Source organism: Bacillus sp. GC_Bacil_1 (genome assembly GCF_026540675.1).
GTDB lineage: Bacteria > Bacillota > Bacilli > Bacillales > Bacillaceae_G > Bacillus_A > Bacillus_A cereus.
In genome coordinates this window covers 1-57,671 of record NZ_JALNUG010000025.1, presented here as the reverse complement: position 1 = coordinate 57,671, position 57,671 = coordinate 1, and the positions used below count along the sequence as shown (strand labels likewise).

Sequence of the window (57,671 nt, the reverse complement as noted above, 5' to 3'; positions counted from 1 at the left end):
TTTATATGCATCTGCGAGGTTTTTAAGTGCTGTTTGAATAGCAATACTGTCAACTTCTTTCAACCACTCTAGCTCTATTTTGAGCTGCGGCAGTTGAGCAGAACAAGCGTTGTAAGTCAGACCTTTACCAGTTTCTTTGTATGTGTCATTCCACATACCTAAGAAGTGATTAAAGACAAAACGAGAACAACCGATTGTTTTCGCAATCAGTATTTCCTGTTCTTTATTTGGGTAGATTCTGAACTTATAAGCCTTATTGACTAACAATGCTTTCACCTCACTTCATTCCTTGATTTTCGATGTGTTTTCTAACTACATTAATGGGAGAACAACCATTAGTTAACATTGATAAGCCTGATTATACTATAAGGCATGATGTGTTTAAATACCTTTGGCTAACGCCAACCGCAATTCATCTCCCACCTATCACTGGGCTACGCTCTGCACGTGATTGAGGAAGGAGTCTTCTTGCGGAAAACCGATAAAATGGTATTCCTGTTTTAATTTAGGAACGATTTTAAATAATGTTATTAAGCTTATAAACATGTTGGGTATAATATGTAATACCCATTCATGTGTGAGAAATAAATATGGCATTAATATAAGTAGAAAAGGATATATTAGAAATTTTTAGGCTAGAATACCTGCAAGTGAAATTTCCTTATAAATTTAGAGAATAAACTAATGGATTTTTTTGTTTAGTAAATATAAAGCTGAGGCTAAAAAAGTGATTTGTAAATTATTTTTATAGTATTAGTTTTCATTATGAGAGCACGTTTAAGCTTATCAATATAGTTTAGTTAAATTTGATTTTAAACAGACCGCTCATATAAAGCGGTCTGTTTTGTGATAAATTTTGTAACTACTATACTATAACTAATCTTATATTGCGTTTAGTTCAAGAATTGAGAGTAAAAGAATAGTAATAGAAAAATTAATGTTTTACCAAATAATTTATAAAATAAACTCAAAGGAATTACAAGTTCTCCTATTGTAAAGCTTTTTAGTTTATTCTTAGTTGATCCTTTTATTAAATTTTTAAATGTTTGGAAGTTTATTCTATTAACAAAAGACCAACTTGGCACAACTTTTTTACCTAAATCTATTTTGAAAATGATATGAATACTATGGGCATTAAAGCCATTTATAATTAAAATAAGCGTAAATCCTAAAATAATGAACCAAGTCATTTTTCAGCACCTCCTTTCGGTATCTAATATTAAGATATTAAAACTGTTGCGAAAGTGTGCTATTGTCCATGAAAAATATTGAGAATTTATTGAGGAAACGTTGAGAATGTAGCGATGTTATTGATTATAGAAGAGTTAAGTATGTGCCTATATAGACGAACAAAAAGAATCTTTGTAATAATCGCGTTAGTTATGTTTGCTTATTCATTAGCATAAGTGAGAGTATCCCAATAATCTTTAGAGAGATTAGGACAGAATGTTTTATCGTATTTCTTGTTGGGAGATATATTAGAAAGTAAAACACAGAAAACGAAGAGAGAACAGTTGCGTAGACTGTTCTCTTAAGGAGCGGAATTGCTGAATATGTTCAATGACAATGATTCAAGCATTCCATTAGTAGTATGCGCTTAGGTTTAAAATTTATACAAGAAGGTAGTTATAAGAAAAGCTGACTTTCCCTATTATTTCAATTTAAATATCATTTACGGAGCTAATTTTTCAATGGTAGGCATAACAGCAATTGGTGGTAGAGATTTAGTCCATGCAGCTGCATATATGTTTAATTTTTCCCCTAATTTGTAGTTTTCGTCATTGGAAATAGGAACCCTCAAAATTTTATTCTGGGAAACTAGCTCCCACCAATCAGTTTGATAAGCAAGTGCTTCATCTTTTGTAGAAGTGGCAGCAACTACTAAGTAATTGTTATCTACTGAAATGACATATCCAGTAAAAGGTTCTTGTTCTTGGTTCTGAATAGAATGAACAGAAGTATCGTTGAGCAAAATCTTATTAGAATCTGCAAAGGCTGGTGTAAATCCGAAAGTAAATCCACATCCTAATGTTAAAGCTGTTACGGTTGTTACGAATGTTTGTTTTTTGTTAAACATAATATATATCCTCCTCTTATATTTAATCTCTACATTATCGACTTTCTAGTTATACATATATAAAGCCTTTTATTATTAAGTTGTTTAACAAATTTGTAACAAATATTCCATAAATGTTAATATTAACTATAAACAGGGTTAGATTTATGTTATAATTCACTAGGTGAACTATTATTGTTCCTTTCATCTCTTGATGAATATATACCCTTCCTTAATTGTAAATATGTTCGATTTTATTGGTGAAGAGGAGAGCGATTCCTCTTCTTTTTTCTTTATTAATATAGGATTTTATATAATGAACAGAAATAGAAACCTATATAGTTCTTTTTCTAGACATATTAACAATAAGGACAGTATTGAAATGCTAATTTCAAGTCTTAAATAGAAGGCAAAATTGGAGGCCCTTATTATTCCTGTTTTTTTAATCATCACGAAGTTATAAAAAAGCACTCATTATGAGTGCTTTTTTATTATCTATCATATCTTTCGTCAGTCATATTAACTTTAATTTCACCGTGTTTCTTTTTATAAATTATTGCAGTATTTATTAAGAGCTCAATGCCCACGAACGTTGAATGTACTGATAACCTGTCCGTTATGAGTTACTTTATATTCATTTCCCTCTGTAATCCCCATATTGAAAGATACAGGAGTACGTAATCCTTTTGTAGTAACATTTTTAGAGGAAGTTAATTTACCGAATTCATAGCTTTTGATGGTATATGTTACATTCGCATCTCCTACTATGTAAAAAGTACCTGTTGTATAACCTGGGACATTAGATCCGTTATAGTAATCATTTCCCAAAATAGAAACCTTTTGTATTGTGGCGTCACTAATAGCAGCTTCTGCTTTTGTTATTCCTAATTCTGGTAAATCTATCGTTGATACTCCTAAAACTCCCATTAATATCGCACCGGATAAAACAACTTTCTTAAACATGTAAACATCCCCTTTTTTTATAATATTAAGTATAATTGTTACTATATAAATATATAACAATTATATGTATATGTTAATATTTGGGATTTGATAAATATATAACGGAATATTCAGTCATATATTGAGGGTTTTTTATTTTTAATAAAGGTAATCTAAAGATGCTTATTGAAATAAAAAGAGCCTTTTATAATTAAGTTTTTATCAAGGCCTTAATTATAAAAACTCAAAAAATAAATTTAAAATAATCGCGCTCAGTGTTTAATATTTTAATTATAGAAGGTTATTCTTTGGGGATATAATAGTTATTGTGAATTCAGATACTTTAAATCAAATGATTACAAATAATGTTTAAAACTTCATATAGAACACACATTAACTCCATTACTAACACAAACTAAAGGTGTATACTTTTGTTATCATATTTCATAATGAATATTCTAACATACTAATATTATGTAATAAGGAAGTTACGCTAAAATAGAAGAAAAAAAGGGAGAGAAGATACTATGACAAGATTTACAAATCAGTATGTAGATAACACAATTTTAGAAGAGGATGTAGAGCTTTTAAAAGTTATGGCACACCCAATGCGTTTAAAACTAATCAGCGAGCTTTCAAAACATAAGACACTAAATGTGACTCAGATGACTGAAATTTTAAATATTCCACAATCCACAGTTTCTCAACACTTATCTAAAATGAAAGGTAAGGTTTTAAAGGGAAACCGTCAGGGATTAGAAATTTACTATAGTATTCAAAATACAAAAGCTGAAGAAATTATTGATCTATTAGGTCCATTACAATGATTATTTATTTTTTATAAAAAGACGCTCGGTATAAAAATGAAGAAACCATTTTGAAAAAGGCTTTTCAAAATGGTTTCTTTTCTGTTAGCGTATTATTTATTTTTGTGCTTGCCAAATAATTAAAGAACATGTTTTAAGCACATATGTGAAATCAAGAGTATGAATAATAAAAGGAATAGTGGAAAATCACACTACTCGATTTTAAATTCATGAAGACATGTGTTTAATGGATAGTTAAAACTTCGTATCATTTCTTAACAACAAATAAGGCGCCAACCTAATTACGACAGCGTTTATAACAATCATTATATACACTTAGTCAAGATTATTTATGATCACATTATTTACGTCCTTGTTTCCATACCCCATTCTTTTTATAATAAGTATTTTTGTCATTCATGAAGTCTGATGTATTACCAAGAATACTATATTTTTTGTTCTTTTTCTTAGTCTTCTTCTTTAGTCTTTTTTCTTCTTGAATAGCTTGCAAATCCGCTTTCCATTGTTTTAATAATCCCTTTTTATCTCGCATCAAATTTGTACCCCTTGGATTAAAATGTGAATTCAATAACTAGATTCTACCTATGTGTATTGCTTACCTTTTAATCCAAAATCCCATTTTGTTTTTCTTTATAAATTTCTTTTCTTAAGTATTCGAGAGTAATTGGAATTCTTCTTTATTCTTACCATTAATCTCTTTTTTTTATTTAATTCTTGATTTAATATTTTTTCTGTTTTGAAGAGGCGTAATTTCTCCTCTAATAAAAAATTCTTTTTTCTCCGTCACCCTTTTTACTCATTTTTTAAGAATTACAGTTTTTTGCATTAGAGTAAAGAATTCAGTTTTTTCTACTTTTACAATTGCTTTAGTTTTTTTGATAATTCTTTTTACTATAATAATTCATTAAGTATATTTTTACCATATATCTCCTGTAATTATCCATTTGACAAAAATATAAGTATAAAAATATTTATTAAATAAAAATACTCTGCCAAGATGAAAGGTCTAAAAGGGATGAGAAACAAGAGAGGGAGGAAGAAGTGAGAAGAGTGACTTAAATAGATCCTAGCTTTCAATCAAGATTCGTAGCTGAGCGTTTGTTGGAGTAGTATGTAAAATGCACATGGTCAAATTAGTGATAATTACGTTAATGAAATGTTTTCTGCTTATGGAGTTAAATAATGAGCAATATAGTTTTTTTAATATTGTTTATTAGAAGTTATTTATAATACTAGTTAGAGAGGGGCCAGAAATTTGAAAATAAATTGAGATAAAGTGAGGACTTATATTAGCATTTAGGGAAAAATGACTGAGTGTACGTATGGGTCATTAGTTTTCTTTGAGGTCACTACATTAAGCTTATCATAATAAATAAATTTATTATAGACTATGAATGAAATTAGTTATTATTTATAATTAAGGAAAATAATTACTTAAAAGGAGAATGTTATATGAAATTTTTATCTAAAAAAATTTTAACAGGACTAATAGTAGGGGCTATGAGTATATCCGTATTAACTCCTTCAATTAATGCTGAGATTAACGATTCGCAAAAAGAGGCAAATTCTACAGCTCAAATGATTGAGAAAAACACAGGAATTGATGACGTTTTAAATAATTTTAAAATAGAATCAAAGGAAACAAAGGTTATTGAAAATGCATCAGGTACAGTTAATATCCCAACTACATTAAACTCAGAACCTATTACTATCAAGGATAGAACAGAATCTTTACATATTTCTCTCCCGGAGCTAAATTCAAGCGAAGTTATTCAAACAAATAATGGGACTCTTATTTATCAAGATGAAAATCAACCAGCTGATTTAGCGGTACAAACTACTAAAGATGGTGTGCGATCGCTAATTAAAATTAAAAATCAATCTGCGCCAAAAGAATACGAGTTTGCTATTGATATCCCTAATGGTGGTAAACTAGTTTCATCTGCTGAATATTTGGGTCAGGAATTTGATACAGGAGAAGTATTTATAGTTGATGCTGAAAATATTATTCAAAGTGTCTTTATGCCTGCTTGGGCGAAAGATGCAAATGGAAATCCTGTTTCTACACATTATAAGGTTGATGGAAACAAATTGATTCAAGTTGTAGATTTTGATGAAAATACTGCATTTCCAGTGATTGCTGATCCAGATTGGATTAAAATAGGTAAATGTTCTGCTGCTTTAGCTGCTTTTGTTGGTGGAAATTTAATTGCTGTTTCTAAGTTGCTTAAAATTAAAAAATATATTAATGCTTTAGGTGGTTTTGGAGAAGCTGCAAAACTTCTTGTACAAGCATCTACTTGGGAAGAAAGAATGCGTGTAGGTGGACAAGCTCTTGTAGGATTAGCTGGAGAATTAACTGGTGCTACAGGTGTTTGGGCAGCATGTAAATAGGTTTTGTAATGGAATATATACTTACTGTAATTAATGTTTTATTTGGCTTACTTATTTTGATATCTGGATTAGTATACTTTAAAAATACAGTTAGGGCTTACAAAGATGATATTAGGACTAAAAATAGAATTAAAGAATCTAATCTTTCTATCATATTAGATATTGTTTTTATCTGTATTTTTATACTTATGCCAACTTGGCTTACTTATTCAAAAGTTGATTTTTTAGTAGATGTAATATTACCTGGCTGTATTATTGTAGGCGGAGTAAAAAGTATTCAATATCTTTTTCCTAATAAGGTATTAAATAAAAAATATCTAGAATATCTTATATTTATTATTTTAGGTATTTTAAACGGGATACTCATTTAATGATAAGGTAATAAACTAAGAAGTCTAGCTAATTGAATTGAACCTGAATAGTGGTACATGAGAAAAACACCTTGTGAATTCGCATACTAAGTATGCAAGTTCAATAGAGGTGTTTTTTTCTTTAATAATTTTATGTATGGTATTAAATTATTTTGTTAATGTTAAGAATGGGCTTCGTGTTACTATTTCTTTACTTTTTGGAATGTTATAGAGTTGTTCATTCTTATATCTTCCTAAAAGTTTGTTTCTGTACCTAGCTGTGGCGCTATGTGGGTAGGAAATACTACATAAAATACTGTTCTGTTTAAAATTTGTGCATATTTTATCCATGATTTTTATTAGCATTACCTTTTGAACATTTAATAAAGTAGTTGAGTCAAGGGAATAGGATTAACTTAGAAAAGGCAATCAAAATGATTATACAGGGATAAAAAATTGCTAATAAGAAAGAAGAATTAATCTTTTATTACATAAAATCATATAAGTTTCATCAACAACATAGCGCTATGGTAAAAGAAATAAGGTATAGTGGGTAAACCAATTATAAATGGATATAATACTAGTTAATTTGATAGGTTAACGGATTAAATTAATTGAAGGTGTCATGAGGAAAAGTAGAAAAAAATTCAATCGGTCATCACACGTCTTCAGTTACTAGCTAGATTATCCCCTTTATTCTGTTGCCAGGTTAGAAAGCTATCGATTACGAATGTTTTATTAATTAGAGGTATAAATCAATTCATAATTTACTTACATAGTTAGTATAAAAAGGAGACATCTATTAAGATGTCTCCTTTTTATACAATGCATATTAAGAAGGTGTTCAATTGCTTAAAAACTATGAAAAAACAATAATCATCGAGTAAAGTTATTGTAGCATCAATAAATAGGATTTTCATATGAAATGTTGCATATATAGATGTTATATGTCTTGTTTGTATATTTTAATTTTTTTCCTATATTATTTTTGATTATTCTAGCAATGTTTTTTCCATTTAAAGTCATAAAAATTGCACTCGATGCTGAAAAGAAGATCATTGCACCTCATAATAATAAAGTGACTATACTTTATAATATATAAATTAAATAATATCATCTTTAGAAGAAGGGTAGAAAATTTTTATTTAATTAAAGAATCCCTAGACTTAGGGGTCAAGGGATTCAGGTTTTGGTATATCTCACACGATATTATAAAAAAGAATAGAACTTACTAAAGATAACACATGAATGTTTCATAAATGTATCAAAAAAGTGAGGATACTATTAGAAAAATTGTTAATAAGCTATCATTTTTATTTTAATTAATTATAAAGCCTTCAAAAATACTTTTAAAATAAATATCTTATTGGATTTTAGAACGAATGAATTAGTCAAGCCCAGTCAAAAAATGTGAATTAGAAAACACTATTTTAGAGGTTGTTTTTTTTAATGGCAAAGAGTAACTCTTACCGTATTCTTTGTTCATCTATTATATGTTTATTAGTAAAAATCCAAGGCTCTTGATATTGAAAAATAAAGAAGAAACATTTTAATAGAATTTTATTTATTTTTGTTAATTCTACTATCTGTTTATTGTATGACATTATAATGAGAAAAATTTGTTTGTCTTCTTAAAGTATCTTATTTGTTCTTTTAAACTAATTAATTTTGGGGAAGTAAAACTTGAAAAGCCGGAATACAAGTTGATAAATGATATCTCAAAATAATAATTATTTGGTTTCTTTTTTTATAACTATAACAAGAATTTGTTTCTTTAGTTCTTTCTATTATTGTTGTAAAAAATAATTGATAATTTTATAAAACATATATTTTAAATAAAATAATAATTAAATGTATAATTGTAGAGTTATGTTGTTTAATTATTAAAAATGAGGAAAGATAGATGAAGATAAAATTTGATGCAATAAAAGATGAAAATTTTGATTTTACTTTATTAGAAGCGAGATTACTGAAAACTTTTAAATTAGTGGATAGTGAGGCAGTAATTGAAAAAGTTCAAAATAAAATTTTTGAAAAGGATGATATACAAACTCATTTAGCGGAGATTACTATTAATGCTACAGGAAAGAATATTGGCTATAGATCTGTTTCAGCAAGTATATTTATTGTTTTAGAAAGTTTATCAATAAAGCTATTTAATATTAGTATCAGTAGATATTAATTGATTGGAATTGGTAGTTTTTATTATTGTGTAGAATTTACATATTAAGAACGGTTCAAGGTTAATATTTAGTGGGGGTAGGAAGAAGTACAGTTAAAAAATGTTTGCGAAAGAGCATGTTTTAATAAGGACAAGCATAAATTAGAGTGTAGGATAAGTTCACTAGCTTTTAATCTATTTCAATACTCATTGAGGATTCCTTTCACATATTAGAGCATCTACTGATGTAGATGCTCTTTCTCCAGCGGTAATAGGAAAGTTTGTTTATGGTATAATGTGGATTTACGGACGTAGCGAAAGTTATTCTTAAACAATTCAATATTAATACAGAATTTATCCATTCCAATTTATATAAATCAAAATAGGCTTCAATTCATAAAAAATGAAAAGACTAGTATGGCGCTATGCTAGTCTTTTATTTATAGGTATTTCTTAATAATAGTTAAACTAGCTATTGTTTTCCATGATTTATCATAAGAGATGCTGCACATACAACGATGAGTAAATGAAAGAAAGCCATTGTTTTGATAATGTATATTCAAAACAATGGCTTTTTAAATACAGTGAAATTAAGAGTCGTATGGTATTTTTGGTGTAACTTTATTGCAAGGTAGCAATGAAAAGGAATTAAATGTTTATAGAAAAGAATAAATATAAATAGGGAAATATCCCTTTTTAGAAATAGTTATATTTCCCTATTCCTAAAAATATATTGCACAGGTGTAATTTGGTATAAAGAATTTATTAAAAATAGAAAGGAGATTAGATAAATCGGATAAATCAACGGTATAGATTAATTGAAGATGATATGAGAAGATTCTTCAGAATGATGAATACGTGTTAAAATCCTTTTTTTAGAGAAAGAATTGTGTGATAATGGAATCGTTTTTTAAGAATTAAAATATCCATATTTAAAGTGAAAAATAAAAAACGACTGAAACCAAAATAGGAATCAGTCAGCTAACAATAGTTCTAATAACTTTTATAAGTATTCAAGTGAGGATAGAATTAATTAGTAAAAGACTTAGTGGATAGCACTGAAAAATTCTTATTAGAAGAGAGGAAGTTTTAGTAACTAAATTGTTTAATATAACACGAAGCATAAGATGGCCATTTTGGTCAACTTATGCTTCCTTTAGCTTGCGGCCAACTTATAGGAAAAGTAACACTTAACACCAATGTAGAAAACCTTCAAAAGAATTTAATGGGTTTAAAAATAGGGAAAAATCCCTTTTTAGAAATAGGGATTTTTCCCTATTTCTAAAAAGAATAATTAATTGTTCATGTAAATTTGGTAAAGAGTTCAAAAGAAATGAAGTGAAATTTATAAACTTATGTAAACAAAGATTCAAGTATAAATTTTTAACTAATAAAAAATCCACTTATTTCGACAAAACATAGCAAAGGCGGCACGAGCTTCGTCGATTGATTCTTAAAGGTATTAGGTTGCTTTCATTGAACTTTCCTTATAGGAGGTGATGTGGCGCTATGGCAGAAATGGAGATATTATATACGGCTAATGAGGTTTATAGTCGGCTAGGAGTGAGCGGCAGTACACTTAGGAAGTATTCAGATGTTCTTGAACGTGAAGGCTATGAGGTGAAAAAAAACAGTCGTGGAAGAAGAGAGTATACAGAGTTTGATGTTGTCCTTATTGAAAAGCTAGTGGAGTTGAGTAAGCAAGATGGAATGACCTTAGAAAAGGCTGCAAAAATGATTGTAAAACAATTTGGTATCGCTAATAAGAAGGAAGAATCTCAGGAAGAAGATAAACTTCCTTCTCATATACAGTTTCAATTACAGCAACAATATAGCGCTATGGTAGAAGAAATCAAAAAGGTGCAGCAAGCAAACTTAATAGAAATGGAAAAAAGACTAGGTGATCGTATAGATCAACGGAATAAATTAATTGAAGGTGATATGAAGAATCGTAAGGAACGTGAGGAAAGAATAGAAAAAAGATTAGAGCAAAGAGATGAAAATCTTATGCGAGTAATTAGAGAGATTCAGGATGTAAAACGTACACTTGAGGAAGTGGCAGTAGCAAACGCGCAAAAAAATCCTTGGTGGAAATTTTGGAAATCCTAGAGTTGAAAAGATCTCAACTTATTAGGGCTGAGATCTTTTACTCCTCTTATAATATTTTTAAAAAATTAAATGTAGATAGTAGCCAAGAACTTATAATTTTGATGTTTATTCTGTTTAATTAATAATTTCACATACCATAATGATATATAGTTTTTAAATAAATTTTTACTGTTTATAAAAAGGTTTAACACTGTAAAAAAGCTATTCTTGTTTCAAAAAAATGCATAGCTTTTTGTTTTTAAATAGAGTAACTCTAGAGAAGGTTTAATAATGGATTATTTTAAAGATAAAATATTAAAATAAAAAAAATATTAAAATAAAAAAATTAGAAAGTATAAATAATTTGTAAAATTCAGCATGTAAAGTGACTTGGATTATTTGTAGAAATAATTTATAGAGACAGGGAAATGCAATATGAAACTAATAAAAACGCTTTTAATAGGAGCTACAATTGCTACTTCAATATTTACATCATTATCAAATGTACAAGTAGACACAATATTTAAAGATGTTCTTACTAATTACTGCTTTTGTGATGCAATCATGCATCTAAAAGAGAAAAACATTGTGGATAGTTATGGAAATAGAATGTTTGGATTAGGAGATAATATCACACGTGGGCAAACGGCTCGACTGCTATATGTGTATTTACAGCCACTAAATTAAGTCGAACTTTACGAGGATCAATTTAAAGATGTAAAAAGTACTATGTTTGAAAAAGAAATATATGCCGTTGTAGGCTTGGGTCTTATCAATGGTATGGGGAAAATATGTTTGGACCAGATGATGTTTGCACTCGCGAATAAATGGCTGCAATTTTACAGAATACATTAAATTATAAAGCAAAATCTATCACCATATTTAATGAGGTTGAGAAAATTATTGAACTACCGAGGAAATTGGTGCTCTACAAGAAAATAAAATTGCGGTAGGTACAGGGAACAATATGTTAGAGCCGAAAAAAGTTGTAACAAGTGAGCGGTATGCACGATATTTACATAGTGCAATTCATAAGTTAGAGAAGCCAGGAAAGTCAGAAATAATGCCGCTTGTCATACCGAAATCCATGGTAACAGATGATTTTACTTATATTAAACGGGGGATTGAGGGCGTTCTAGTATATGTTAAATCTATATCTAAAGAAGCACAAAATCTTTTTAATGAGAGGAAGGATAAATAAAATCTGGATATTAAGCATGAAATGCCAGGTTCTTCAATATTCTCATTTTGGGGTATTTGTTTATCCTAGCTTGATAGATAGCTGCTGATTGCTTACTGAAAAACAAGAAATTTAATCAAGGATACATTTATCAATAGATTGAGACTTCTAACATGGTTCACATATCATCTGAAAGATGAACCTATTGCTCAAAATCAGTAAAATAATTCAACGAGAGTATAACTCTTATTGATATTTTTAAGTGTTAGTTTTAGTGGTAGCGCCACTTTTTCGAAAGTGTAGCTTAGTTTATAAAATTTTGCAACAGAACTCATTTGTCCATAAAAAAAGTTTCTCAACTTGAATTGGCAAAAATATACTAAATAATAGTTGTACATAAGTTTTATATCCAGTATTATCTATTTCACCGGGGTTAATTTTTAGAAAAATCTAAATACAAACACATCTGAAGGAGAGAACATCCTTAATGAATACGTATAAAATTAAGATTTTCACTATTTCATTATGTGCTTTTGCAAGTGTAATGAGCACGTCCATGTTAACTATTGCTTTTCCAGATATCACTAAAACTTTTGATATAAATTTTTCAACACTTCAAATTAGAAATATATTATTCTTTGCTTTTTTTGCAACAGGGATTCCTCTTTTCGGAAAAATATCTGATATATTTGGAGCAAAAAGGGTTCTTATTATAGGTCTATTACTCTTTACGTTCTCGACCGTTTTAAGTGGAATTACTACTAATTGGTACTTATTTTTGGGATTTCAATCATTACAAGCTATTGCAGATGCGATGATCGTACCTGCGCAGGTTTTATTAATAAGAACAAATTTTGAGGAAGATAAGATAGGGTGGGCATTTGGGTGGTTTTCGGGAGTGCTTGCAGTTGCAACATTTGTAGGGCCAGCTTTAGGAGGCCTCATAGTGCGATACTTTAAGTGGCAGGCAATTTTTGGAGTATTAAGTTGCTTTAGTATTATTGCTTTATTACTCGTATTATGGGTTATTAAAAAGGATAATTATGAAAAGAGTATACAAAAGGTTCTAATACCGTTCAAAAGCTCACTAAGTTTACTTTTACTTATCTTAGCAATACAAATTTTATTTATTGATAATGTTGGTATCTATTTAAAAATTTTAGCGGCTGTTTTTGTTGTCATAACAATCTTGCTATTTGTATTTTTTGAAAAGGGGAGTACAAATGATACCTCTTTAATACCTAAAAAAGCTATTCATAATCCGATTTTTATTTCTGCATTAATTAGGGTATTTTTATTATTCCTAATTGCAAATGCAATTACATTATATATACCCACATATATGAGAGAAAATCATGGAATACCTCCTGAGCAAGTCGGATGGATATTAGTAATTGATTCTGTAATTTCGATAATGCTCTCAGGTTATATGGGACGTTTAGCTGATTTAAAGGATAATCGTCTATTAATATTAATAGGTGTGTTTTTCTCAATATTCGGAATGTCATTGTTAGCTATCTCGACATTTTCAAGCTCAATCTTGTTGTTTCTTTTTATGTTTTTATTCTTTGGATTGGCAGGAGTTATTACAATGCCGTCTCAAAATAAAATCGCAATGTTATCAGTACCTAAAGAAGAAACAGGAGTATATATGGGATTATTTCAAATGGTTCAATTTGGAACGGGAGCATTTGCTGCAGGTATCTTTAGTCATGTAGTTAACTTTTCTGGTACTAGTGGTGGCATGTCTAATGATGGATTCCTATATTTAGTTATGATCTGTATAGTTTTATATTTCATCGTACTATTTACCTTGTATTTTGATAAGAGATTCTTAAAAAAAGTCACTAATGTGACAGAAAACATAGAAAGTTAATGAATTTGAAAGGAGGTGATTTACATGGAAAATAAAAATGAAAAATTACTTGAAGATTTAGAAGTAATTGAAGCGAAAGAATTAGAAGTAGGTAACGCATTCCATGCTTTCCGTTTTTCAGCAGCTCCAGAAGCAAAAGAAGATGAGAAATAAAATATAATATTATTAATCCATAAAAGTAGAAGTGTGCAGCTGTTTATAACAGCTGTACACTTCTACTATTTTAGGGAGATGATTTATTGGAACTTCAGGATTTAAAAATTATTTTCCCACCAGTAACTGAAGCAAGGCTTTTTCCATATTTGAGCTTACCAATGATAACTGGTTATTTGAGAAATAAAAAATTAAAAGTAGAGCAAAAAGATTTTAATATAGAACTTTGTCATAATATTTTTTCTAAAACAAACTTATTAAAATTTATCGAAAGCTATAAAGGTAAAGAGCTACAAAATATTAAAAATATCTACAGGTTAGAATTTGCAAAATACTTGTATGAAAATCAAGAAGAACTATTTCACAACGTGTTTATCAATAAAAGATCAGATAATGAATTGAAAAATGACGTTAGATTAGTAAGACAAGGCATAGAGCTTTTATTGGAAACTTCTTTTCTAAAAAAAGAAGTTACATCATTACCCCAAATGATTTCTGAGATAAATATGTTTATTGAAAATGAAGAAGATATTGGTAGTATTATTCAAAAAAAAATGTTAGTTGAATTTTTGAATCAAAATCCTACGAAAATTTTTGGGATTTCAATTGCATATTACAGTCAGTTATTACCTTCACTACTGTTATGTAAATGGATTAAAGAGTTAATGCCAGAAGTTTTTGTAACTCTCGGCGGACAACAAATAATGTTAAGGAAAGAACAACTTTTAAAATTAGATGGCCTTAGTCAGTATGTAGATGGTTTAGGAACTGGTGCTGGTGAAGAAACACTTTACCTCCTTTCTAAACATTTGGATGGGGAAGTAGAAAAGCATGATGTACCAGATTTTATTTTTTTAAAAGATAATGTACAAAAAGAGATCTTTAAAAAGTCAGATTATCATATAAAAGACGCTTTACCTCCTGATTTTTCAGATCTTCCCTATAAAAATTATTTAGATGAAGAAGTACATATGTCCATTATTACTTGTGTAGGTTGTTACTGGGGAAGATGCGCGTTTTGTTCATATGGAAATAGATCTAGACAAGAAAAAAATTATCAACAGAAAACCCCTAAACAAATTGCATATGAATGTGAATATTTAATTAAAAATTATGGTGCAACAAGAATAAACTTTATTGATGAAAATACTAATCTACGTTTAGTGCTAAGCGCAATGAGAATCTTAAATAATAATGGATATCGTATATCTTTTAGTACTAGAAATCGATTGGAAGATATTCTTTTAAAGAAGGAATTTTGCAAGGAACTAAAGGATCGAGGCTGCATACTGATGTCCGTAGGGTATGAAACAAATTCGCAAAGAATTTTGGACCTATTAGATAAGGGGGTTACAGCAAATAATTATCAACAAATTATAGATAATCTGCATGAATTGGGAATTCCTCTGCGTTTTTCAATAATTGGTGGATTACCCAATGAAACAGAAGAAGAAGTTATGAATTCAGAAGAGTTTTTGAAAAAAAATGCAGATAAAATAGGTATTGATGTCATGCAAATGCTTGTTGCTGAACCTACAACATATTTAGCAAAAAATCCAGAGAAATATAATATAACTATAACATCGGACGAAAATTTAAGGGGAAATAAATTACTAAATTATGGTATGGGTAGAATGGGTGCTACATTTAACCATAGTGACGGTGATAGCTTTAATGAAAGGTTAAATAGATTTCTTGAAATTTATAAAAATGTTAATCCACAAAAGAATGATGAACTACCACCAGATAAGAGGAGCTCCACAGAGTCTAGAGATGATTTGAATCTAAATTCATATACATATATTTTGCAATTATATCCATGGGTGAGAGTGATAAAAAGCGAGAGAATACTTCTAATGGATTTCTTATGGCAAAGAGTCTTTCCTCTCCCAAATGCAATAGATTGCGATCAGGAATATTTATATGTAGCGGAAGAAGAACATCAAATTTATCTTCAACATTTTAGTGATAAAGGAGCGGGAATACTAGTTGCTGTTAATGAAAAGGAGGTAATATTGAATGAAGCTTACAGAAAATAGTGTACGCTTTCCTAAAGTTGAGAATAAGTTAGGCCTGGGTATTGGAATGGACTTACCTTGGGGAGAAGATATTGGATTTTGTACAGCAGAAAATGGAGATGATATTACTCCAAAAATGAAAATCTTTTTTGAAAACTATAAAGATGAGTTTAATTATATGTTTTTTGCATTCCAGCCTAAAAATCGAAGTGTTCTTAAGGCAGAAGATTACTTTGAAGCATATGATCGGCTATTTAATGCTGTTCCTAATTATAAAGCAAGGGCATTTCATCAAACCATATTAAATATGGGAGCTACTGAAAAATATGAAAAAAGCTCCATAATAGAATTTACAAATAAGATAATTGAAAGGTATGAAATCAAATGGATTGTTGAGGATTTAGGGTTATGGTCCATTAAGGGAAAAACTGTACCATTTCCATTACCACCATATATGACGCCAAGAGGGTTAGAAGCTTGCATTGAAAATATAAATGAATATCAGAGAAATCTACTGGTACCAGTTTGTATTGAATTTCCTGGTTTTACAGAAGGAACTAATTTCTTTATCGGGGACATGGATGGATTTGAGTATTTTAATACTCTAGTTCAAGAGACAAATTCCCCAGTAACTATTGATATAGGGCATATTCTGAGTTATCAATGGCTTATTGGTAATACAAATGAAAAAATGTATACAAATCTTTCTAAGCTACCGCTTGATAATTGCTTTGAATTACATTTATCAGGGTGTCAGATTATTCGTGGGAAGTTTAGGGATCTGCATCATGGCATACTATTAGATGAACAAATAGATTTACTTAATTATTTACTTCCTTTATGTCCAAATTTAAAAGCCGTGACTTATGAAGACCCTAAGTATACTAATGATGGCATTCTTATTCCAAAATCTCAAAGAAATTATCAAAGGATGAAAGAGGTGGTAAAACAATGGCAATATCAGTAGATAAATACTATTCTCTTGACGAAATATTATATAATTTACTACATGATTATGAGTATAGAAATTTATTCTTAAAAGATAAATTTAGTGAACTAAATATTTCTGAAGAAAATCTAAAGCAGATTCAAACCATTGACAAGGAAGAACTAATTGCTACTTCAAAAACAATTATAAGAAATTTATTGAATGGGAATATAGAGCATAGTGGTGGATTAAAAACAGCTTTTCCTGGAACTTTTAAAGAACTAGAACTAAATAAGATTGATTTGCAACAATTGATGTATGAATTTGTAGCATCAAAAGAATTTGAAGATTATAAGGAAATTCCTTATGCCGGAGATGGTCAGTGTATTGAGGAATCATTTTTTTGTTTTTTAAGTAATGTTGAAATAATTAAAAGTAATAAAAATATAGAATTGCTTTTAAAACATGAATTCTTAAATGCGATGATATCTATCTTGGTAGTAAATTCAGAGCCAGCATTTAAAATATTAAGTAAGGATATTAAATATAATGGTCATATTTATTATGCTTGGATTAGACTCGATAAAAATATTGCCGAAGCTTTATTAGGTAAAAAAATTCAGGTGCAACAGGACAAGATTATATGGTTATTTGCAGCAGCTAAAAATAGACTAATAAAAGGCCCTATAGAAGAAAATGTATTGCAGTTAATTGAAATTGGAAGCCTACAAAAGATTAATGAAATGAAATTGACTAGCAATGAAGAATCTAACCTAGCAATGAGCATATATAAATTGGGTTTAATCAAATCATGAATACAATTACAACATTCGAAGAGCATGGTGAAGTACTTCCTTTTTGGCAAGGAACTATTAAGGAGCCAGCAACTTTGTTGTATTTTGATCGTCATTTAGATCTTAAATTAATAAGTGAAACTAAAATTCAAAAAATACATCAAAGAGTAGAAAAAAATCAATCATTAAGCATTCTAAATAGGGACATACCCTGTAGAGAAGATGAACAATATGCTTATGGATTAGATGACTTTTTATATGCAGCTATTGATTTAAATATGTTTAAAAAAATTATATGGGTCTCTCCAGTAGTTGAACATAAAGGTAATGTAAATGATTTGGGCCAGGTATTTTGGAATTTACTATCTTTAATTCCCCAGCATGGTACTGAAATTATTGATTCCTTTAAAAAATATTCGTTTGGTATTGAAACAAAAATAAAAAATACAACCCTCATGATTACAACTTTAAATAATCTTAAGTATATGCAACTTTATAAAGAGAGTAATTTAATTACGGATATTGATTTAGATTTTTTCTATAATCCTGAGAACAAGAATCTATATTATAAGCTTGATCAGGTTTTACAGATTTTAAAAGAAAATAAAATTACAGATACTATAAAAACAATGACCTATTCAATAAAGAGTGGTTTTATGCCGGAGCCATATAGAAGATTAAGTAGTATATTTTCTCATAAATTAGATATGAAACTTATGAGTAATCCAGCTCGAAATCATTTGGTACCCATAGAGACAATGGCTGCTCTTTCTAATAGAAAACCAATAGATCAAAAATACTTAAATTATTTACAAGAAAAAGAGCTTGATATTTTAAGTGGAATCGGATGGAAATTACGCTCTTTATTATTAGTACAAATGGGACAGTTAGGCGAGGCTGAAAAATGTTATTATCAAGCTAAAGAGCACGGTGATGAAGCTTTTTGGGCAGCCTATAATATTGGTATGAGTTATATGAAGCAAAAAGATTATGAGCATGCATTGAAGTGGTTTCAACAAAAAAAAGGTGTTGTTGACACGATCCAGGCACATAGTTTAATTCTTCAAATTTTATGCCATTTGCATCTAGAAAATTTCGAATATGGCTTATCTTTAGCACATAGAACTCTAGAACTATTACCCATGAGAACGGAAATATATGAACTAATAGAAATTTTTTGTAAGAAAATGAATATGAAAGAAAAAGATTATATCCACTATAAGGAAAACTATCAAAAAATTAATCAATTATTAAAAACATAGGAGGGATTAAGTTTAATAATTTTTTAATCAAACTTCAGTATCAATCTCAGAAAGATTGCATTGAGGTCATTAATGATCAAATTAAAGATACTAGTATCAATAATTTTTTGAAGGGGCAACTTAAAGATTGTATTAAAATACTAGAATTAAATATCTTAAAATTCAGTAAAAATATTATTTCGTATAGAATAAACCTTAATTTAAACAATGAGAGAATCTCTTTATATGAAGAGCCTATAAAGAGATATAATTTATTAATCATATTTCATGTTGAAGGGCAAGAGTCTATAATACCCGTTTTATGGCAAGTAAGTACGGAATCTTCACCAGTTGGTATTCTTTCCAATCAAATAGAAGAGTTAAGAATAGAGTTAGAGCAAACTGTTCAGGGCAAATCATTAAAAGATAAATTAAAATTACCAGTTATATTAGATCAGTGGCCCGCCTCTCATTTTGTTCATGAGTGTTTTGGACATACATCAGAAGCTGATAATTATATGGAGTATGCTTGTGAAAATGGTTATAGCCTAGGTTATAGATGGTCTGATTATAAGTTTAATGTATATGATGATCCAACTTTAATAGGGCACAAAGCTTATTACGGAATGGATGATGAAGGAGAGAAATCTTTTCGTACCCAAATAATTAAAGAGGGTATTTGGAGTAATTTACTTCATAGTTCAGAAACGAAAAAAAAGCTACAAGCAAAAGGTTCGTGTAATGGTCGAAAAGTTTCATATGATGATATTATTCTTCCACGTATGTCCATAACGTATATGGATAAAGGTAACGAGAATATCAATGATTTAATATCAAAAATAGAATATGGTCTCTTTTGTAAAGGTTCATGGGGAGGAGGATCAATAGGTACAAAATTTGTAATCAGACCATCTTATGGGATTATTATTAAAAACGGAAGTTTAAGTAATTTAATTATTAGAAGGTTTGATATTAAAGGTTGTAAGTTTGAGGCTGCGAAGAATATCGTTGGTAGTAGTAATGAGTTACGAATTTTCAATCCGGTATTTGGCTGTGATAAAAACAATCAAAATAATTTAAGTGTAACTCAAGGAGCTCCACATATTTATTTTAAAGAGTTAAATATTTACCCAATATAACATTGAAAGAGTGAGGCCAATGATTGAAAGAATAGATTGCAAGAATCTAACCTATGAAAGATTTATGAAGGAGTTTGCAGATAAGAAGCCTGTTATCTTAACAAATCTTGTGAATAATTGGGAGTGCTTTAATTGGGATTTGAAATATTTAAATGAAAGATTTGGAGAGCAAGAAGTTGTAATTAGAAAGTCTGATTATGAAGGGAAAAAGAAAGTTTATACAGTGAAGCTTTCTAAATTTATTCAATTGTTAGAAGGTGGAAATGAAGAAAATTGGTATTGTGATTGGCCTTTCTCTATTATGGGAAACAGAGAAATCGCTTTATCATATAGTATACCATCCTTTTTAACAGAGCAAACAGTTAGGAAAAAAGGAGATAAAGAATTGAAATGGGTATTTCTAGGTTCAACGAATACTGGAACTCCATTACATAAAGATTTTCAATCAACACACAATTGGAATGCCGTTATATTTGGAAAGAAAAAATGGGTGTTTTTTAATCCGGAATTTGATCAAGAAATGGAATATTTAGCGAGTGTAGATTGTAATATTTTTAATCCAACTCCAGAAGAACAAGAAATTATTTTAAAAGCAAACCCTTACTATATAGAACTTAATCAAGGTGAGATTATATATACTCCCAAAAATTGGTGGCATCAAGTTATAAATGAAGAATTAACCTTCGCTATTAGTGAAAACTTTTGGTTTAAGCATGAGCTTCAAGTTAATTAATTTTAAATAAATCATTAAAAATAGGGGGATTTAATAATGCTAAAAGTAGAAGAACATGTAATTAAGAAAAGTATTTATAAAACATTAGAGGAATTAGTAAGCTTACCTGGTCCTGTTGGTCATGAATATATAGTTAGTGATTGGTTAAAGAAACGTTGGATCAATAAATCAGAGGAATGTTTTGAAGATAAAGTTGGAAATTTAATTTGTAAAATTGGTGGAAAGGGTCCTAAATTATTAATTCAAGCACATATGGATGAAATTGGATTTATAGTGAGGTATATTACCCCTGATGGCTTTTTACTAATTGATCCAGTACAAGAAGCACATAGGTCTGGTCCTAATCATTTACATATGATAGGTCAATTAGCTCAAGTAATAAACAGAACAGGGGATGTAGCAACAGGAGTTTTTGCAACATCTACTGGTCATGTCCTTACCGAGCAGCAAATGGCTGGAAATTTAAATTTTAATAGCCTATTTATAGATATGGGAGTTAATAGTAAAGAAGAGGTAGAAAAATTAGGAGTTCATATTGGCTCAAGTGTGGTATGGAAAAGAGAATTAACTCAGGTTGGAAATAAGCTTATTGGAAAAGCGTTTGACGATCGGATTGGACTTTTGGTCATGGATCTTCTTTTAGAGAAAATGGACGTTTCCAATTTAAATTATGAAGTATGGTATGGTGCTACAGTGCAAGAAGAGAATAAAGCTCATGGCGCTTATGCTCTAGGTTCAAGAATGGACTTCGATATGGCAATTTCTTTAGATATTGGTTTAGTAGGAGATATACCAACTGTAAATGAACAAGATTATCCTACTAGATTAGGTGGTGGGCCGACATTAGTTTATAAGGATGGTGCTATTCATTATAATCCTAAAATAACATGGGGGTTAGAGGATATATCTAAAAAGTATAGTATCCCTTATCAAATTGGTATTTATAGTAATTATGGCTCTGACGGTATAGCTTTATTTGATAGTGGTATTCCTGCAGCACTTATTGGTATTCCAACTCGTTATACACATACACCTTTTGAAATGGTTGATATCAAAGATATTTATTCTACTGTAAATTTACTAAATCATTTTATTGAGAACAGAGCAAACTAGATTTAGTTCTGATGTAAAGTTGATTAAAGTACAGACGATTTTAACTAAAAGCACGTCATTGCATGTTTCTTTTACGAAATTTTATAATTAATCGTACGTTGAAAAACCGAAATCTGTTTCCTGATTTCGGTTTTGTTTATTTAAAGTATGAACTATCTCAATTATTTTTTCTTTTAGCTTAATGGCATGCGGCTGTATTCCATAGATGTATAGAATGGCAATAATTTTTAAGTATGGAATGGCTATAAATTATTGAGGGTTTTAATATAATAATGTACTCGTTTAAGGATGTTAGTGCAAGAAGTATTTATATTTTTTCAATATAAGATTTTACTGCCTGAAATAAAAACTCTTCCTGTCCCATACCAGCATCTGTGGCCATTTTTACTATTTTTTGTTTGAATTCATAATCTGCATGAAATGTTAATGGCTCTACATTACTTTTAAAGTAAATGCCTTCTACATGTGGAAGTATTGAACCTGATTTCATATGAGAATGTAAATATTTTATCTCTTCTTGAAATTGCAATGGATTTACTTGTAAAACAAAGGGTTTAATTTCTAATTTGATGGCATCTTGTGTAATAGTCAATCGCATATTTGTGACACCAAGTTCTTTATAAAATAAGTTTATTAGATTGTAAGTGATAGAATCAAATAATTGAGGTTTTTTAAATGAAAAAGATAAATATCCTCGTTTTGTAATCACTGGCTGTTTTTTGAACGGTTCAAAGGAATAATCATGCTCTTTATAAGTAGAGAGTGGGAAAATCTCTTCATCCTCTGTAAGAATCTTTCCATCTGCTCCATTAAGCTCTATTACCCTAGCTGTTTTTCCGGTGTGTTGATGTGTTAATAATTGATATAAACATATCTCTTCATCATAGATCTTGGTAATGAATGTTTTTCGCTCTTTTGTTTTAGTTTTTTCATAATCAAGCATAAAAATTTCTAATTCTTCCTCATCGATAAGGTATACTTGTTTTCCTCGTTTTTCTACCATTGTAGCGGGTAATTTTCCGGATTTGATGTATGTAAAGATAGTAGATGGTGCTACATTAAGAATTTCAGCTGCCTCTTTTGTACTTAGTCCATTAACCTCTTCTTTTTCCATTAATCTTTCAATATCTTCTAAATAGAAAATTTTGCTGCCGAATTGTTTCCAGTTATCTTTGTATACGCATTCTATTAATCCTTCTTTTTCTTTCTTTAATATGGTCTGTACGGTTACCCCCATTAAATCAGCCGCTTCTTTTGTAGTAACAGTAGGCTTTGTAATAAATAGTAAATCTTGTGTCATAAAATTACACCTCCGAATTTCGACTAATTTATAAACTCTATATAGTATCATATCAGATTTTTATATACATATAAAATTTGATTTTAATTCTAATAAAAATTAAATTTAATAGTAAATTCAATGATAATAAAACATGATATTTATATGTATATTAATTTTCATTTTAATGTAAAGTCTTTGTTTGAAATAAATGAGTTAAAAAATATATATAATTATACATATAATAATTAAATATTTATAAAAAAATATATGTATGTTTAGATAGAGAAGAATATATTATTCTTATAGAAAGAGTAATGTTTTTATTTTGTACAATTGTTACAAAGGAAATGAAAAGTATAGTATATTTAATAAGTAGATATAGTTTAATAATATTTGCAAAAAGTGGTGAATTAAAATTATGGATAGTAAAAGTAAAAATGAAGTTCTACCTATTACAAATTATAAAAAAGGATTTATAGATACATATTTAGAGGATATGAATGGTGTTGTGTTATTCCTACATAACAATCGTTATATGGATGCTGTAGAACAAAAGATGGAGAAAGCAGAAAAAGAGGGTAAAAGAAAATATGATTTTCTAAATGACCTTGAAGTGATCTATCATTTTGTCCATTTACAGAAAGATATGGATGAGAAGAAAAATAGGAAAGAGCATACAAAAAAGAGTTATGTTTCTGAAATTTTGTCATTTTGTCAAAGCATGGTGCAGAACGCGGAAGAATTTGAATTAAATGGGGAAGACGTACAGCGCTATGAATCTTTATTGAAGGTATTACAGCCTTGGCATATACGTAAGTATAGTAACTGGTTAAAAAGTGTAAAGAATGGCAGGGGAAATTCAAGCTATAGCGTTGCAACGCTTGCGAAAAAAACAGTATTGATTCGTTCATTTTTAAAACATCTTCACCTATTTGGCTATGTTGATAAGCCACTTCATGAGGAATTACAGCGCGCAAATGTAAATGAAAAAGATAGACCTAATCGTGATTTGTCTTATGATGAGGTAATAAAGATTTTAGATTTTTATAAAGTACGAGGACATTTAGTAAACTATACATTCTTACTTGCATTAGCTAGTACTGGAGCACGTATTCAGGAGTTGTGTCGGACAAGAGTAAAAGATTTATACTATGACGGAAAGTATTGGTTAAAAGTTATAGGAAAAGGTGGAAAGGTACGTGAACTTTTCATTTCAGAACATTTGTATCAGTGTATCTGTGAAGTGAGAAGGAAAAGAGGGTTTCAAACCATATTAGATCAAGGAGATGGGGATCCTTTATTTGTAAATCAAAGAGGGAATTTTTATAACCCTAAAACGCTATCTAATCAGGTAACAGATATGATAAAGAAGACAAACTTAGAATTTCTACAATATCGTGAAAATCCAGTAACCGCTCATACATTTAGGCATGCATTTGCAATTATGGCTGTGGAACAAGGAAACGCTGATTTATACCATTTAATGCAAACTCTTGGTCATGAAAATATTCAAACAACAAAGATTTATTTAGAGAAGTATATGAAGCGTCAAAATAATGTAGGAATGATTTTTGCTGATATGATTAAATAATAATTTTATTATGATACTACTGTAGACAAAAAGAAGACATCTTATTTTGATGTCTTCTTTTTGTCATATAGTTACTAATGTTAAGAAGGTAATTTATCGATTTATATTTATAAGAAATATAGCGATTCTCGATACAATACATCATAACATAATTAGTAATAATTATGTTATGTAATTTCGTATATATAAATATAATTATATTTATATATATTCTATCTTTTATTTCTGCCAGAGATTTTTTTAGTAGTAAACTATTTTATCCATTGACTGTATATTTGTTATATCTCATTTTAAACATAAGGTTAAAATGAGCCCCCTCACCTAATGCGAAAGGGTGCTTGGTAAATCAGAAGTTAGGTTTCCAATCAAAAAATGTAAATATAAGCAACTATTAAAATGCTATCATAATGTTTTAATGATTTTTCAAGCATTATTACATATAAGTATAAATTCCTTTAATATCCATTTGATAAAATACAATCCAAATATTTACAATAGTTAAATAAATATTTCTACAAATTCAATATATTTACAAAAAATACAAAAATGATACATTTAACTTGTAACAAATATAATTTAAACAAGGGGGAATTTTTATGTTAAAAAAATTAGTAGTTGGAGTATTGGCGACTGGTATTGCTTTAACTGGAGGAATGGGGGCTTCAGCAGCAAGTTTGGAAAAGCCAGAAGGCCCAGTAAGTTCTTTAAAAGCAGCCAAATGTGAGCTGCCTTCTCGCATTAAAAAGCTTTCAAATGGTAAATTTGAACAATACGTTAAACGTACTGATAATTATTATACTGAATCGCTCTGTGGTGGTACAATGCATTGGTACTTCAAAGGTATGGCTCCAGATGGATATTCACGTTATGAAGGGCATCTAATTTTATAGAAGTATTTCTATAGAAGCATTTTAAATAATTATCAGCCATATTTTTGGGGTGGAAAATCTAAATTTAGCCCTTTTTTGTTAGGTGAGCATGTATTACTACATATCACTATATGTTTCTCTAAATGCCATTTGATTAGGTTCTGTCTGATACTACAAGGCATCAGCAGTCATGGACACTGTTAATGGTTTTAAGAATAATAAAATTTGATAGCTTTTCTGTAAAAGCATAAAGATGATATGCCTATGGTAGTAATAAAGAAGGGTATAAAATATTATTAAAAAAAGACTGTTATAAGAAATGGACAAGTATATGGCTTATATGGACTGAAATTTTGTTAAGAAAGGACACTCGATTGAGTGTCCTTTCTCATTTATTAAATATCATCATAATGGAATTTAATCTAAAATTAATGTTTGATGAATTCCTGATAATTTATTAATTTCCCTAATTACTTCTGGAACTAATGGTTTCTCAGTTTCAATTATTAACAAAGATAATTTTCCGGTTTCTTTTCTTGAAATTCTTACTGTATTAATATTAATTCTACATCTTGATAAGAGAGCGATTACAGAAGAAATCGTACTAAAATGATTATTATTCATAATAAGAAGAGCAGGGGTTGTATCGCGTAACTTTAGTTCAAAACCATTAACTTCAATAATTTTTACTCTTCCCCCTCCGAGTGAGCAAGCAATCATTTCAATTTTATCTTTACCTTTATATAAACAAATTTTGGCTGTATGAGAATGTACTGGTTTTGCAACCTCTTCTATACAATTAATTGTAATTCCTCTTTCTTTTGCGATTGTAAGTGCATTAATAATTAGTGAATCATCTATTTTGAAACCTAAGATGCCACCAACAATTGCTACATCTGCACCAAAATGATGATTCCTCTTTTTAAATCCTCCATATAAGGAAATATCAATTCTGTCTGGTTCATGTGAAAATAACTGTCGGATAGTATATCCTATTTTTACGGCGTCTGTTCCAAAAATATTAGGTGTTCCAATTGAAATAGGACCGATGATATCAAATACAGATCTATAGTTCATAATAGTTGGTTCCCCTTAACATTGTTAATGAAAGTTATAGATAATCAGCTTTCTTTTTCAAAGTATTATTAAATAAAAAAAGAATTATTGAGGTATTTAACATATGTTCATAATAGAAGAATTAAGTAGTTTGTATTCCACTTGTTAATTCGAAAATTTCTTTTGAAAAGTTAAGAGAACATACAGTATATGAACTAAAGTTATTAAATACCTCTTTCAAATATGTGTAAAGAATAGATAGACTTTACTATAAATAAAGCCCACAGGAGTTTTTAACTCCCTGGGCTTTCATTTTTCATAGTAATTCGGTTTTTATATGGTAAACGGAATCCTAGTGCGATTGCGGCTCCAGCACAACTAAATAAACAACCAAATAATAAGTAGAGTGTAGGTGATGATTCCCCAATTGCAACAGACGCAACGCCCCCAATTGCAGGAAAAAGTGCAACCATATAACTACTTACTGATGCACCAATACGCTCTACTAACTTAAGGTAGAACATCCATGCACCGAAGGAAGCAAATACAGTTAAAAATGCTAAAGCTCCTAGGTAAGAAACCGATGTTGGTATTGTAAAGGTTTGTTGCTGGAAAACACAAACAGCAAGTAAAAGTATTGAAGCTACAATAAAACCAACACTATTTGAATAAACAGCATTAATCCCACGTCTTGCATTTCGAGCAGAAGCCGCGTCTCCAATTGCTGTAAGGACAGTTCCTAATACTGCAAGTCCTATTCCTTTTAAATCACTTGTATTAGAAGCCCCCGTTGTTAGTAATGGATAAACCAATATAGAAACGCCTGCAATTCCAACTATTCCACCTATTAAAATTCGAGAATGAAGTTGTTCACCTAAAAATATGCGAAGTGCAATCGGTGTCAAAACTGTTTTTAGTGAAAATAGTAGCGTTACTAATGCAGCCGAAATCCAAATCGTAGCATAGTATAAACATAAATAACTAATAGCTAAGTTACATACCCCAAAAGTAATGAGAGGTAAAGCATCTTCACGGGAAGGCTTACCCTTTGGACGTACCACGCAAGCAAGGACAATAAACATGAGTGCAGCTCCCACCAAGCGATAAGTTAATGATAGTTCAAGACTTACGGGTGTACCTTGGATTTTTACTACAATAAAGTTCAAACCCCATACTATCAAGCAAAATATATACATTAAAGCTGTCATGCAAATTCTACCTCAGCAACCTGTGCAAAAGGAATGTCGAAATAATTAAATACTTCTGTTAGTGCTTCAGCTAATTGCAAGATTTGTTCCTCAGTATGATTTGGTGTGACGTTAACTCGGAAACGCTCCGTACCTACAGCAACAGTTGGTGAGTTAATAGGTTGTAAATAGACATGATGCTGTTCAAGTAAACGTTGAGCAGCAGCTTTACATTTTTTAGCATCCCCAATTAGTACAGGAAGAATATGTGTCTCACTTGAATCCATAATAGGAATATTTGCTTGACCAAGTGCATCTCTTAACATACTAGTCTTTTGATGTAGGGCATTTCGTTCACTGTCTGAAGATTTTAGGTGTTCAACACTAGCATGACAAGCTGCAACAATTGCTGGTGGTAATGAAGTTGTAAAAATGAAACCGGATGCAAAAGAACGTACAGCATCAATTAATAATGCTGAAGCTGCAATGTATCCCCCAATTACTCCAATTCCTTTTGCCATTGTTCCTTGAATAAAGTCTAAACGATCTACAAGACCTAGTTCGGCAGCTATTCCTGCACCACGGGGGCCATACATTCCGATTGCATGCACTTCATCGATAAACGTTAAAGCATTATATTGTTCAGCAAGTTCTATAATTTTTTCAATTGGTGAAATATCGCCATCCATTGAGTAAACGGATTCAAAAACAATGATTTTAGCTCGATCATGTGGTTGAGCTGCAAGCAATTCTTCCAAATGTTCAACATCGTTATGTCTAAATACCGCTCGTTCAACTTTTGTACTACGTATACCATTAATGATTGAAGCATGATTGCGTTCGTCAGAGAATACGATACAATTTGGAAATAAACGAAGTAAACATTGTAATGTCGCATCATTAGAACCATATCCTGTAGGGAAAACTAAGGCTGCTTCCTTACCATGCCATTCAGCAAGTGAGGATTCAAGTGCAGCATAATGATAATGTGTACCACCTATATTACGGGATCCACCTGAACCCGCACCAAATGCTCGAATAGCATCGTGCATTGCTTCGGTAACCACTGGGTGTTGTGACATCCCTAAGTAGTCATTACTGCACCAAACAACAACAGGTTCTGTATCTTGTTGACCATTTAAGTGTGCCAATGGGTATTGACCGCGAATTCGATTAATGGTAACAAATTCACGATATTGTCCACTTTCTTTTAATGATTGGAGCTTATTGCTAATAATTTCTGAATACATAACCTTACCTCCAAGAAAATTTTACGGTTCGAACCGTTTTATTGTTATATTCTTTTTATTAAAAGAATATAAACATGTAAAAAAATTCTAAAAATTGCTTTTTCATTATAGCAATAAATTACAAAAATAGTTAATGATATGTAAATTTGCATATTTTTATTTCTATTAGACTGATATCATACAAGAGGTATTGTATATATAAATGGTACTAGTGATGTTTAGCTGTAACAGATGGTATGTTAAAGAAGTGTGTGAAAGTATTGTAAAAAGAGGGGTAATTTGTTAAGAGTGATAAATTAAGTTGAAGCAAAATAAAAAGCTCAATTATACTAATCGATTCAAGTGAAAATATAGAAAAAGAAAAGGGCAATATTATTAAATAAAGGATATATTAATTATGGAGATTGAAATAATTTCGATAATATGTTATTTAATTAGTATATACAAATTTTATATTTAATACCTTTTAGATTGATATCTGTTCCTTATGTATTAAATTATATTTTATGAATGCATAAAATATCTGTTTTCCTTATAATTAGAAATAGAATATAATTTTTACATAATTATATTACAAAAGAAAAAAATAAAAGAATGATAAATAAATCCAATATTTTTGGAAATGCAAAATGAACTGTAAAAACAAGTGTACATAGATCGGAATTTTACAGTGTTATTTTCATTTAATTAAAATGTTTTTTAACTTTTAAAGATTTAATAATTAAAGGTATTTGATTTTTCAAGAAAATAGGTCTAGTTTATTGGATATATAGGTGAATGAAAAAACATGCTATCTTTCTCTAGAATTCTATAGAAGTAATAGCATGTTTTAGCAATTTAGTTATATATACAGCGTTATCTTTATAATATTCATATTTTAATACTACTTTTGCAGTAAGATTACTTATTATTAGATAATAAAACTTCAATGATTTTTGGAGCCTTAGAATTACTTAAGTAATAATAAACTTCGGGCCCTTTTTTTTCACTACATAAAATATTTCCCCTCATTCTTGATAAATGTTGTGAAACTGCTGCTTGAGGGATTTGTAGCATATTAACAAATTCTGTGACATTTAATATAGTGTGCTGCATAAGGGCTACTACAATTTGCATACGATCGGGATGGGATAGTATCTTTAGGAGTTCTATATTATTCTTATATGAAGTAATTTTAATATTGTTCATTATGTACTACTCCTTTTACATTTATATTTGTTTAAAGTTATAAATACTTATAAACTTCAATACTAAAGGTAATTTTTTAATCTGTTACTGATGTTTGTATTTATAGTTTCAAAAACTAGTTTCCTTTTGGGTTTAGCCATAATATTCTTAAAGTAGTTTCTTTCTCGTTGAAAAATAAAAACTATAATTCATTCTATTTCATAAAGTCTGTATTTATCTAGTTAATTTGTTAGTAAAATACACTTTTGCTCTGTATTAAAGTATATTTGTTGCGGCATAGGCAATTAGTGCAATAACTATTATAGCTCCGAAAATAGTGCTGAATAATGCAAGAAAGCTGAGAGAAATATAATAAATAAAATAGGCTCCAATTCCAATTGCTATTATAAAGCCAATTATAAGAAGAAGTGAACCAATTGTTTGTAAAGAAATTATATTAAAGAATATTAAGCCAATGACAATTAAACCAATAATAATAAGGGTTCTCATCGTATTGCTCCTTTTATAAATTATAAACATGTAAAAATCTCTATATTTCGAAATAATCATAACATAGAAGAATAGAGTGAGGAAGGGATTAAACTATCAATAATTAAGTAGTATAGATTAATAGTTCTTTTGAATGTATAATCCCTTTAATTAATATTATTTTTTGAGAAACAGGGGTTTTACGATTTTAATCAAGGAATTTTACATATTAATAATAAAATTCCTTGATTGGTAGAGTTTTTTAATTTTTGTTTGTTTGTCCATCGATTCTTTGTAGTAATGGTAACGTATTTTCAATGTGTTTTTTTATACTATCGTCTAACAGTAATTTTGTCTCGGGATTTGTAAAGTTTGTAATTGCTTTAGCATATTCTTGTGGATAAGGATCAATGCCTAATAGTATATTTGCATCAATATTATATAAAGTAATAATTTTTTTTATAACAAATAATGTAGGAGGTTGTTCATCCTTTTCTAACCGAGAATATGTACTTTTACTTATGTCTAATTTTGTAGCGACTTCTTTTTGAGAATAACCATATAAAGTTCGCAATTTTTTTAAAATATAACCTATCTCCATTCGGTATAATCAGTCCTTTTGATAACTACAAAGTTGAATACTTGATAGGCATTAAAAGATACACAATATAGACCTTTTATGCAATTACGTATATTTTACCATTCGTGTAACTTCCGTTCTATATTTTCGTTAAATGCTCAAAAATACATATTTTTAGATACTTTATCATTTTACAAATATATACCAAACACCGTTTTGTTTAGTCATCATTAATGGATAAGAAGACGGTGTATAATCACTGCTTGAAAATCTAGTAGTGAACATTTAAAAGAAAAATTAGTGAGTAAAAAATGATGGACTTGTCGTTTTAATCCAGGTTGATATAACTTTTTTGATATAATTTTATAGTAGTAATTTTGACGATTAGAACCGGACGTTTTATTAAGTCACCTATTAATTTTTGAATAAATATTTTTCTAGTTATATAATCTCAAAAAAGCTTTGAATATTCTTGTAGAGTACATCAATTTAATAAACAGTATTTTATGTAGTTTTTATGTTTTTTATTGTATAGGGCATTTAAATAACCTTGTTATACAAAATAATTTAACAAGGTTTAAGATATTAATGTAGCGCTATGATATAAATAAACCCACAAATAAATGGACAGCCAATAATAGGTTGTCTTTTTTGTGGGAATTGTTTGTGCAGCTAAATTAAACTGGAAAAACAATTATTGAAACAAGCGGAATAAGATTCCGTTTATTTCCTAATCCCGAATTTCGGGATTTTTTTTTAGGAATTCTATGTAAATCATTTCAAAAAGTATTAATTTTGGGACTCTATTGTAATATCTAAATGAATTTGTATAATGATTTATAAAGGAGTTCACAAAAAAAATCCCAGTTGCTAGATGACTGATAACAAAGGAATTTTCGAGAATTCTTACATGTGATTTGGATAGATGTTACAATTTTTTATAAATTATGGATTGACTATATGAGGTAAACCATTGTAATCTTGTTTTAAAAGATTGTTTAATAACATCTTAAAAGTGAACTGCTTATAATTATATAGTTACATGGGCAGAAAATAATAAGAGCGCCAACTCCTATTATTTTCGACCTTTTTAAAACAGTTATGGTGTTTTAGAATGGCTGCCCACTTTGCGAAGCATAACTAGTATGCGACATCAATAATTTTATACTGTTTTGTGTAATTTCACAAGACCGTAGGTGCGCGTAATTTTTACAAATTATTATTGATTTTGCTCTAGTTATCCTTCAAAAGGTGGTTCTTCGGTATGAGAAGAAAAAGGCGTAGACTAAAACATGAGTCTATGCCTTTTTTATTTTTCTAACCGATACAATCTTTTTTACTTTAAGAATGCTTATCTTTATAAGGTGTAATAAGTATTAGTTTGATTTAAGTTGAGTTAAACATTGTAGAAGAATTAGTAGCTGATTCTGAGAAAATTAGTTATTAAATTAAGTGGATTGGAGAAAATGAGAGTGCGTACAAAAGATTTTAGTAGAAAAACACATAGCATAAGGGTATTACAAGAAATGGATGTAATGTCATTAGTCAGACAAGCGCATTCAGTTAGTACTTTTCAAGGTAAGGATTATATTGTATTAGATAATGGTAATCTTTATGATTCGGTAGGAAAACGTGAAGTTCCGGTAGCTATGATGTTTAGATATATTAAATGTGCTAGAAATAGTTATGGAGTCGTAATTGCTAAGAAGTCTAATACTTGTAGTAAACTGATGCAAGTTAAATATGTAAAAAAGAATAATAAAGTTAGCAAGTAATAAAACATTTAATCAATTTAATTGTGTATAAAATACACTAGGGATTATCCAAAGTTTTGGAATCGACATGGGTTGTTTTTGTATTTATTAATATATATAAAAAAACAAATTAATTCTCGTGAGTTTAAGGTAATCCCAATTGCTCTTTGAAAAATTTATATAGATGCTGGGGGAGTGCCACGACCACTGTTTGCCACTCTATTTCGTGAAATTAGGAGAATAAAGACACGAATAAACCCTGAGGGTCATATGTACCGCTTGTAAGAAAGCAATGAAGTGGTGGTCTAACTTTGTAGAATTAGAAATAAGGCTGCATATTACTTAAAGGGCTGTACATTTGATTATAGCGCCATAACGGAGTATTCCTGAGCGATTAATCGTACAAGCATGCCTTTAACGAGTGGGTGGAACGAGACTAACCACCCCATTTATAAATGGAGAATCTCCTTCTTGCATTTATAAATGTATAAATATAGACCTATTATTTTTTAGTTTATAATATTAAAAATAGCTTTATATAGAATTAAGTTGATTAAATATTAATTTGTTTGAAAAGAGATTCTGTAAGTAACTGAAGTCAGTTACTTGTAAAGGGAGTAAAAAAGATGAGAAAGGGATGCCGGGAAAGGTATTTAAAACAGATTACTGCTGTCATAACAACAAAGAGAAAATACCCTACGGGATACCTAGTTGTTGGAGAGTATAGATTAAGTTTGGAAATTCAAAAAGATATTTTGGATATATTAGATCATTCAGAGGTGACAAGCAGTCATATAGATTTTAATAATTATAAGGATGAAGATGAATGCCTTATAGTAATGAAAAAAGCAAAAAAGCAATTAAGTGAGGACAGGCAATCAGGAAAATTATTAATTCTTGTTATTACGAATTTTGATCGTTTTAATGCAAAAAAAATGGATGCAGTGAAGCAATTGATTAGTTGCCAAGCCTTAGGTATTAATCTATTAGTAAGCGCTAATGTGCCGTTGGTTCATTTAGTTGGATTAACGGAATATATGATTACTGTAGATTCGACAGCTAAGGTTTTATCCAAGTTCTATAGATACAATACTCAGCAGGTCATTTACTCTTTACATAATGAATCTTTAGTTTAGTAAAAGTTCTAGAAAATAGGGGTGGATAAACTGAATAATAACCTTAAAGCAAAAAAAATTCTTAAAACCAAAAGTATTAGTATAGGTCTATTTGAATTAGACGAACGTTACAGTTTAGGCAATAGAATTGATGTGTTTTGCGATAGATTAAATACTATTTATACATTCGAAATTTTTAATATAACGCTAGTTAGAAAGACGCACTGGGTTGTACATTTAAATTAAAAAATAGGGTGTTATAAAAAATAAGAAATTTATAATGTTTATATAAATTTTTTTGTGTTTAACGTGAGTAATATAGTTGAATCAACAGAATGTAAGAGTGGAAACATGGAATCCTCCTTTTATAAAAATAATTTGGTAGAAATAATTTTTGTAACTTTAAAATAGCAGAAGATATGAAAATATTTTGAATAAATGTGGGATTTAGAGTAGGATCATTTTAGTGATGCTGCTCTTTTTTTATCAAAAATTACTAGAAAGTAACTCCGAAAGGAAGAGCTAAAGTGTTTGATAATAAATTTTTAATATACCCATCTATGTTTATGGTAATGTGTTTTATGGTATTAATATTTGATTTTCTCCTTTCAATATTTATTAGATTAGTGACATGAGAATGATAAGGGATAATATAAAAGATGCTTTTTTGTGGTTTTGCGTTATCACTTTGGTAACAATAGGTTGGATAGCAGTTGAATATTTTTCTATTAATCTGCTTTTAGATTGAGGGAGTGTAATAGATGAACGGTTTAGTAAAAGCTACAGAACCATATGTTTTTGAAGGCGAAAAAATAGCATTTGTTAAAGGATGTTTGAATGCTCTCCTTTTAGTTATACCATTTTGGATTGTTATTTTTGCTATATATATTTTAAAAAAATAAGTGGAAAAGATTGTTTGCTGTTTTATTTAAATTATCCATAGTAAATAAGATAACTAAAGATATTAGATTTTAAAGTAAAAGTTACATTATATTCCTACCATAACTATTTAAAGGCCTATCTATAAGTTGTAGGCCTTTTTGTTTTATTTAAGGAGAGAGCGAAATGAGGAATAAGGTCAGAAGCCCAACGCCCCCTTTTCTTTAACAGAAGGATCTAAAGAAAGGGGGCGGCATTATTGTGGATTAGAAGGACATGTAGTTTATTGCTTGTTGTTATAGTTCTATTAGGAAATCTTGTTGATTTTGTTTCTACGGGGTATGCAGAAAGTGCATCAAGTCAAGAACAGGGACAAGAAAAAAAAGCCGAAGATGTGACTGTACTGCAAGGGAAATCAGACATGAATATTATGGGATTATCACCTAATGAGGTGGTCGTTGCTGATGGCAAAAAAAGTAGTAATTTATTTGATTTTGAAGCATTTATCAAACCTTCAGACATTGTAGATGGAACTGCTCCATTTGATTCAAATGATGAGGCGGGTAATGATTCTAACCCCAATAATGGTATTGTAAGGACGTTTGATACCGTTACCTACCCATTAAAAGTAACAATTAATCCGAAAAAACATGATCAGTTGAAGAATATTAAGCTGAAAATTACGGGTACATTGGAAAACGGCATTACAAATAAACGTGTGAATGCAAAATTTGCTGTTGGTGGTAAAGAAGATTTGGAGAAGGAGATTGTTTCTTTTGATATGGAATATTTGTTAAAAGAAACAGGTAACTCCTTAATGATTCCTGTTACTGTGGAAGTACAAGGAGCCGAGCAGGGATTGAAATTAAAACCAAATATAAAAATTCAGGTTATAAGTGTGGATGGGGAAGATATTACGAATGAAAATGTATCGCAATCATTTAATGATATTACACCTGTTACAGCTTCTGGAAAAGTAAATGTGAAGGCGAAATTTTCAACTCATTATGCAGGTATGCCAAGATTGGCTTACTCAGTATTCAATCCAAAAGTAGATAAAGATGATCGTTCTTTTATCTTTCCAGTCGTATTATCTTTATTTGTTGATAACCTCCCTAATCGTAGTGATATAAGGGGGGCGACCTTCCCTGTTGGTAAAGTCAATTATCACTTTGATTTTAGTGGACGTGTTGATTGGGATTCACAATCAATGGGAGTTGAGAAATTAGATTTCGAGGGGAAAGATACCCCCTTTAAAATCTTTAATTATCAAGCTATTGATGAGGTAAGCCAAAAAGTTCCTAAACCCAATACAGAAAGTTTCGAATTGGGTTTAGAGAGTTATAAAGACGTGCGTACTAATCAATCTGGGAGTGCAAAGTCTTATATTCCGAAAGAAAAATGGAATGCGGATGATATTGAAAAATATACGATTAATAGTGTTTGGGATAGTGGTAGTACTCAAATAAGTAAACCGAAAGTTTCAAAAGATGTTATAAATTATGAAGGGAATGTTAGTGACTTTACTATTGGCTCAACATTTCCAACAATGATTTCACATGATAATCGGGTGGTAGCTTTTAATAAAAATCAAAAGGCCTTTGCAACAACTAGGTTTTTAATTCATACGCCAAATGAGTATTATCCTTTAGGGAAAAATAATAAGATTAACAAGGCTAATAATGTTTATTATGATTTGAAATGTATTATTGATTCTTATGAGGATAGCCAAGGGAATGTGGTACCTTATAACACTACAGCTGCTGTAACAATTAATGAGAGAAATAATCCTAAGGGTTCATATTCCATACAAACTACATTCCATACGCCTGAGGGAAAAGAACTTGGAACACCGAAAATTGAGTATAGCGCTGTATCTAAAGGTGACCCTACTGTTATAGTAGGGCAAAAGGTAAAAGTAGTTAGCCATTTAAATGTTCGTGCCGTTACTGAAGGTGGAACGACGATGGTTTATAAGTGGAATACAGATTCTTTTTATTTAACAAAGCAATATGCGGAATCGGCAAAAGGAAATATGCTAAATGAAGGGTATCCAACCTCTACAGGGGAAAGAATTAAAAATAGCGATAAACAAGTTATCTCATTTGGAATTGCAAAGAGAAACGATAACTCATTTGCTGCTCTAACTCAAAATAAAGAAGAAGATTATGAGTGGTATAACACGTATGATGAAGCTATAAAGTATGGTGAAGTTGGGGCGATTAAGAATGATATTAATGCAGTTATGGGTGACGGTGAAGTAGTAGCAAGTTTTATTCCTTTTGATGTTAAGACTAAGAAAGTTGGTAGTGTTAATGAAAAAGGAACACCAAATATAACCGTTACAGATTCAGTTATTTATCCAACAGCAGATCGAAAAGTAGGATATCGTATTCGTGAAGATGGTAAATATAACAATTTTACTGAGTATGATGAAAATGGTAATTTAACTAAATTACAGTCACCTGTAGGGAGTACAATAAATTTTGAAACATTGGGCATTATCAATGGTGAAACGAGTAGTGATATAAAAACAAATAAAAATACATATTACAGCTCGGATAATGTAGACGTTACAGTTGATAATCTTGCCAAGTTACCGGCAGAGATTGATTTTAATTCTTTAGATGAAAAAATTGAAATGAGGGTAAAAATACCTAAAGGACTTGACTACGTAGTTGGATCAGCTAAATATGGTGATCAATATATTGAACCGAAAATTGAGCAGCAAGGTGATGGGAGTAATCATCTAGTTTGGTATGATACATTGACACGTAATAATATGGCTCTTAAAAAAATAAACTTTGAGGCACGTATTAATCCAGTATTACTTCCTCAGGGAAATCAAGTAGGACTAGAGATTCAAAATGTAATGAGTAGCTCTATGGATACTAGATTAGAAAAGTTTCGAACAAGTTCTAAAAATATTTCCGTTGTGAAAATTGGTATGGTTGGTGTGAGTGAAACCATTAAAAAAGTTACAGGTAAAAAGAATAGTGATTATGAAGTCGGTGTTCAACCCTATACAACCATTAAAGATGAATCACATGTAAAGGCACTTACATATGTGCCAAGAAATAAGGACGAGAATGGTTCCGCCTTTAGTGGTATAACTTTTTTAAAGCAATTGACACTAGATAATCCTAATAATAAGAACGTTGAAATATGGTTGAATAACAGTTTTGTTGAATCAAATAACCCCAACAAGATTGATTTACAATCAAATGGTTGGTACAGGTATACAGGAGAGCAGGATTTATCAAAAGTGGTCTCTATTTTGCTGTATATAAATGATTCATTAAGTAACAGTGATGTTGTAAAAATGAACCTTGTTTATGGGACGTATCAGAATGAGTTTGGTAATCAATATGTAAGTAAAACGGTCGTTAACACTTCAGTTGATTACAAATTATCACCAGTGTCTAACCAGGTAAAGTATACAATTGTAGCGGATGTAAATTTGAGCCTGAGAAAAATAAGAATCGATACTGCACCTGCTGAGAGTGGACTACCAGTAACCATACGGTTAGATAAAGACATTGTATATGAGGATTCTAATAAAGAGAAACTAAATGTTAATTTATATGACAAGACTGATAACAAGGTTGTTGGTAGCAAAATTTATACGATTGAGGAACTACCTGAAGAAGTGAAATTCAAAGTAGATCCTAAGTTCTTAAAGAAAAATAATAAGAGAAATTATGAAGTAAGACTAGAAAAAGTAAATAAAGAATCTATTCTTATCGTAGATCATAAAGGCAAAGTAGATACAGATGGCTACACATCTTCTGAAGAAACAGTTAAGGCAAATGCCAAAGAATCTACGGAGCTAAAATATAAAGGTGTTATTATGACGGAACGTGAAGTTGGAAAGGAAATGGAAATTTTCTATGAAACACTTACAATCCCATTAAAACAACTACCAAAACAAAAAACCGGTTATGGCTTTGAATTGAAAACGGAAGCTAGTTATAACAATGAATTGGCAATTCCTTATGATCTTAAGGCAAATGCTTTCGTAGATAAGAGGTTAGTCGACTCATATTTAAATTATGAAAAAAAGGGAGAACAGGTTGTTGTTCCTTTAGAAGAAACAAAAAAAACGGGTAGTTTGAATAAAAATAAAACAGACTTTTTGTTTGAATTACCACATATGAATGTAGAACAAAAAACGGGGAATTTATTTACAGATCAGCAAGTGAAAGAGCATGATTCACGTATTAAGAACGCTATAAAGGATGGAAAGAGAAAGTTGTATGTTCCAATTTGGGCAAATCTTGAAGAATATGATGTTTTCGTGGCCTCAGGAGTTCCTATAGGAGCAAATAAGATTAATTTTGAGGTAACGCAGCCGTTACAGTTATATGCATATATGTACGGTACAATTGGGTCAAAAACATTAAAGGATGATGAATTACTAATAGAACCTGTTGATCCAAAAAATCCTTTCTCAAATGGTAAACCCTCTGATTGGTCAGATGAAGATATTGCGTGGCTGAAAAAAAATTAAAGGACCTCAAAGGAGTTTATATGTAATTAAAGAGGGGGGATATTTAGTGTTGACTCGAAAGTGGTTTATCCTATTAATTTCTCTTATCATTTTGATAAATATTTTTTCAGGTTTTGTAACTATAGGATATGCAGAAAACACAATGAACAAAGAGGCAGTACAAGCAAAGAAAACGGATGATGTAACGATTTTACCAGAAAAATCAGATTTGGGAAGCATGGGGCTGACGCCCAATGAGGTAGTTGTTGCAGAAGGTAAAAAAGGTAGTGAATTGTTTGATTTTGAAGCTTTTATTAAGCCTTCAGACATTGTAGATGGTACAGCACCTTTTGATTCAAATGATGAATCGGGTAATGATTCTAGCGCGAATAATGGAATTGTAAGAACATTTGATACAGTAACCTACCCATTAAAAGTGACAATCAACCCGAAAAAACACGATCAGCTCAAAAATATTAAGCTGAAAATTACGGGCACACTGGAAAATGGAATTACAAACAAAAGAGTAAATGCTAAATTTGCTGTTGGTGGTAAGGAAGATTTAGAGAAGGGTGTTGTTTCGTTTGATATGGAATACACGTTAAAAGAAACGGGTAACTCTTTAATGATTCCTATTACCGTTGAGGTACAAGGGGCAGAACACGGGACTAAACTAAAACCAAATATCAAGATTCAAGTAATGAGTTTAGAAGATAAGGATATTTCAAACGAAAAAATAGAACAATCATTCGAAAACATTAGTTCAGTGACTACGTCAGGGAAGGTTAATGTTAAAGCGCGTATTACGGATAGTTATGTTGGAACAGGTGTAACCAAGTTATGGTATTCGGGTTACAATCCCAATGCAGAAAAAGGTGATAAATCTCAAATTTTCCCGGTAACTTTAGACTTCTATATAAATAATTTGCCTAATCGTGGAGATTTACGTGGTGCAACATTTCCTAGTGGCAAAATCAATTACCATTTTGATTTTAGTGGGAAAGTAACTTGGGACACAGAAGGATTAGGGGAAGAAAGTCTAGATTTTGAGGGGAAAGATACACCTATAAAAATATTTAACCATCAATCTGTTGATGATGTAATAAAAAAAATACCTCAAAAAAACACTGAGAGTTTAGAATTAGGTATGACCGACTATCAAGATACGAGATCTGTCCATTCAAGTACAGCAAAATCCTATATTCCTAAAGGAAAGTGGGGTTCTAGTGATATTGATAATTTTACAATTAACAGTGTATGGGATAGTGGTGTAACTCTAATAACAAAACCTGAGATTAAAAAAAATAATGTGACTTATGAGGGAAGTGTTAGTGATTATATCATTGGTTCGACATTTCCAATAATGCGATCAAATTCTAGTACTATAGCTTCTTTTGGGAAAAATGAAAGAGCTTTTTCAATTACTCGATTTCTAATTCATACACCAAATGAATATTATCCTTTTAGAAAAAACAATATGATCAATAAACCTAATAATGTTTTTTACTATTTAAATGTTACAGTTGATTCTTATGAAGATAGTAATGGGAATGTAATTCCATATAGTACTAAAGCTACAAAGACATTGAATGAGAGAAATAATCCCGCTGGAAATTATTCTATTCAGACTTCAATTCATTCGGTTGAAGGTAAGGAACTTGGTACACCAAATATTGGGTATAATGTTGTATCTAAAGGGGATCCAACTATAATTCTTGGACAAGATGTTAAAATAGTAGCAGATTTAAATGTTCGGGCAGTTACTGAAGGTGGAACAACGGTAATTTATAAGTGGAATACAGATTCGTTTTTTTTAACAAAAGAGTTTGGTGAGAGTGCGATAAAAGAATTTAGAAATCATGGTTATCCTACACCTACAGGTAAATGGATTCATAATGGCTTAAAACATACAGGTGCTTATGGTATTCCAAAGAAGGTTGATAATTCATTTGAAAGTTTGACTCAAAAACAAGTAGATGAATTTGAATGGTATGAAACATATGAGGAAGCCATAAAACATGGTGATATTGGTGCTATTAAGCAAGATGTTGATGATGTACTTGGAGATGGTGAAGTATACTCACGGTATATTCGTTTAAAGGTGAAAACAAAAAAAATCGGAAGTGTTAATGAAAAAGGTACACCAAATATTGTTGTAACTGCGGCGGATATATATCCAACAGCTGATAGGGAAACAAAGTATCATATTCGTGGAGATGGAAAGTATAACAATTACACTGAATATGATGAAAATGGTTATTTGACAAAGATTCAATCACCTGTAGGGGGGACTGTTAACTTTGAAACCTTGGGAATTATAAATGGTGAAGTTAGTAGTGAAGTGAAAACAAATAAAACTACCTATTACAGCTCGGATAACGTAAATATATCTGTAGATAATCTTATTAAAATACCTGAAACAACGGATTTTAATTCTTTAGATGAAAAAGTAGAAATGAAAGTGAAACTTCCTAAAGGTCTTGATTATGTCATTGGATCCGCTAAATATGGTGATAAAGATATTGAACCAAAAATTGAAAAGCTAGATGATGGAACAAGCTGTTTAATTTGGTACGATACCCTGACAAGGGGGAATACGTCACTAAAAAAAATAAAATTGGATACAAGTATTAATCCTATTTTGCTACCGCAAGGCAATCAAATTGGCTTAACAATTGATAGCACAATTAGTAGCTCGTTGGATACAAGACATGAAAAATTTCGAACAAGCTCCCAAAATATATCAGTTGTAAAAATCGGTATGGTTGGTGTGAGTCAAACGATTGATAAGGTGATGGGTAAACGAAATAGTGATTATAAAATCGGTGTTCAACCATATACCACTATTAAGGATGAAGCACATGTAAAAGCATTAACCTATGTTCCAAGAAATAAAGATGAAAATGGTTCTGCTTTTAGCGGTGTAACTTTTTTAAAACAATTAACACTAGAAAATCCTACTAACAAGAACGTCGAGATATGGTTGAATAATAGCTTTATTGAATCGAATAATCCAAACAAGATTGATTTGCAATCAAATGGTTGGTATAGGTATACAGGGGAGCAAGATTTATCAAAAGTGGTCTCTATTTTGCTGTATATAAATGATTCATTAAGTAATAGTGACGTTGTGAAAATGAATCTCCTATTAGGTACATACAACAATGAATTTGGTGATCAATATGTAAGTAAAACAATAGTTAATACTTCAGTTGATTATAAACTATCGCCAGTGTCTAACCAGGTACGATACACAATTGTTGCAGATGCAAATATAGGTTTGCGAAAAATTAGAATTGATACTGCTCCTGCTGAGAGTGGACTTCCAGTAACCGTAAGGTTAGATAAAGATATTGTGTATGAAGATTCTAATAAAGAGAAACTGAACGTTAACTTATATGACAAGGCTGATAATAAGCTTGTTGGCAGTAAAGTATATACAATTGAGGAATTGCCTGAAGAGATAAAATTCAAAGTAGATTCTAAGTTCCTAAAGAAAAATAATAAGAGAGATTATGAAGTAAGATTTGAAAAAGTAAATAAAGAATCTATTCTTGTCATGAATGGAAAAGAGAAAGTAGATACAGATGGTTATACGTCTTCTGAGGAAACAATTAAGGTGAATGCTACGGAATCTACTGAACTGAAATACAAAGGTGCTATTATGACTGAACGTGAGGTCGGAAAAGAAATGGAAGTTTTTTATGAAACACTTACAATTCCGTTAAAACGGCTGCCTAAGCAAAAAACTGGTTACGGTTTCGAATTAAAGACGGAAATTAGTTATAACAATGAATTGGCAATTCCTAATGATATAAAGGCTGGGGCTTTAGTTGATAAGAAATTAATTGATTCCCATGTAAATTATGAACAAAAAGGGGATAATATCATTGTCCCACTGGAAGAAGTGAAGAAAAATGTTAGCTCAGATAAAACGAACACTGATTTTATCTTTGAATTACCACACATGAATGTAGAACAAAAAACAGGTGAATTATTCACAGATCAACAAGTAAAAGATAAGGACTCTCGTATCAAAAATGCGTTAAAAGATGGGAAACGTAAATTATATGCCCCAATTTGGACTGATTTAGGAGAGTATAATATCTTTATACATTCTAACCTGCCTATAGGGGCTAATAAGGTGAATTTTGAGATAACGCAACCACTACAATTATATGCATATATGTATGGTACCATGGGTTCAAAAACGTTGAAGAATGATGAATTACTAATAGAGCCTGTTGATCCAAAAAATCCTTTCTCAAATGGTAGACCTGCTGGATGGTCAGATGAAGATATTGCTTGGTTAAAGGGAGATAAAAAATCAGGTCAATAGCATCTTTATCGTCTGTTAAAAAGTACTATAGAAAATAATTTTTATTTAGTAAAATCCATAAAAAAGTCTATCGATTTTGTTGATAGACTTTTTATTTTGTGAAAAACAGTAAAGGAGAGATTGAATTGCTTATAAGAACAAGAAGTCCAACACGTTCTTGTCACTTTAATTAGAAGGGAAGTGACGAATATTGAAATTGAAGATGTGCCTTACTTTAGGAATTAGTTTAATAGCATTTCTACTGTTTTTTCAAAATCATGCAAGTGCACAGGACATTACAGAGGCTAGTAAAACAGTTGTAGTTGGCGATAATACAAAGGTTTTGTCAAAGCATTTGTTTGTCGCACAATTTTATAAAAAGAAAGCACAGGTTTCAACATTCGGAATTCCAGTAATTGAAACAACTAGTAATACAGGAAATACAAAATTTTATTCTTTTAACCGGCAAAACGTTACTTATCTAAAAGGAAAACTCGGTATTAAGTATACTGATGTAGGTCGTTATGGTGATAAAGAAGTTGATTTTAAAGTTACGATTTTGGATTGGGAGCAGTATATCAATTCAAGCGAGAAAATCTCATTTGAGTAAAAAATAATTGCTTTTAGAACCTGTAGATCCTGCGCTGAGAGTCCATTCCCAATGGTCAACCTCCTAACTGGACGGATAAAGACATAGAGTGGTTAAAAAGATAGGAAAGGAGTTGAGAAATACATGAATGTTCTAACTTACAGCTCCGCCAAAAAGCAGATAATTTTTATGGCACTATACTTTGTAATTACTGGCATTGTAATTCGTTTAATCGGATATTCGTTGCAAGGCAGCCTTTCCACTTTTACACAAGCTGGTTTAGGAAATCTACTTTCAGGGAATTTGTCATTAGGGGATCTATTCAATTTTGATTTCAAATTTGACTTTAGTTTTGATTCTAGTCAATTTGATGGATTTAGCTTTAATATGTGGATTGTCTTTATAAAAGATAAAATTCATAGTTTAATAAATGATGTGATGCCGACTACATTAGGAGCAATTAATATGATGATGTTGAGTAAGTACCTAACAGTAGAGCGCGCTATTAAATTAGGAATTCGATTGTATTAAAAACTAATAGGTAGAAAAAGAGACTTAATTTTATAATTAGGTCTCTTTTTTATATAAAAAACAAAAATCGAGAGGATGTTGTAACATGTTAGATCAAAATACGGATCGTAGTTGGTGGATGATTGGTGCAGTTGTAGTAGGGGCTGCTTTAGTAGGAGTTGTATCTGTCGCTTTTCCTGACTTAACTAACTCAGTAATTGATGTGTTTAAAACAAAGCTGTCTTCTGTTAAATAGTATGCAAGTATCAAATAACATCTAACAAGGGGGAGCGAGTATTCACTCCTCCTTTGTTTGAGAAGGAGTGAAGGAGTTGAAAGACCATCCTTTTATCCTAATAATAATAATCTTGGGTTTTTTCCTAATTTCCATAGGTGGTTATTATTATAGAGAGAATTTTACTAATGATTCCGTCATGCAAGGAATGACTGAGACAGTTCGAACAAGTGCTATTTCAAATGCGGATAATAGCTCACGTATCCAAAGTGGGGAGCTATTTATTATAAAGAGTGAATTTGAAAAAGATTTTAGAAAACGTATTGAAACAAATAAGCTTGTAAAAATCAGTAAAGACGCAAAATATGAATTTAAGTACTTAGATAATTCAAATGGTTCTACAAAGGCAATTAGAGCTATTGTTCATGATGGAGAGAATACGTATCAAGCTACATGCAAGCTAAGTATTAGTCCGTCTGTCGAACCACCTTCATAAGAACATTTGAAAAATAAATTGGAAAGGAGAAGAGTATGTTTAGTAAGGGACAAATGGCTAATCGTAGGACAAGAGCTAAAGAGATAAATTTCGATTATAAAAAGTTAGAAACGATAAGAAATGACTTAAAAAATAGATACGCTGAATTAGTTATTGATGCGCTACTAAAAGAAGAAGCAAGGCAAGAAATTAAGAAAAAAATTAAAAATGAGTATCCAGCTTATTTTATGGATTATGATGAAGACGATGTTGATGGAGTTATTGAATATGTTGTGTCTGAGCTTGTTGGGACAGGCGTTATAGAAAGACTAATTGAAGAACGTCCTGATATTACCGATATATCCTATAACGGTAGTCATTTAATTGTAGAATCGAGTGACTATAAGCGAGTTTATGAAGATCACGAACATCAAATCACAGAACAATATATAACGAGGTTAATTCAGAAATTTGCCCATGCAGTAGGGAAAGAGTTTACTCCGAAAAATCCTATTTTCGATGGTGTTTATGGTTCAATTCGAATTAATGCGGTACATAAACAGAATACGACTGGTAATTCTACTATGTCATTGAGGATTGTTCGACCTAATTTAGTCCTAAATGAATCAAACTTTGAGACATTTGCACCTCAATTCATATATGACTTTTTTAAAGTAGTAATGGCAAGTCGGAATAATGTCTTAATTTCAGGTGAAACAGGGACAGGAAAAACAGAATTATTAAAGTTGTTATTTTCTATGGTTCAATTTGAACACAAGGCAATTATGATTGAAGACGTTCCAGAGACACATGTTAAATCTTTGTTTCCTGACAAGGATGTATTTAGTTGGTTAACTGGAAATGGAGTTACTGTAACAGATGAAATTATAGCTGCTCTTCGTAATAATCCACGTTGGATTATGATTTCTGAGCTTCGTGGGAAAGAAACATATGAAATGATTCAAGCAGTATTATCAGGACACCATGTAGTGACTTCCCTACACTCAGTAGATGCAGAAACATCACCGAAAAGGCTTGTGAATATGTCCAAAATTGGGTATCAGGTTGATGAAAAATCACTTGAAGAGGATATTATGCGTTATTTTAATTTTGGTTTCCATATTAAACGTGTGGTTGTAAAAGCAACCGATAAAAATGGAAAACCAATTAAACGGGTTATCCGTTATTTAGCGAAAATAGTGGAGTATTCAGTTGAGGGATGCCAAATGGTATTTGAACAAAAATACCGACACGGCAAATTCACTTTTTCTACAGGAGCATTATCAGAAGAATTTTATGACAAACTAGCGGAAATAGATTTAAGCTATGAACTTCCTAATTATACAGATGAAATAGCATTTAAGAAAAATTTAGTCATAAGTAGATAAAGGATAAAAAATTGTAGAGAGGAGGTATGAAGTATGAAAATCTCTACTTTTAATGCGAAAACAAAGAAAAAGAAATTTGTAAATGCAGAAGAAATTAATGCGTTTAAGGCGGCATATGGAAAGCCTTTAGCTAAAAAGGATTATGTTAGACATGCTGCAATTCCAGGGCTCGTAGCGGGGGTATTTTCTTTTCTCTTATTGTATATATGGTGGTTGTCCCTGATTTTAGGATGTATTGGGGCACTATATGGATTAAAAGTGTTAATGCCCAAGATTATTAAAAGGGCATATGAACGCGATTCTTTCAGGGAAAGAAATAAGTTTGTAAATAATATGACTTCACTTTTAGCGAATGATAGTCAAACGTTGCTAACCTCCTTAGGAAGAGCGAGTGATCGTTCTCAAGGGGAATTAAGAGAAGACTTAAAAATATTAATAGCAAGCTTAATGGGGGCGGATCAAGAACAGGTCATTCAAGCTTTTAAGCAATTGTCTAATAAATATCGTGAGGATATTATATTTGATCAGTATTTAGAACAACTTGAAACCTGTGTGATAGAGGGGAGAACAAACCTGGATACATTGAAAGATATTAAATCGTACCACAATGAAATAAAAGAAAAAAAGGACGATTATGAACGTAAAAAAGAGGGGCATCTAAAAGATATGAAAATGCTTTGTGGAGTAATAGTTGTATTTGTGTTAGCTATTACTTTTTCTTTTAGTTTTGATACCTATATTACTGCATTTGCAAAACATCCTATTGGTTGGATTACAGGCGGTATTTACATGACATTAATGTTTTTCTTTTTTAAATCCTTTACTACATACCTTTTTGATGATTCGATAATGGAGGTCAAAACATGAGGGTAGTAGCAGCTAAAGATCTTAAAAAAAACCGTTATAATCGAATGTTGGCAGAAGAAGATTTATACAGCATGCTGGAAGAAATGGGAAATACCAAAAGAATGATTGATAAATTTCAAAAAAGGCGTATGATACAAACTGCCTTGGCGGGATTTTTCGGATTGTTATTAGGATTATTTCTTTCAAAATGGTGTTACTTATTGGCAATTGGGTTGCCTTTTTTCCTTTATCGCTCTAAGTATACGCATGTTATTAAAGTATACAATGCATTTAAATTTGAGAGGCATCTAAACTTCTCAAAGTTTACAAGGCTATTGATACCTTATTTAAAAGAGGCAGACGGATCTGTTAGCTTATACCAAGTTTTTCGGAAGATACTTAATCGGATGGAAAATCCGGTGGATAAGAATTCATTAGCTAGGTTAATGTCTGAAATGACGGATAAGCCAAATGACATCCAACCATTCACTGACTATGCTATGCGTTCAAGTGGAAGTGATATGTCAATTAATATCATGCAAACCATATATGATTTCCAGCAAAACTCTAGTGATACCAATGTAATTAATGAGTTAGGGCAAATGGCAAGTACTGAATTACAAAGATCAATTGACGAAATTATTGCTTTTAAGTTGAAACGTTTTAATTTCTTTCCTACCAAAATTGTAATGAGTTCTTTCATACTAGTAGTGGGGTTTGCAGCTGCTGTATTAGTGTATCACTTATCATCAATTAATCTCTCATAAACAATGGAGTAAGGAGGAAAAATGAAAAGTGAGTAGGTGTAAGGCATGTTAGATAGTTCAATTATGTTGATTGTAAAGTGGTTTGTAGGGCTAATGTTGATCATGATGATGGTTGCAGTAGCTCTTTTTTGTATTCAATTAAGTAATGTGAATTCATATAAACAACAAGTCAACTATCAAATTGAAAGACATGGTGGATTAACAAAAGAGGCAACTGCCAATTTAAAAGATTACAGTGAAAAGCAGTATCAAGGGGCTTTAACTGTAAAAAGTGACCAATTAAATAAAAAAGTGAATTTTGGTGACGTAGTGGATTATCAGGTTGTAGCAAACTTGAAAATCATTCTTTTCAACTTGCCCAATGTAGAGATGGAGTTTCATGGATCGGCAATTTCGCAAGTCCGCTAGAGAGAAGGTGTTTGAGAAATGCTTGAAAACAATGTGTTTCGCTTAATGATTCTTATGGGTGGCATAATCGCACTCATAGCAATCATAACGATTTGTTCAGACGGAATCCCTGAAGTTGAAGATGTATTCCGGCATTTCATCTCTCATAAAAATACAAGATATTAAATATAGGCTGCAGTGATATAAGATCAGTTTAAATATAAAGTAAAAGAAATACTTTTTGTTGGAATATACTGTGACTATGTTTTTGAAAAAAAGCTAACAATTATGAAGAATATTCATAATAGCTCATCTATAAGAATTACTTAACGTTACTAACGGGGAAAAAAGTCCTGTTTAGAATAACCATCTATGACTTCGATTTTGGCTACGGTTATTAAAGAGAAAATTAACAAGCTATTAGCAAGTCGATTAGATGCATAAATTAAATCTAAATTAAAATTAAGAAAGAGGTACTTAATAATGAATTTACCAAAATTAAATCTACTTGAATCAGCAAAAAGCTCTCTGCAAACATTAGTTTATAATGATTTTTTTGAAAAGGTTAGTGGTGCTTTAGCGAATTGGACTGGAAAATTACAAGGAATTGGTTTAGCAGTTATTGTATTCTGTGTATGTATCATTGGTTTCATGTTCATGTTCGGTGAAGGGCCAAGCCGTACAGCAAAGAAATGGCTACTGTACATTGTTGTTGGTGGCATTCTGTTATGGGGAGCAGGAGCACTAGGAAGTACTGTTAAAGACGTTACATCTGGATTCTAAGATTAATAAAAGCAGAAAAGGAGCTTACAAGATTGTAAGCTCCTTTTTTATTTTACATAGAAAAAGAATTATATACATGGAATGAGGGTAAAACAATGTATATTGTTGAATTTTTACAGAAGGAACAATCTAAATCTTTTAAAAAATTTCTTAAAAAGAATAAAGTTAGTAACGGTAAACAATTAGGCTTATTGGAGACTGAAAATTTAATTCAAAGATATATTGAGCAAAATCAACAATCAGATCAAGTACTGTTGTTGCTCCAAGATTTTGAGAATGAAAAAGCTTATGAATTTGAATTACCTATAGGGAAAGAAGAAAAATTTTCTTTACTCACTGCCATTTCAAGAGATCTAGAAAATGGAACCGATTTTGATTTGGGTATGGAAATCAAACAAGGAATTTATGCAAGTTATAAATCGGAGAGGGAGAAAAATTCTACAGAAAGCGAAAAAGTAGAAGCAAAAAAGAAAAAAGGTGGTTTGTTTACAAAATTATTTAGCAAGAAGGAGAAGGCATCTGCTCCTAATGAGAAAGAAAAAGCTTTATCAAATTATGAATTAGAAGAAGATTTTGAAGAGCAAATAAAGTTTTCTGATATGGATCCATTACAAGATTTCAAAGAAATGTCTTCTGAGGAATTAGATCACAGTAATGCTAATATGTTTGATTCTGTTGATATTGAGGGATTAGAAAGAGAGGTCATAACTTTAGAAAAAGAGGGAGATCCGTTCGCCATTGATGAGGAGTTTGAAAAAAGTTCTTCTGAAGATATGTTGGCTGATATTTCAACAGAAGATTGGCTGGATCATGCATCAGAAGAAGCTCCAATAGATGATATTGAAAAGGAAATTCTTTATCCAGAATTAGAAAACAGTGTTGTAGCAAAAGAGGAAGAAGCTAACATAATTTTAAATACAAAAGAAGTAATTTTTCCTGAATATGATAGCTTTGTAGATTTAAGTGAAGTTAAGGAAAAACAGGAACGATACCATACACGTTTCTCAATAACTCATTTATTGGGGTTGTTAGGTATTGATAAAGAACCACCTAAGACAGCTTTAGAAATTCGTAAGCTACAATATGCAAAAAATGTATTAAGTGGTAAACAATTTTTACTGATCCAGGATGGATATTATCAAGATGTAAATAACTTATTAGATGAAATTCGTTTATATTTGGAACAGGATTATAGAACGACGATGTTAAGAGATTACTCTACAGAAGCAGAAATAGCTTTAAGAGATACTTTTGAAGGAAATATGCAAAGCCTATTGGATGAGTACAAAAACTTTGAAAGTAAAGAACAGTATGAGATAGAAGGAAAGTTACAAGCGTTACGTGAAAAACAAGAATTGGAATTAGAAGCTTTTAAAATAGGACAAGAAACAAAATTTAAGGAGTATCAACTAGAATTAGAGGAACGAAAAATGAATCTGGTAAATGCTCATGAAGAAAGATTAATGGAGGAAAATGAAGTAGTCCAAAAACAGAAAATGGAAGAAAAGATACATAACCTAAAATTGGATGCGAAAAAGGAATTGATTGACAAAAAGAATGAAGCGTTATCGCACTTCGCTAATACAATAGAAGATTTAATGAATATGGCATTTAAGGAACAGCAAGAAGAATTATCGCGACTTCAAGGGGAGATAGAAAATTTAATTCCTATATGGGCACAAGAAATTGAAGCAGAGCGTAATAGTGAACACGAGAAGCAGAGACAAGAAATTGAAAGAGAAAGACTTGAATTAGAAAAACAAGCTCTACATCTACAAATGAGAAGCCAAGAGGGAGCGGAAAAGAAAGATAAAGAAAGAATTCGTGAACTTCAAAATATAATAGAAGATTTAACAGACAAGTTACAAAAATCATATAATACTGGGATGGGTCAACACCCTCAGCCACAAATGTATCAACAGCCGGTATATATGTACCAACAGCCAGTGTATCAACAACCAATGCAACCGATGCAACCGCAGTCTGCAGCACAACAACCAATGATGCAACAAACACCGCAACCACAACAGCCAGTTCGTAAAGGTATTCTAAGCTGGTTATTAGGATCTAAATAAAAGGTAGATTGAGTGAGGAATAAGATGATGAAAAAAATTCGAAAATTCTCATTGAAGCGAAAAGGGTATCTTCATCATAATTATAAAATTGATGGTGAAGATCTGCCTACTGAACAAAAAAGAATTAATAAAAAAGCACTAGCGGTTTCGATTGTTGCGGTGCTTTTTCCTTTGTTTTTTGTAAACTTTTTAGTAGGGACGTATCAGAGAATTATAAATGATATATCAAAAACAGTAGAAAAACCGACTATTTTTGATGTTTGGGGGGCGGATTGGAATAAGAGTATTTCTGCGGAAAATGCTATCTCTTTTGTACTTCCAACAAATATATATGTCTTTTTTGTATTGATTCTTATATTGATTGGTTTTTTGGTGTATTCAAAATTTAATTATCGAAGTGATAAGAATGTAGCTTACGGTCAAAAGGGGGATAGTCGATTTACAACTATTGAAGAAATTCAAGAACAGTATCCAGCAGTTCCTGATAAAAATGAATCCTTTGAAGGCTATGGAGGTGTACCTGTTTCACATTTTAAGGATAAATATTATATCGATACAGATACAGTTAATACAGCCATTTTAGGGGTTTCTCGTTCGGGTAAAGGGGAAACGATTGTCGTTCCAATGATTGATAATTTGAGTAGAGCAAAAAATCAATCAAGTATGGTAATAAATGATCCGAAGGGGGAACTATATAGTGCCTCTAAAGATACGCTAGAAAAGCGTGGGTATGATGTACAGGTACTTAACATTTTAGATCCATTGCAGGGAATGTCTTATAATCCCTTGCAATTAGTCATTGATGCTTGGGTAAATGGGGATGATCAAGAAGCAGCTAAACGTGCAAATACATTGACTTACTCTTTGTATAACAAACCTGATGCGGGGGAGAATGAATTTTTTAACACTTCTGCACAAAATGCAATTAATGGAATTATTCTAGCTGTTGTGGAGTATTGTGTGAAGAATAATTGCATTGAAAAAATTACGATGCACAATGTATCCCAAATGCTTAATGAATTAGGGACATTTTATTATAAGGAAGATCCTGATGATTTTACAGAGAAAAATGCTTTGGATGAGTACTTTAAAAGCATGCCACAAGGAAATATTGCAAAGATGCAGTACGGTTCAACTAGCTTTGCTGGTGAAAAAGCGAAGGGGTCTATTCTTGCAACCGCCAATCAGGGGTTACAAACTTTTGCTGATAAGATGTTTGCAAAAATGACATCGAAATCTAGCTTAGATTTAAAACAAGTAGGTTTCCCTAAAAATCTATTTTTTCAGTTGGATGAAAAATTTCTAAATAAGCGTGTAACAGTCTCATTTCATAAAAATAATCAAGAAAAGACAGAAATAGGAAGTTACAAAATTAAGGTCAAAGCTTTGGGGATGTGTAATATGAATTTTGATGAATCCTTAGAAGATGGAGATCTATTACTTATTCGTTTTCAAGATGAGGAAGATCCGAAAAAGAGATATAGATTATTGTATGGTTTACAGTTTGAAAAAATGTTAGATGAAAAAGGAAGAGTTGTTTATCAGAAAAAAGAGGGTTGTGAACATAAACCTGAACATCAACGTCAAGTTACGCTAAATTTAAAGGCTAATACTTTTCCTTTAAAGCCAAAAGCAAAATTATCGTATTCCGATAAGCCTACAGCGGTATTTATGATAGTACCTGACTATGACAAGTCAAATCATGCTTTAGCGAGTATTTTTATTAAACAGTTATACACTGAATTATCAACAAATTGTAACGATACAAAAGGTAAAAAATGTTTTAGACGAGTACATTTTCTGTTAGATGAGTTTGGTAATATGCCACCAATTGATGATATGGGTGGCGTATTAACAGTTTGTGCAGGGCGTAATATGTTATTTAATTTAGTAATTCAATCTTATTCACAAATTGAAAAGCTATATGATAAACAGGCGAAAGAAATTAAACAAAACTGTCAAAATCATATATATATTATGTCAACTGATCCTGAAACAATAGAAGAAATTTCAAAACGTGCGGGACACAAGACTGTTATTGGGAAGTCTTCTAATGAAAGTTATTTGGATGTAGATAACAAAGTAACTAAAAGTGCAGACCAACAACGTATCATTTTTCCGGATAGGCTATCACAATTTTTGGAGGGAGAAACATTAGTTATCCGCGCACTACATAGACAAGATAAAAATAGAAAAAAAGTAAGGCCATATCCCATTTTAAATACAAAAGAAACAGCTATGCCTTATCGTTGGCAATTTTTAGGGGAATTGTTTGATACCTCAAATGACCTAAATGAAATTGATATACCTTCCTTACATATAGGACTGGATTTAAAAGATCTGTATTTGAACTTCTTGGATTTTATTGTAAATAATGATGCGAGAAACCAATATGCCAGTAAACAAAAGATAGAGTTTATAGCAGAACCAGAACAAACAATTGATGAAGTGATTAAATCATTAATTGTTTGTGTAAAGGAAAAGAAAAATGTAGAAGATCCAGTAGAAATTCGTAATCGTCTGGTAGTGATGTTATTGAAATATGCAAAAGATAGTGTGGTTCCTAAGAAAGAAGAAGTTCAAATTTTATTAGAAGAATCAGCAAATCAAAACATAAAGAGATATCTAAAAAAATTATTAAAACAGTTATAAAGATAAAAAAATTCCTGTATATGAAGGTGGAGAATATGGGGAATAAAGTAAAAAGGGAAGGTAGAATAGGAATGGCTACTAAGAAAGTAAAAGAGTGGTTCATAAAAAGTAAAAGGACACTAGTAAAAGGAATTTTAACAATTTCTATACTATTTAGCAGTTTAACATTCACACCGGTTGCGTATGCTTTTGATTGGTATGATTTTCTTGGTCTAAAAGACAAAGATGCTGGAAAAGCGATAGAGTTTTTGAAAAATGATTGGATTCAATATGCTAACTTTTTAGGTTCTGTTTTTCAATCAATTCAAGGGTGGATAATTAAGGGGTTACTTGTAATGGTTTCTTCATTAGAAAAAGTAATTCCTAAGACATTTTCCTTATTAGGTTTATTAAAAGATGCTGGATTAAATGATTTTGCGTCTTCTATGATGAAAGGTATGTTTTTTGCAATTTTAGTATTGGTAATTGCTTGGCTAGGAATTAAAACGATTATATATCATCAGCCACCACGTTTTAAATCTGTTGGGGTGAATATAGTTGTGATGGTGGGCTTGCTAGCAGGGCTAAATGAATTAATGGCAGATATGCAAAAAATGTCTACAGATTTTTATCATGATGCAACTAAAGATGGGAAAATGAAAGACAGTTTGGCTTTTAATCTAGTAAAGCATAATACAGCTGATATAGTGTATTTAAGTCGAATTGGATTTGATTCGATAAAGAAAGAAAATGAAAAGGCAATTTCAAAAGAAAAAAGTGTTAAGAATGGTTTAGATGAAGATATGTATTATAATGCTGACCTTGGAGATTTGGTAACAACGGATGTTGTTGATAAGTTAAAAAAGCAAAAAGTTGCTGAAGAAACGGATTATCTAAAATATAAAATTACAAACGATGGAGATAAAGAAGCAGTTGAAGAAATTAAAGAAAGTATGTTTAACCCTTTTAGTGATACTTTTCCGTCAGGATATGTTCGTTATCCAATGAATTTCTTTACTATATTTTGGGGACTAGTCGCATTGGGAGTTGCATACCTGTATACTATTTTTGTTTTTGTAATGACGATATTCGAAATTGGAATGAAGAAGCTAATTGCACCATTTGTGTTTGTTACGGATTTGGAATCAGGACAGAAAACAAAAATGGTTGTGCAGGATATTATGAATGGCTTCTTAGTATTTGCTTTTACAGGACTTAGTTTAAGGTTTTATATTATAGCAGTTAATTACTTATCAGATGCAGATATCAATAGTTTCTTATATATTGTATCAATGATATGTTTGACAACCGCTTTAATTAAAGGGTCTGAATCTATTTTAAAGTATTTTGGTATCGATGTTGGTTTGAAAGAAGGAAAGAACAATCTAATGGGTGCACTAGGAACGTTATCTTCTGCTAATGGTGTAAGAAAAGGATTAACTAATATGGGCAGAAGTGTGCAAGATAAATTGTCTGGCCAAGGTCGAGCAGATACTCCTAAAAGATCTGAATCTGATGATAAATCTGATAATATTGAGGGCAATTCGGATGGTAATTCTAGTGGGAATCAAAAAAATAGTGGTCTACAGCCCAAGAAAATTGCTAGAAATACTGGTGCAGCACTAGGTTATATGAAAAATCGTGGAATTGGTGGCATGGTAAATGACGCTGGACATAAGATGGGGGAATCAGTTACTGGTGCAGTTGATAAAGGTAAAGAAGCCGTATCTGGTGTTGCTAAAGGTGTGACAGGGAGTGTGAAAGGAACTATTGATGAATTTAAAGGTGGACAATCTGAAGGGAAACAGAAGGCTCAAGAAAATGCTGATCGTCAAACATTAGGAAAAATAGGGAAAGATGTTCAAAATAATGCAAATGCGGGAAAAGAGAATTCTTCAACTCCAAAAATGGAAGAACAATCTCAAAGAAATATGCATGTAGCAAATCAGAAAGGTAGTTCAAATCTTCAAGATAATGTTCAACAAGAAAGCACACAAGGTAGCATGAAAGGTGAAAAACAAACAGCGGAACGCGAACTTGAGCTGCAGAACAAATTACGAAATACAGGAAGAGAAGAGCCGCAACAAGGTAGTGTAAAAGGTGAAAAACAAACAGCGGAACGCGAACTTGAGCTGCAGAACAAATTACGAAATACAGGAAGAGAAGAGCCGCAACAAGGCAATGTGAAAGGTGAAAAACAAACAGCGGAACGCGAACTTGAGCTGCAGAACAAATTACGAAATACAGGAAGAGAAGAGCCGCAACAAGGTAGTGTAAAAGGCGAAAAACAAACAGCGGAACGCGAACTTGAATTACAAAATAAATTACGAAATACAGGAAGAGAAGAGCCGCAACAAGGTAGTGTAAAAGGCGAAAAACAAACAGCGGAACGCGAACTTGAATTACAAAATAAATTACGAAATACAGGAAGAGAAGAAGGACAGCAAGGCAATGTGAAAGGTGAAAAACAAACAGCGGAACGCGAACTTGAATTACAAAATAAATTACGAAATACAGGAAGAGAAGAAGGACAGCAAGGCAATGTGAAAGGTGAAAAACAAACAGCGGAACGTGAATTTGAGTTGCAAAATAAATTACGAAATACAGGGGGAGTAAATGCATCACAGGCTGATGTGAAGGCAGGATCAGCCACGATAGAACGAGATATAAATATTCAGGATAAAGTGAAAGGAAATAATACAGTAAGTGGTGATGTAAAAGCAGGATCAGCGACAGTAGAGCGGGATGTAAATATCCAAGATAGAGTGAAAGGGAATAATACAGTAAATGGTGATGTAAAAGCAGGATCGGCAACAGTAGAGCGAGATGTAAATATCCAAGATAGAGTGAAAGGAAATAATACAGTAAGTGGTGATGTGAAAGCGGGAGCAACTACAGTACAAAGAGATGTAAATGTTCAAAATAACGTTCGAGGTAGTGGAGAAGTAGCCGCAGATGTAAAAGCG

At 30.9% G+C, this 57,671-nt stretch carries 48 protein-coding genes (1 of these 48 running past the window's edge); 36 read left to right on the top strand and 12 right to left on the bottom strand.

The genetic code is table 11. The features are described 5' to 3' along the window. From tnpB to OXT04_RS26665, 4 genes are all read right to left on the bottom strand, one after another. On the bottom strand, positions 1 to 267 hold the beginning of the coding sequence (gene tnpB, locus OXT04_RS26680) for an IS200/IS605 family element RNA-guided endonuclease TnpB (RefSeq protein WP_267418642.1). The gene continues 867 nt to the left of window position 1, outside the view; only the first 267 of its 1,134 coding nucleotides appear in the window; the start codon lies at positions 265 to 267; its stop codon lies beyond the left edge, outside the window. A gap of 626 nt (positions 268 to 893) precedes the next feature. Further along, complete coding sequence (locus OXT04_RS26675) at positions 894 to 1,190, bottom strand: hypothetical protein (protein WP_000219746.1); 297 nt, start codon at positions 1,188 to 1,190, stop codon at positions 894 to 896. A 482-nt stretch (positions 1,191 to 1,672) separates the two neighbouring features. Further along, positions 1,673 to 2,077 (bottom strand): DUF3221 domain-containing protein, encoded by a 405-nt coding sequence (locus tag OXT04_RS26670; RefSeq protein ID WP_267418638.1) that lies wholly within the window; start codon positions 2,075 to 2,077, stop codon positions 1,673 to 1,675. A 555-nt stretch (positions 2,078 to 2,632) separates the two neighbouring features. Next, positions 2,633 to 3,019: a hypothetical protein gene (locus tag OXT04_RS26665; protein ID WP_098256010.1), complete on the bottom strand. Its 387-nt coding sequence runs from the start codon at positions 3,017 to 3,019 to the stop codon at positions 2,633 to 2,635. Positions 3,020 to 3,525: 506 nt separating this feature from the next. On the opposite strand from OXT04_RS26665, the gene pagR reads away from it, so the two are divergent. Beyond that, positions 3,526 to 3,825 (top strand): transcriptional repressor PagR, encoded by a 300-nt coding sequence (pagR, locus tag OXT04_RS26660; RefSeq protein ID WP_000196662.1) that lies wholly within the window; start codon positions 3,526 to 3,528, stop codon positions 3,823 to 3,825. Positions 3,826 to 4,165: 340 nt separating this feature from the next. Here the strand turns inward: pagR and OXT04_RS26655 are convergent, their stop codons facing one another. Continuing rightward, positions 4,166 to 4,357, bottom strand: a complete 192-nt coding sequence (locus OXT04_RS26655; protein ID WP_001205050.1) for a hypothetical protein — start codon at positions 4,355 to 4,357, stop codon at positions 4,166 to 4,168. Positions 4,358 to 5,277: 920 nt separating this feature from the next. Here OXT04_RS26655 and OXT04_RS26650 point away from each other — a divergent pair. The 15 genes from OXT04_RS26650 (at position 5,278) to OXT04_RS26575 (ending at position 21,993) form a co-directional block, all read left to right on the top strand. After that, positions 5,278 to 6,219: a hypothetical protein gene (locus OXT04_RS26650; RefSeq protein WP_098256009.1), complete on the top strand. Its 942-nt coding sequence runs from the start codon at positions 5,278 to 5,280 to the stop codon at positions 6,217 to 6,219. 8 nt (positions 6,220 to 6,227) lie between these two features. Further along, complete coding sequence (locus OXT04_RS26645; protein ID WP_267418637.1) at positions 6,228 to 6,590, top strand: hypothetical protein; 363 nt, start codon at positions 6,228 to 6,230, stop codon at positions 6,588 to 6,590. Between the two features lie 1,882 nt (positions 6,591 to 8,472). Then, positions 8,473 to 8,751: a hypothetical protein gene (locus tag OXT04_RS26635; protein WP_048563927.1), complete on the top strand. Its 279-nt coding sequence runs from the start codon at positions 8,473 to 8,475 to the stop codon at positions 8,749 to 8,751. Between the two features lie 1,488 nt (positions 8,752 to 10,239). Beyond that, the gene (locus tag OXT04_RS26630) at positions 10,240 to 10,839 is read left to right on the top strand and encodes a DUF3967 domain-containing protein (RefSeq protein ID WP_089172401.1); all 600 of its coding nucleotides are present in this window, start codon (positions 10,240 to 10,242) and stop codon (positions 10,837 to 10,839) included. Between the two features lie 414 nt (positions 10,840 to 11,253). Then, a complete protein-coding gene (locus OXT04_RS26625) occupies positions 11,254 to 11,505 on the top strand; it encodes an S-layer homology domain-containing protein (RefSeq protein WP_240523000.1) in 252 nt (83 codons plus the stop codon). Positions 11,506 to 11,785: 280 nt separating this feature from the next. Beyond that, positions 11,786 to 12,019: a hypothetical protein gene (locus OXT04_RS26620; protein ID WP_240522999.1), complete on the top strand. Its 234-nt coding sequence runs from the start codon at positions 11,786 to 11,788 to the stop codon at positions 12,017 to 12,019. Between the two features lie 466 nt (positions 12,020 to 12,485). After that, positions 12,486 to 13,874: an MFS transporter gene (locus tag OXT04_RS26615; protein WP_089172402.1), complete on the top strand. Its 1,389-nt coding sequence runs from the start codon at positions 12,486 to 12,488 to the stop codon at positions 13,872 to 13,874. A gap of 24 nt (positions 13,875 to 13,898) precedes the next feature. Further along, on the top strand, positions 13,899 to 14,027 hold the full coding sequence (locus tag OXT04_RS26610) for a hypothetical protein (protein WP_002157812.1): 129 nt from the start codon (positions 13,899 to 13,901) through the stop codon (positions 14,025 to 14,027). An 86-nt stretch (positions 14,028 to 14,113) separates the two neighbouring features. Beyond that, positions 14,114 to 16,066: a B12-binding domain-containing radical SAM protein gene (locus tag OXT04_RS26605; protein ID WP_089172403.1), complete on the top strand. Its 1,953-nt coding sequence runs from the start codon at positions 14,114 to 14,116 to the stop codon at positions 16,064 to 16,066. Then, the gene (locus OXT04_RS26600; protein WP_048563923.1) at positions 16,047 to 17,012 is read left to right on the top strand and encodes a multinuclear nonheme iron-dependent oxidase; all 966 of its coding nucleotides are present in this window, start codon (positions 16,047 to 16,049) and stop codon (positions 17,010 to 17,012) included. The genes OXT04_RS26605 and OXT04_RS26600 overlap by 20 nt, the downstream gene beginning before the upstream one ends. Next, positions 16,997 to 17,788 (top strand): hypothetical protein, encoded by a 792-nt coding sequence (locus tag OXT04_RS26595; protein WP_089172405.1) that lies wholly within the window; start codon positions 16,997 to 16,999, stop codon positions 17,786 to 17,788. Before OXT04_RS26600 ends, OXT04_RS26595 begins: the two co-directional genes overlap by 16 nt. Further along, positions 17,785 to 19,029: a hypothetical protein gene (locus OXT04_RS26590; protein WP_168411012.1), complete on the top strand. Its 1,245-nt coding sequence runs from the start codon at positions 17,785 to 17,787 to the stop codon at positions 19,027 to 19,029. Before OXT04_RS26595 ends, OXT04_RS26590 begins: the two co-directional genes overlap by 4 nt. Positions 19,030 to 19,136: 107 nt before the next feature. Continuing rightward, a complete protein-coding gene (locus tag OXT04_RS26585) occupies positions 19,137 to 20,147 on the top strand; it encodes a metallopeptidase TldD-related protein (protein WP_267418636.1) in 1,011 nt (336 codons plus the stop codon). Between the two features lie 19 nt (positions 20,148 to 20,166). After that, positions 20,167 to 20,880 (top strand): cupin-like domain-containing protein, encoded by a 714-nt coding sequence (locus tag OXT04_RS26580; RefSeq protein WP_048563919.1) that lies wholly within the window; start codon positions 20,167 to 20,169, stop codon positions 20,878 to 20,880. Between the two features lie 36 nt (positions 20,881 to 20,916). Then, positions 20,917 to 21,993, top strand: a complete 1,077-nt coding sequence (locus tag OXT04_RS26575; protein ID WP_048563918.1) for a M42 family metallopeptidase — start codon at positions 20,917 to 20,919, stop codon at positions 21,991 to 21,993. Between the two features lie 307 nt (positions 21,994 to 22,300). Here OXT04_RS26575 and OXT04_RS26570 read toward each other — a convergent pair whose 3' ends face one another. Continuing rightward, positions 22,301 to 23,293 (bottom strand): helix-turn-helix domain-containing protein, encoded by a 993-nt coding sequence (locus OXT04_RS26570; RefSeq protein WP_048563917.1) that lies wholly within the window; start codon positions 23,291 to 23,293, stop codon positions 22,301 to 22,303. 400 nt (positions 23,294 to 23,693) lie between these two features. On the opposite strand from OXT04_RS26570, the gene OXT04_RS26565 reads away from it, so the two are divergent. After that, complete coding sequence (locus tag OXT04_RS26565; protein WP_098570232.1) at positions 23,694 to 24,866, top strand: tyrosine-type recombinase/integrase; 1,173 nt, start codon at positions 23,694 to 23,696, stop codon at positions 24,864 to 24,866. Positions 24,867 to 25,462: 596 nt separating this feature from the next. Next, a complete protein-coding gene (locus OXT04_RS26560; RefSeq protein WP_098570233.1) occupies positions 25,463 to 25,756 on the top strand; it encodes a hypothetical protein in 294 nt (97 codons plus the stop codon). Positions 25,757 to 26,152: 396 nt separating this feature from the next. Here the strand turns inward: OXT04_RS26560 and sdaAB are convergent, their stop codons facing one another. The 6 genes from sdaAB to OXT04_RS26530 all read right to left on the bottom strand — a co-directional run bounded on the left by sdaAB (position 26,153) and on the right by OXT04_RS26530 (position 31,485). Beyond that, positions 26,153 to 26,812, bottom strand: a complete 660-nt coding sequence (sdaAB, locus tag OXT04_RS26555) for an L-serine ammonia-lyase, iron-sulfur-dependent subunit beta (RefSeq protein ID WP_267418635.1) — start codon at positions 26,810 to 26,812, stop codon at positions 26,153 to 26,155. 272 nt (positions 26,813 to 27,084) lie between these two features. After that, positions 27,085 to 27,999 (bottom strand): DMT family transporter, encoded by a 915-nt coding sequence (locus OXT04_RS26550; RefSeq protein WP_098570235.1) that lies wholly within the window; start codon positions 27,997 to 27,999, stop codon positions 27,085 to 27,087. Continuing rightward, positions 27,996 to 29,228, bottom strand: coding sequence for a 5-aminolevulinate synthase (gene hemA / locus OXT04_RS26545; protein WP_000286713.1), 1,233 nt, complete (start codon positions 29,226 to 29,228; stop codon positions 27,996 to 27,998). Before hemA ends, OXT04_RS26550 begins: the two co-directional genes overlap by 4 nt. Positions 29,229 to 30,128: 900 nt before the next feature. After that, on the bottom strand, positions 30,129 to 30,416 hold the full coding sequence (locus OXT04_RS26540) for an ArsR/SmtB family transcription factor (protein WP_001059605.1): 288 nt from the start codon (positions 30,414 to 30,416) through the stop codon (positions 30,129 to 30,131). Between the two features lie 255 nt (positions 30,417 to 30,671). Beyond that, complete coding sequence (locus tag OXT04_RS26535; protein ID WP_001259527.1) at positions 30,672 to 30,905, bottom strand: hypothetical protein; 234 nt, start codon at positions 30,903 to 30,905, stop codon at positions 30,672 to 30,674. A 241-nt stretch (positions 30,906 to 31,146) separates the two neighbouring features. Further along, on the bottom strand, positions 31,147 to 31,485 hold the full coding sequence (locus OXT04_RS26530) for a helix-turn-helix domain-containing protein (RefSeq protein ID WP_098256002.1): 339 nt from the start codon (positions 31,483 to 31,485) through the stop codon (positions 31,147 to 31,149). 1,451 nt (positions 31,486 to 32,936) lie between these two features. Here OXT04_RS26530 and OXT04_RS26525 point away from each other — a divergent pair. The 18 genes from OXT04_RS26525 to OXT04_RS26435 form a co-directional block, all read left to right on the top strand. Further along, positions 32,937 to 33,239 (top strand): hypothetical protein, encoded by a 303-nt coding sequence (locus tag OXT04_RS26525; protein WP_001259279.1) that lies wholly within the window; start codon positions 32,937 to 32,939, stop codon positions 33,237 to 33,239. Positions 33,240 to 33,844: 605 nt separating this feature from the next. After that, positions 33,845 to 34,354: a hypothetical protein gene (locus OXT04_RS26520; RefSeq protein WP_098256001.1), complete on the top strand. Its 510-nt coding sequence runs from the start codon at positions 33,845 to 33,847 to the stop codon at positions 34,352 to 34,354. A gap of 740 nt (positions 34,355 to 35,094) precedes the next feature. Further along, positions 35,095 to 35,235, top strand: a complete 141-nt coding sequence (locus OXT04_RS26510) for a hypothetical protein (RefSeq protein ID WP_176518817.1) — start codon at positions 35,095 to 35,097, stop codon at positions 35,233 to 35,235. Positions 35,236 to 35,471: 236 nt separating this feature from the next. After that, positions 35,472 to 39,722, top strand: coding sequence for a fusion protein (includes pXO2-28-29-30) (locus OXT04_RS26505; RefSeq protein WP_267418634.1), 4,251 nt, complete (start codon positions 35,472 to 35,474; stop codon positions 39,720 to 39,722). Between the two features lie 46 nt (positions 39,723 to 39,768). Then, positions 39,769 to 44,040: a fusion protein (includes pXO2-28-29-30) gene (locus OXT04_RS26500; RefSeq protein ID WP_267418633.1), complete on the top strand. Its 4,272-nt coding sequence runs from the start codon at positions 39,769 to 39,771 to the stop codon at positions 44,038 to 44,040. A gap of 190 nt (positions 44,041 to 44,230) precedes the next feature. Next, positions 44,231 to 44,629: a hypothetical protein gene (locus OXT04_RS26495; protein ID WP_267418632.1), complete on the top strand. Its 399-nt coding sequence runs from the start codon at positions 44,231 to 44,233 to the stop codon at positions 44,627 to 44,629. Positions 44,630 to 44,752: 123 nt separating this feature from the next. After that, entirely contained in the window at positions 44,753 to 45,139 is a 387-nt protein-coding gene (locus OXT04_RS26490) for a hypothetical protein (protein WP_001101891.1), read from the top strand. A gap of 85 nt (positions 45,140 to 45,224) precedes the next feature. After that, complete coding sequence (locus OXT04_RS26485; protein WP_000886830.1) at positions 45,225 to 45,374, top strand: hypothetical protein; 150 nt, start codon at positions 45,225 to 45,227, stop codon at positions 45,372 to 45,374. Between the two features lie 76 nt (positions 45,375 to 45,450). Next, entirely contained in the window at positions 45,451 to 45,849 is a 399-nt protein-coding gene (locus tag OXT04_RS26480; RefSeq protein WP_098256016.1) for a hypothetical protein, read from the top strand. A gap of 35 nt (positions 45,850 to 45,884) precedes the next feature. Further along, on the top strand, positions 45,885 to 47,216 hold the full coding sequence (locus OXT04_RS26475) for an ATPase, T2SS/T4P/T4SS family (protein ID WP_098255997.1): 1,332 nt from the start codon (positions 45,885 to 45,887) through the stop codon (positions 47,214 to 47,216). Positions 47,217 to 47,249: 33 nt separating this feature from the next. Further along, positions 47,250 to 48,083: a hypothetical protein gene (locus OXT04_RS26470; protein WP_000704104.1), complete on the top strand. Its 834-nt coding sequence runs from the start codon at positions 47,250 to 47,252 to the stop codon at positions 48,081 to 48,083. Further along, positions 48,080 to 48,829, top strand: a complete 750-nt coding sequence (locus tag OXT04_RS26465; protein ID WP_001266822.1) for a hypothetical protein — start codon at positions 48,080 to 48,082, stop codon at positions 48,827 to 48,829. The genes OXT04_RS26470 and OXT04_RS26465 overlap by 4 nt, the downstream gene beginning before the upstream one ends. Positions 48,830 to 48,874: 45 nt before the next feature. Next, positions 48,875 to 49,237, top strand: a complete 363-nt coding sequence (locus OXT04_RS26460) for a hypothetical protein (RefSeq protein WP_000887441.1) — start codon at positions 48,875 to 48,877, stop codon at positions 49,235 to 49,237. Between the two features lie 18 nt (positions 49,238 to 49,255). Then, positions 49,256 to 49,402, top strand: coding sequence for a hypothetical protein (locus OXT04_RS26455; protein WP_000892400.1), 147 nt, complete (start codon positions 49,256 to 49,258; stop codon positions 49,400 to 49,402). Between the two features lie 297 nt (positions 49,403 to 49,699). Beyond that, positions 49,700 to 49,999, top strand: coding sequence for a TrbC/VirB2 family protein (locus OXT04_RS26450; RefSeq protein WP_001052929.1), 300 nt, complete (start codon positions 49,700 to 49,702; stop codon positions 49,997 to 49,999). A gap of 95 nt (positions 50,000 to 50,094) precedes the next feature. Next, a complete protein-coding gene (locus OXT04_RS26445; RefSeq protein WP_098564593.1) occupies positions 50,095 to 52,074 on the top strand; it encodes a hypothetical protein in 1,980 nt (659 codons plus the stop codon). A 27-nt stretch (positions 52,075 to 52,101) separates the two neighbouring features. Next, positions 52,102 to 54,726, top strand: a complete 2,625-nt coding sequence (locus OXT04_RS26440; protein WP_374693290.1) for a VirD4-like conjugal transfer protein, CD1115 family — start codon at positions 52,102 to 52,104, stop codon at positions 54,724 to 54,726. 71 nt (positions 54,727 to 54,797) lie between these two features. Beyond that, the coding region (locus OXT04_RS26435) for a pLS20_p028 family conjugation system transmembrane protein (protein ID WP_267418641.1) at positions 54,798 to 57,671 on the top strand (2,874 nt) is incomplete at its 3' end.

Bases quoted from the DNA above. Each gene is read 5' to 3' on its own strand.
- OXT04_RS26675 (WP_000219746.1), bottom strand. From the start codon at position 1,190: ATGACTTGGTTCATTATTTTAGGATTTACGCTTATTTTAATTATAAAT.
- OXT04_RS26570 (WP_048563917.1), bottom strand. From the start codon at position 23,293: ATGACACAAGATTTACTATTTATTACAAAGCCTACTGTTACTACAAAA.
- OXT04_RS26475 (WP_098255997.1), top strand. From the start codon at position 45,885: ATGTTTAGTAAGGGACAAATGGCTAATCGTAGGACAAGAGCTAAAGAG.
- OXT04_RS26440 (WP_374693290.1), top strand. From the start codon at position 52,102: ATGAAAAAAATTCGAAAATTCTCATTGAAGCGAAAAGGGTATCTTCAT.
- OXT04_RS26595 (WP_089172405.1), top strand. From the start codon at position 16,997: ATGGCAATATCAGTAGATAAATACTATTCTCTTGACGAAATATTATAT.
- OXT04_RS26530 (WP_098256002.1), bottom strand. From the start codon at position 31,485: ATGGAGATAGGTTATATTTTAAAAAAATTGCGAACTTTATATGGTTAT.
- OXT04_RS26645 (WP_267418637.1), top strand. From the start codon at position 6,228: ATGGAATATATACTTACTGTAATTAATGTTTTATTTGGCTTACTTATT.
- OXT04_RS26445 (WP_098564593.1), top strand. From the start codon at position 50,095: ATGTATATTGTTGAATTTTTACAGAAGGAACAATCTAAATCTTTTAAA.
- OXT04_RS26580 (WP_048563919.1), top strand. From the start codon at position 20,167: ATGATTGAAAGAATAGATTGCAAGAATCTAACCTATGAAAGATTTATG.
- OXT04_RS26635 (WP_048563927.1), top strand. From the start codon at position 8,473: ATGAAGATAAAATTTGATGCAATAAAAGATGAAAATTTTGATTTTACT.
- OXT04_RS26470 (WP_000704104.1), top strand. From the start codon at position 47,250: ATGAAAATCTCTACTTTTAATGCGAAAACAAAGAAAAAGAAATTTGTA.
- OXT04_RS26455 (WP_000892400.1), top strand. From the start codon at position 49,256: ATGCTTGAAAACAATGTGTTTCGCTTAATGATTCTTATGGGTGGCATA.
- OXT04_RS26670 (WP_267418638.1), bottom strand. From the start codon at position 2,077: ATGTTTAACAAAAAACAAACATTCGTAACAACCGTAACAGCTTTAACA.
- OXT04_RS26665 (WP_098256010.1), bottom strand. From the start codon at position 3,019: ATGTTTAAGAAAGTTGTTTTATCCGGTGCGATATTAATGGGAGTTTTA.
- OXT04_RS26650 (WP_098256009.1), top strand. From the start codon at position 5,278: ATGAAATTTTTATCTAAAAAAATTTTAACAGGACTAATAGTAGGGGCT.
- OXT04_RS26590 (WP_168411012.1), top strand. From the start codon at position 17,785: ATGAATACAATTACAACATTCGAAGAGCATGGTGAAGTACTTCCTTTT.
- OXT04_RS26625 (WP_240523000.1), top strand. From the start codon at position 11,254: ATGAAACTAATAAAAACGCTTTTAATAGGAGCTACAATTGCTACTTCA.
- OXT04_RS26485 (WP_000886830.1), top strand. From the start codon at position 45,225: ATGTTAGATCAAAATACGGATCGTAGTTGGTGGATGATTGGTGCAGTT.
- OXT04_RS26490 (WP_001101891.1), top strand. From the start codon at position 44,753: ATGAATGTTCTAACTTACAGCTCCGCCAAAAAGCAGATAATTTTTATG.
- OXT04_RS26630 (WP_089172401.1), top strand. From the start codon at position 10,240: ATGGCAGAAATGGAGATATTATATACGGCTAATGAGGTTTATAGTCGG.
- OXT04_RS26565 (WP_098570232.1), top strand. From the start codon at position 23,694: ATGGATAGTAAAAGTAAAAATGAAGTTCTACCTATTACAAATTATAAA.
- OXT04_RS26620 (WP_240522999.1), top strand. From the start codon at position 11,786: ATGTTAGAGCCGAAAAAAGTTGTAACAAGTGAGCGGTATGCACGATAT.
- OXT04_RS26610 (WP_002157812.1), top strand. From the start codon at position 13,899: ATGGAAAATAAAAATGAAAAATTACTTGAAGATTTAGAAGTAATTGAA.
- sdaAB (WP_267418635.1), bottom strand. From the start codon at position 26,812: ATGAACTATAGATCTGTATTTGATATCATCGGTCCTATTTCAATTGGA.
- OXT04_RS26560 (WP_098570233.1), top strand. From the start codon at position 25,463: ATGTTAAAAAAATTAGTAGTTGGAGTATTGGCGACTGGTATTGCTTTA.
- OXT04_RS26460 (WP_000887441.1), top strand. From the start codon at position 48,875: ATGTTAGATAGTTCAATTATGTTGATTGTAAAGTGGTTTGTAGGGCTA.
- hemA (WP_000286713.1), bottom strand. From the start codon at position 29,228: ATGTATTCAGAAATTATTAGCAATAAGCTCCAATCATTAAAAGAAAGT.
- OXT04_RS26465 (WP_001266822.1), top strand. From the start codon at position 48,080: ATGAGGGTAGTAGCAGCTAAAGATCTTAAAAAAAACCGTTATAATCGA.
- OXT04_RS26520 (WP_098256001.1), top strand. From the start codon at position 33,845: ATGAGAAAGGGATGCCGGGAAAGGTATTTAAAACAGATTACTGCTGTC.
- OXT04_RS26450 (WP_001052929.1), top strand. From the start codon at position 49,700: ATGAATTTACCAAAATTAAATCTACTTGAATCAGCAAAAAGCTCTCTG.
- OXT04_RS26550 (WP_098570235.1), bottom strand. From the start codon at position 27,999: ATGACAGCTTTAATGTATATATTTTGCTTGATAGTATGGGGTTTGAAC.
- OXT04_RS26655 (WP_001205050.1), bottom strand. From the start codon at position 4,357: ATGCGAGATAAAAAGGGATTATTAAAACAATGGAAAGCGGATTTGCAA.
- pagR (WP_000196662.1), top strand. From the start codon at position 3,526: ATGACAAGATTTACAAATCAGTATGTAGATAACACAATTTTAGAAGAG.
- OXT04_RS26600 (WP_048563923.1), top strand. From the start codon at position 16,047: ATGAAGCTTACAGAAAATAGTGTACGCTTTCCTAAAGTTGAGAATAAG.
- OXT04_RS26575 (WP_048563918.1), top strand. From the start codon at position 20,917: ATGCTAAAAGTAGAAGAACATGTAATTAAGAAAAGTATTTATAAAACA.
- OXT04_RS26510 (WP_176518817.1), top strand. From the start codon at position 35,095: ATGAACGGTTTAGTAAAAGCTACAGAACCATATGTTTTTGAAGGCGAA.
- OXT04_RS26540 (WP_001059605.1), bottom strand. From the start codon at position 30,416: ATGAACAATATTAAAATTACTTCATATAAGAATAATATAGAACTCCTA.
- OXT04_RS26535 (WP_001259527.1), bottom strand. From the start codon at position 30,905: ATGAGAACCCTTATTATTATTGGTTTAATTGTCATTGGCTTAATATTC.
- OXT04_RS26615 (WP_089172402.1), top strand. From the start codon at position 12,486: ATGAATACGTATAAAATTAAGATTTTCACTATTTCATTATGTGCTTTT.